The organism is Curtobacterium sp. ME26 (genome assembly GCF_903970945.1).
In the GTDB taxonomy this organism is placed as follows: Bacteria; Actinomycetota; Actinomycetes; order Actinomycetales; family Microbacteriaceae; genus Curtobacterium; species Curtobacterium citri.
In genome coordinates this window covers 1-56,876 of the sequence record NZ_CAJCKG010000015.1, presented here as the reverse complement: position 1 = coordinate 56,876, position 56,876 = coordinate 1, and the positions used below count along the sequence as shown (strand labels likewise).

57 protein-coding genes are annotated in these 56,876 nt (G+C 71.9%); 37 read left to right on the top strand and 20 right to left on the bottom strand.

The annotated features are described in order from the left end of the window. Positions 1-254 precede the first annotated feature (254 nt). The 4 genes from ptsP (at position 255) to H7A69_RS08160 (ending at position 5,204) form a co-directional block, all read left to right on the top strand. Positions 255-1,910, top strand: a complete 1,656-nt coding sequence (gene ptsP / locus H7A69_RS08175) for a phosphoenolpyruvate--protein phosphotransferase (protein ID WP_182046591.1) — start codon at positions 255-257, stop codon at positions 1,908-1,910. 65 nt (positions 1,911-1,975) lie between these two features. Continuing rightward, positions 1,976-3,532 (top strand): PTS mannitol transporter subunit IICB, encoded by a 1,557-nt coding sequence (locus H7A69_RS08170; protein WP_182046590.1) that lies wholly within the window; start codon positions 1,976-1,978, stop codon positions 3,530-3,532. 74 nt (positions 3,533-3,606) lie between these two features. Continuing rightward, positions 3,607-4,044 (top strand): PTS sugar transporter subunit IIA, encoded by a 438-nt coding sequence (locus H7A69_RS08165; RefSeq protein ID WP_182046589.1) that lies wholly within the window; start codon positions 3,607-3,609, stop codon positions 4,042-4,044. Continuing rightward, positions 4,041-5,204, top strand: coding sequence for a mannitol-1-phosphate 5-dehydrogenase (locus H7A69_RS08160; protein ID WP_182046588.1), 1,164 nt, complete (start codon positions 4,041-4,043; stop codon positions 5,202-5,204). The genes H7A69_RS08165 and H7A69_RS08160 overlap by 4 nt, the downstream gene beginning before the upstream one ends. 245 nt (positions 5,205-5,449) lie before the next feature. Here H7A69_RS08160 and H7A69_RS08155 read toward each other — a convergent pair whose 3' ends face one another. Genes H7A69_RS08155 through H7A69_RS08120 form a run of 8 tightly spaced genes read right to left on the bottom strand, consistent with a single transcriptional unit; the run spans position 5,450 to position 15,043 of the window. Continuing rightward, positions 5,450-6,034 carry a hypothetical protein gene (locus H7A69_RS08155; protein WP_182046587.1) on the bottom strand — a complete coding sequence of 195 codons (585 nt, stop codon included), beginning with the start codon at positions 6,032-6,034 and terminating at the stop codon, positions 5,450-5,452. Then, the gene (locus tag H7A69_RS08150; RefSeq protein WP_182046586.1) at positions 6,031-6,378 is read right to left on the bottom strand and encodes a hypothetical protein; all 348 of its coding nucleotides are present in this window, start codon (positions 6,376-6,378) and stop codon (positions 6,031-6,033) included. The genes H7A69_RS08155 and H7A69_RS08150 overlap by 4 nt, the downstream gene beginning before the upstream one ends. Beyond that, positions 6,368-10,399 carry a type VII secretion protein EccCa gene (eccCa, locus tag H7A69_RS08145; protein ID WP_182046585.1) on the bottom strand — a complete coding sequence of 1,344 codons (4,032 nt, stop codon included), beginning with the start codon at positions 10,397-10,399 and terminating at the stop codon, positions 6,368-6,370. The genes H7A69_RS08150 and eccCa overlap by 11 nt, the downstream gene beginning before the upstream one ends. Then, positions 10,396-11,235 (bottom strand): hypothetical protein, encoded by an 840-nt coding sequence (locus H7A69_RS08140; RefSeq protein ID WP_182046584.1) that lies wholly within the window; start codon positions 11,233-11,235, stop codon positions 10,396-10,398. Before H7A69_RS08140 ends, eccCa begins: the two co-directional genes overlap by 4 nt. A 2-nt stretch (positions 11,236-11,237) precedes the next feature. Further along, the gene (locus tag H7A69_RS08135) at positions 11,238-12,605 is read right to left on the bottom strand and encodes an EsaB/YukD family protein (RefSeq protein ID WP_182046583.1); all 1,368 of its coding nucleotides are present in this window, start codon (positions 12,603-12,605) and stop codon (positions 11,238-11,240) included. Then, positions 12,602-12,850, bottom strand: a complete 249-nt coding sequence (locus tag H7A69_RS08130) for a hypothetical protein (protein ID WP_069712200.1) — start codon at positions 12,848-12,850, stop codon at positions 12,602-12,604. Before H7A69_RS08130 ends, H7A69_RS08135 begins: the two co-directional genes overlap by 4 nt. Then, on the bottom strand, positions 12,834-13,955 hold the full coding sequence (locus tag H7A69_RS08125; RefSeq protein WP_182046582.1) for a DUF6177 family protein: 1,122 nt from the start codon (positions 13,953-13,955) through the stop codon (positions 12,834-12,836). The genes H7A69_RS08130 and H7A69_RS08125 overlap by 17 nt, the downstream gene beginning before the upstream one ends. Next, on the bottom strand, positions 13,952-15,043 hold the full coding sequence (locus tag H7A69_RS08120) for an FHA domain-containing protein (protein WP_182046581.1): 1,092 nt from the start codon (positions 15,041-15,043) through the stop codon (positions 13,952-13,954). The genes H7A69_RS08125 and H7A69_RS08120 overlap by 4 nt, the downstream gene beginning before the upstream one ends. 159 nt (positions 15,044-15,202) lie before the next feature. On the opposite strand from H7A69_RS08120, the gene H7A69_RS08115 reads away from it, so the two are divergent. From H7A69_RS08115 to H7A69_RS08095, 5 genes are read left to right on the top strand one after another with little or no spacing between them, the layout of a single operon-like run. Beyond that, on the top strand, positions 15,203-15,538 hold the full coding sequence (locus tag H7A69_RS08115; protein WP_069712202.1) for a WXG100 family type VII secretion target: 336 nt from the start codon (positions 15,203-15,205) through the stop codon (positions 15,536-15,538). 29 nt (positions 15,539-15,567) lie between these two features. Next, positions 15,568-15,885 (top strand): pore-forming ESAT-6 family protein, encoded by a 318-nt coding sequence (locus H7A69_RS08110; RefSeq protein ID WP_069712203.1) that lies wholly within the window; start codon positions 15,568-15,570, stop codon positions 15,883-15,885. A gap of 1 nt (position 15,886) precedes the next feature. After that, on the top strand, positions 15,887-16,270 hold the full coding sequence (locus tag H7A69_RS08105) for a DUF6507 family protein (RefSeq protein WP_182046580.1): 384 nt from the start codon (positions 15,887-15,889) through the stop codon (positions 16,268-16,270). Continuing rightward, positions 16,267-18,489, top strand: a complete 2,223-nt coding sequence (locus H7A69_RS08100) for a TNT domain-containing protein (protein ID WP_182046579.1) — start codon at positions 16,267-16,269, stop codon at positions 18,487-18,489. Before H7A69_RS08105 ends, H7A69_RS08100 begins: the two co-directional genes overlap by 4 nt. Beyond that, positions 18,486-19,046: a hypothetical protein gene (locus tag H7A69_RS08095; protein WP_182046578.1), complete on the top strand. Its 561-nt coding sequence runs from the start codon at positions 18,486-18,488 to the stop codon at positions 19,044-19,046. Before H7A69_RS08100 ends, H7A69_RS08095 begins: the two co-directional genes overlap by 4 nt. Positions 19,047-19,112: 66 nt before the next feature. Here H7A69_RS08095 and H7A69_RS08090 read toward each other — a convergent pair whose 3' ends face one another. Further along, entirely contained in the window at positions 19,113-19,754 is a 642-nt protein-coding gene (locus H7A69_RS08090; protein ID WP_182046577.1) for a TNT domain-containing protein, read from the bottom strand. A gap of 583 nt (positions 19,755-20,337) precedes the next feature. Between H7A69_RS08090 and H7A69_RS08085 the strand changes: the two genes are divergently transcribed. The 6 genes from H7A69_RS08085 (at position 20,338) to H7A69_RS08060 (ending at position 22,596) form a co-directional block, all read left to right on the top strand. Beyond that, positions 20,338-20,607 (top strand): hypothetical protein, encoded by a 270-nt coding sequence (locus H7A69_RS08085; protein WP_069712208.1) that lies wholly within the window; start codon positions 20,338-20,340, stop codon positions 20,605-20,607. 143 nt (positions 20,608-20,750) lie between these two features. Further along, positions 20,751-21,002, top strand: coding sequence for a hypothetical protein (locus H7A69_RS08080; protein WP_141718884.1), 252 nt, complete (start codon positions 20,751-20,753; stop codon positions 21,000-21,002). A gap of 16 nt (positions 21,003-21,018) precedes the next feature. After that, positions 21,019-21,423: a hypothetical protein gene (locus H7A69_RS08075; RefSeq protein WP_182046576.1), complete on the top strand. Its 405-nt coding sequence runs from the start codon at positions 21,019-21,021 to the stop codon at positions 21,421-21,423. Further along, a complete protein-coding gene (locus H7A69_RS17645; RefSeq protein ID WP_182046575.1) occupies positions 21,389-21,781 on the top strand; it encodes an SseB family protein in 393 nt (130 codons plus the stop codon). Before H7A69_RS08075 ends, H7A69_RS17645 begins: the two co-directional genes overlap by 35 nt. Then, positions 21,759-22,025, top strand: a complete 267-nt coding sequence (locus H7A69_RS08065) for a hypothetical protein (RefSeq protein ID WP_182046608.1) — start codon at positions 21,759-21,761, stop codon at positions 22,023-22,025. The genes H7A69_RS17645 and H7A69_RS08065 overlap by 23 nt, the downstream gene beginning before the upstream one ends. Before the next feature lie 334 nt (positions 22,026-22,359). Next, positions 22,360-22,596, top strand: a complete 237-nt coding sequence (locus H7A69_RS08060; RefSeq protein WP_182046574.1) for a hypothetical protein — start codon at positions 22,360-22,362, stop codon at positions 22,594-22,596. A gap of 54 nt (positions 22,597-22,650) precedes the next feature. Here the strand turns inward: H7A69_RS08060 and H7A69_RS08055 are convergent, their stop codons facing one another. Then, complete coding sequence (locus tag H7A69_RS08055) at positions 22,651-23,331, bottom strand: hypothetical protein (protein WP_182046573.1); 681 nt, start codon at positions 23,329-23,331, stop codon at positions 22,651-22,653. Positions 23,332-23,383: 52 nt separating this feature from the next. Here H7A69_RS08055 and H7A69_RS08050 point away from each other — a divergent pair, with 52 nt between their 5' ends. From H7A69_RS08050 to H7A69_RS08040, 3 genes are all read left to right on the top strand, one after another. Further along, a complete protein-coding gene (locus H7A69_RS08050; RefSeq protein WP_182046572.1) occupies positions 23,384-24,316 on the top strand; it encodes an NADP-dependent oxidoreductase in 933 nt (310 codons plus the stop codon). A gap of 64 nt (positions 24,317-24,380) precedes the next feature. Beyond that, positions 24,381-24,995 (top strand): DUF805 domain-containing protein, encoded by a 615-nt coding sequence (locus tag H7A69_RS08045; RefSeq protein ID WP_259346143.1) that lies wholly within the window; start codon positions 24,381-24,383, stop codon positions 24,993-24,995. Further along, a complete protein-coding gene (locus H7A69_RS08040; protein ID WP_259346142.1) occupies positions 24,992-25,603 on the top strand; it encodes a DUF805 domain-containing protein in 612 nt (203 codons plus the stop codon). Before H7A69_RS08045 ends, H7A69_RS08040 begins: the two co-directional genes overlap by 4 nt. Positions 25,604-25,677: 74 nt before the next feature. Here the strand turns inward: H7A69_RS08040 and H7A69_RS08035 are convergent, their stop codons facing one another. The 6 genes from H7A69_RS08035 to H7A69_RS08010 all read right to left on the bottom strand — a co-directional run bounded on the left by H7A69_RS08035 (position 25,678) and on the right by H7A69_RS08010 (position 31,286). Further along, the gene (locus tag H7A69_RS08035; RefSeq protein ID WP_182046571.1) at positions 25,678-26,322 is read right to left on the bottom strand and encodes a TNT domain-containing protein; all 645 of its coding nucleotides are present in this window, start codon (positions 26,320-26,322) and stop codon (positions 25,678-25,680) included. Positions 26,323-26,392: 70 nt separating this feature from the next. Next, the gene (locus H7A69_RS08030) at positions 26,393-27,166 is read right to left on the bottom strand and encodes a succinate dehydrogenase iron-sulfur subunit (RefSeq protein ID WP_066655113.1); all 774 of its coding nucleotides are present in this window, start codon (positions 27,164-27,166) and stop codon (positions 26,393-26,395) included. Then, positions 27,166-28,959: a succinate dehydrogenase flavoprotein subunit gene (gene sdhA / locus H7A69_RS08025; RefSeq protein ID WP_069712215.1), complete on the bottom strand. Its 1,794-nt coding sequence runs from the start codon at positions 28,957-28,959 to the stop codon at positions 27,166-27,168. Before sdhA ends, H7A69_RS08030 begins: the two co-directional genes overlap by 1 nt. Before the next feature lie 93 nt (positions 28,960-29,052). Beyond that, on the bottom strand, positions 29,053-29,499 hold the full coding sequence (gene sdhD, locus H7A69_RS08020) for a succinate dehydrogenase, hydrophobic membrane anchor protein (RefSeq protein ID WP_182046570.1): 447 nt from the start codon (positions 29,497-29,499) through the stop codon (positions 29,053-29,055). A gap of 20 nt (positions 29,500-29,519) precedes the next feature. Beyond that, a complete protein-coding gene (gene sdhC, locus H7A69_RS08015) occupies positions 29,520-29,969 on the bottom strand; it encodes a succinate dehydrogenase, cytochrome b556 subunit (RefSeq protein WP_083263831.1) in 450 nt (149 codons plus the stop codon). A 78-nt stretch (positions 29,970-30,047) separates the two neighbouring features. Continuing rightward, entirely contained in the window at positions 30,048-31,286 is a 1,239-nt protein-coding gene (locus H7A69_RS08010; protein ID WP_259346141.1) for a glycosyltransferase family 4 protein, read from the bottom strand. A gap of 280 nt (positions 31,287-31,566) precedes the next feature. On the opposite strand from H7A69_RS08010, the gene H7A69_RS08005 reads away from it, so the two are divergent. From H7A69_RS08005 to H7A69_RS07945, 13 genes are all read left to right on the top strand, one after another. After that, the gene (locus tag H7A69_RS08005) at positions 31,567-32,682 is read left to right on the top strand and encodes a mannose-1-phosphate guanylyltransferase (protein ID WP_182046568.1); all 1,116 of its coding nucleotides are present in this window, start codon (positions 31,567-31,569) and stop codon (positions 32,680-32,682) included. Positions 32,683-32,892: 210 nt separating this feature from the next. Further along, the gene (locus H7A69_RS08000) at positions 32,893-33,963 is read left to right on the top strand and encodes a BMP family protein (RefSeq protein ID WP_182046567.1); all 1,071 of its coding nucleotides are present in this window, start codon (positions 32,893-32,895) and stop codon (positions 33,961-33,963) included. Positions 33,964-34,058: 95 nt separating this feature from the next. Beyond that, entirely contained in the window at positions 34,059-35,579 is a 1,521-nt protein-coding gene (locus H7A69_RS07995; protein ID WP_069712219.1) for an ABC transporter ATP-binding protein, read from the top strand. After that, a complete protein-coding gene (locus H7A69_RS07990) occupies positions 35,576-36,922 on the top strand; it encodes an ABC transporter permease (RefSeq protein WP_411469356.1) in 1,347 nt (448 codons plus the stop codon). The genes H7A69_RS07995 and H7A69_RS07990 overlap by 4 nt, the downstream gene beginning before the upstream one ends. Further along, a complete protein-coding gene (locus H7A69_RS07985; protein ID WP_182046566.1) occupies positions 36,919-38,208 on the top strand; it encodes an ABC transporter permease in 1,290 nt (429 codons plus the stop codon). The genes H7A69_RS07990 and H7A69_RS07985 overlap by 4 nt, the downstream gene beginning before the upstream one ends. Before the next feature lie 181 nt (positions 38,209-38,389). After that, a complete protein-coding gene (locus H7A69_RS07980) occupies positions 38,390-38,773 on the top strand; it encodes a cytidine deaminase (protein WP_069712349.1) in 384 nt (127 codons plus the stop codon). Position 38,774: 1 nt separating this feature from the next. Then, the gene (locus tag H7A69_RS07975) at positions 38,775-40,064 is read left to right on the top strand and encodes a thymidine phosphorylase (RefSeq protein WP_182046564.1); all 1,290 of its coding nucleotides are present in this window, start codon (positions 38,775-38,777) and stop codon (positions 40,062-40,064) included. 109 nt (positions 40,065-40,173) lie between these two features. Further along, positions 40,174-41,286 carry an adenosine deaminase gene (locus H7A69_RS07970; protein ID WP_069712223.1) on the top strand — a complete coding sequence of 371 codons (1,113 nt, stop codon included), beginning with the start codon at positions 40,174-40,176 and terminating at the stop codon, positions 41,284-41,286. Between the two features lie 4 nt (positions 41,287-41,290). Continuing rightward, entirely contained in the window at positions 41,291-41,737 is a 447-nt protein-coding gene (locus H7A69_RS07965; protein ID WP_069712224.1) for a PTS sugar transporter subunit IIA, read from the top strand. Then, entirely contained in the window at positions 41,734-42,012 is a 279-nt protein-coding gene (locus H7A69_RS07960) for a PTS sugar transporter subunit IIB (protein WP_069712225.1), read from the top strand. Before H7A69_RS07965 ends, H7A69_RS07960 begins: the two co-directional genes overlap by 4 nt. Positions 42,013-42,074: 62 nt before the next feature. Next, the gene (locus H7A69_RS07955; RefSeq protein ID WP_182046563.1) at positions 42,075-42,902 is read left to right on the top strand and encodes a purine-nucleoside phosphorylase; all 828 of its coding nucleotides are present in this window, start codon (positions 42,075-42,077) and stop codon (positions 42,900-42,902) included. A 74-nt stretch (positions 42,903-42,976) separates the two neighbouring features. Continuing rightward, entirely contained in the window at positions 42,977-44,629 is a 1,653-nt protein-coding gene (locus tag H7A69_RS07950; protein WP_182046604.1) for a phospho-sugar mutase, read from the top strand. A gap of 204 nt (positions 44,630-44,833) precedes the next feature. After that, positions 44,834-45,769: a hypothetical protein gene (locus tag H7A69_RS07945; RefSeq protein ID WP_182046562.1), complete on the top strand. Its 936-nt coding sequence runs from the start codon at positions 44,834-44,836 to the stop codon at positions 45,767-45,769. An 82-nt stretch (positions 45,770-45,851) separates the two neighbouring features. Here the strand turns inward: H7A69_RS07945 and H7A69_RS07940 are convergent, their stop codons facing one another. Both H7A69_RS07940 and H7A69_RS07935 read right to left on the bottom strand, forming a co-directional pair. Continuing rightward, on the bottom strand, positions 45,852-47,630 hold the full coding sequence (locus H7A69_RS07940; RefSeq protein WP_182046561.1) for an acetyl/propionyl/methylcrotonyl-CoA carboxylase subunit alpha: 1,779 nt from the start codon (positions 47,628-47,630) through the stop codon (positions 45,852-45,854). 79 nt (positions 47,631-47,709) lie between these two features. Continuing rightward, entirely contained in the window at positions 47,710-48,519 is an 810-nt protein-coding gene (locus tag H7A69_RS07935) for a Maf family protein (protein ID WP_182046560.1), read from the bottom strand. 14 nt (positions 48,520-48,533) lie between these two features. On the opposite strand from H7A69_RS07935, the gene H7A69_RS07930 reads away from it, so the two are divergent. From H7A69_RS07930 to H7A69_RS07915, 4 genes are all read left to right on the top strand, one after another. Beyond that, positions 48,534-49,793 carry a class I SAM-dependent RNA methyltransferase gene (locus tag H7A69_RS07930; protein WP_182046559.1) on the top strand — a complete coding sequence of 420 codons (1,260 nt, stop codon included), beginning with the start codon at positions 48,534-48,536 and terminating at the stop codon, positions 49,791-49,793. Between the two features lie 128 nt (positions 49,794-49,921). Then, positions 49,922-50,638 (top strand): response regulator transcription factor, encoded by a 717-nt coding sequence (locus H7A69_RS07925; protein ID WP_069712231.1) that lies wholly within the window; start codon positions 49,922-49,924, stop codon positions 50,636-50,638. A 5-nt stretch (positions 50,639-50,643) separates the two neighbouring features. Beyond that, positions 50,644-51,981, top strand: coding sequence for a sensor histidine kinase (locus H7A69_RS07920; RefSeq protein ID WP_182046558.1), 1,338 nt, complete (start codon positions 50,644-50,646; stop codon positions 51,979-51,981). Then, a complete protein-coding gene (locus tag H7A69_RS07915) occupies positions 51,978-53,027 on the top strand; it encodes a hypothetical protein (RefSeq protein WP_259346140.1) in 1,050 nt (349 codons plus the stop codon). Before H7A69_RS07920 ends, H7A69_RS07915 begins: the two co-directional genes overlap by 4 nt. A gap of 538 nt (positions 53,028-53,565) precedes the next feature. Here H7A69_RS07915 and H7A69_RS07910 read toward each other — a convergent pair. Both H7A69_RS07910 and H7A69_RS07905 read right to left on the bottom strand, forming a co-directional pair. Beyond that, on the bottom strand, positions 53,566-53,859 hold the full coding sequence (locus tag H7A69_RS07910) for an acyl-CoA carboxylase subunit epsilon (RefSeq protein WP_182046557.1): 294 nt from the start codon (positions 53,857-53,859) through the stop codon (positions 53,566-53,568). 40 nt (positions 53,860-53,899) lie between these two features. Then, on the bottom strand, positions 53,900-55,495 hold the full coding sequence (locus H7A69_RS07905) for an acyl-CoA carboxylase subunit beta (protein ID WP_069712232.1): 1,596 nt from the start codon (positions 55,493-55,495) through the stop codon (positions 53,900-53,902). Positions 55,496-55,570: 75 nt separating this feature from the next. Here H7A69_RS07905 and H7A69_RS07900 point away from each other — a divergent pair, with 75 nt between their 5' ends. Both H7A69_RS07900 and H7A69_RS07895 read left to right on the top strand, forming a co-directional pair. Further along, on the top strand, positions 55,571-56,428 hold the full coding sequence (locus tag H7A69_RS07900) for a biotin--[acetyl-CoA-carboxylase] ligase (RefSeq protein WP_182046556.1): 858 nt from the start codon (positions 55,571-55,573) through the stop codon (positions 56,426-56,428). A 4-nt stretch (positions 56,429-56,432) separates the two neighbouring features. Next, on the top strand, positions 56,433-56,876 hold a 444-nt coding region (locus H7A69_RS07895; protein ID WP_182046555.1), incomplete at its 3' end, for a PH domain-containing protein.

Genomic DNA, 56,876 nt, shown 5'->3' with positions numbered 1-56,876 from the left:
AACGGTCGGGCTGCTCGCTCGGGGCTGCTCGGGCGGGCCGGAACGGACCGGCTCGGACACGATCTCGGCGGAGCGTGCCCGTTTGGTTCGTCCGCCGGACGCAAACGGGCACCTGTTTCTGCATTTTTATCCCCGGATGTGTTTGTTTGTCAACGTGGATCGGGGTAGTGTGATCGCACGCCGCCGCGGTCGGACCCGATTCGTCGCGCGGCTCGCACCCCCAAGCACCTCCGCGTGAGATGAAGGAGTCTCGAATGTCCGAACTGCTCGGCACCGGCGTCGGCCGTGGCGTCGCCCACGGCCCCGTGCTCCGGATGGCGGACCCGCTCGGCGCACCGTCGACGGCCCCGCTCGAGGGTTCGGCGGACGACGCGAAGCAGTCCGTGCACGACGCCCTCGCGGTCGTGGCGGAGGACCTCAACAAGCGCGGGCAGCTCGCCGGTGGCGACGCCCAGGCGGTGCTCGAGGCCCAGGCGCTGATGGCGCAGGACCCGACCCTCCTCGACGACGTGCACGCCCGCATCGACGGCGGCACGAACGCCGAGCGCGCGGTGTTCGAGGCGTTCGGCCAGTTCCGCGACCTGCTCGTCGGCATGGGCGGCTACATGGGGGAGCGCGCCGCCGACCTCGACGACGTCGCCCAGCGCATCGTCGCCAAGCTCCGCGGCGTCCCCGCGCCGGGCGTGCCCGAGTCGGACACGCCGTTCGTGCTCGTCGCCCGCGACCTCGCCCCCGCCGACACCGCGCTGCTCGACCTCGACAAGGTCCTCGCGCTCGTCACCCGTGACGGCGGCCCGACCTCGCACACCGCGATCCTCGCCCGCGCCAAGGGCATCACCGCGATCGTCGGGGTCACCGGGGCCGACGGTCTCGTCGACGGCACCCCCGTCGTCGTGGACGCGGCCGCCGGCACCGTCGTGACCGAGCCGTCCGCCGAGCTCGTCGCCGACGTCGAGCGTCGGATCGCCGACCGTCTCGCCGTCGCGGCCGCACCGCTCACCGCCGGGGCCACGGCCGACGGCCACCTGGTCCCGCTGCTCGCGAACCTCGGCAGCCCCGCCGACGCCGCGGGTGCCGTCGCTCTCGGTGCGGAGGGCGTGGGGCTCTTCCGCACCGAGTTCCTCTTCCTCGACTCGCCGACGGCACCGACCGTCGCGCAGCAGACCGAGTCGTACCGCCAGCTCCTCGAGGCGTTCCCCGGCAAGAAGGTGGTCGTCCGTGCGCTCGACGCCGGTGCCGACAAGCCGCTGCCGTTCCTCACGGACAAGGACGAGGAGAACCCGGCGCTCGGTCGCCGCGGTCTCCGGGCGCTCCGCAACCACGAGGAGGTCCTGCGCGACCAGCTCACCGCGCTGGCGCAGGCCGACGCCGCGACCGAGGCAGACCTCTGGGTGATGGCGCCGATGGTCGCCGACGCCGAGGAGACCGAGTACTTCGTCGACCTGGCCCGCGAGCTCGGCATCCGCACCGCGGGTGTCATGGCCGAGGTGCCCTCGCTCGCGCTGATGGCCGAGCAGGTCCTCACGAGCGCCGACTTCGTGTCGATCGGCACGAACGACCTGACCCAGTACACGATGGCCGCCGACCGCATGCTCGGCACCGTCGCGTCCTACCAGGACCCGTGGCACCCCGCCGTCCTGCGCCTCGTCGCGCAGCTCGGTGCGGCCGGCGCCGACGCGGGCAAGGCCGTCGGCATCTGCGGTGAGGCCGCGGCCGACCCGCTGCTCGCCGTCGTGCTCGTCGGCCTCGGCGCCACCACCCTGTCCATGACCCCCGCGGCCCTGGCCGACGTGCGCGCCGAGCTCGGCCAGCACACGCTCGAGCAGGCCCGCGAGATGGCGAAGGCGGCACTCGCCGCGAGCACCGCGGCGGCGGCCAAGACCGCCGCGGCAGCTGCGCACGCCGCCTAGCCGCAGCACCACAGCAGCACCACACCCCTCCACCACTGCAGCACCCATCACAGAAAGCCAGGCACATGACAACGTCGTCCGTTGCAGCGCCCGACGCACCCGCGAAGTCGCGGGGCGGCGCACGCGTCGCCGTCCAGAAGTTCGGCACGTTCCTCTCCGGCATGGTGATGCCGAACATCGCGATCTTCATCGCGTGGGGCCTCATCACCGCCTTCTTCATCGAGACCGGGTGGACGCCGGTCGGCGTCCTCGGCGGCTTCGGCGAGACGGACGGCGTGGCCAACATCGGTCTCGTCGGCCCGATCCTCACCTACCTGATCCCGCTCGCGATCGCCTTCCAGGGCGGCCGGATGATCTACGAGACCCGCGGCGCCGTCGTGGGCTCGATCATGGCGATGGGTGTCATCATCGGCGCCAACGGCACGATCATGATCCTCGGTGCGATGATCTGCGGTCCGCTCGGTGCGTACCTCATCAAGCAGATCGACAAGATCTGGGACGGCAAGATCAAGCCCGGCTTCGAGATGCTCGTGAACAACTACGCGGCCGGCATCCTCGGCTTCGCGCTCGCGCTCGTCGGCTTCTTCTGGCTGGCCCCGCTGTTCAAGCTCATCGCCGAGGGCCTCGGCGCCGCGGTGAAGTTCCTCGTCGACAGCTCCCTGCTGCCGCTCGCCAGCGTCATCATCGAGCCGGCGAAGGTCTTCTTCCTCAACAACGCCATCAACCACGGCGTGCTCGACCAGCTCGGTGCCCAGCAGGTCCAGGAGTCCGGCAAGAGCATCCTCTTCCTGCTCGAGGCGAACCCCGGCCCCGGTCTCGGCATCCTGCTCGCCTTCACCTTCTTCGGTGTCGGCATCGCCCGCTCGACCGCTCCCGGCGCGATCCTCATCCAGTTCTTCGGTGGCATCCACGAGATCTACTTCCCGTACGTGCTGCAGAAGCCGGTGCTGTTCCTCGCCGTCATCCTCGGTGGTGCGACCGGTGTCGCCACGAACGTCGCCTTCCAGTCCGGCCTCGTCGCCCCGGCCTCGCCCGGCTCGATCATCGCCGTCCTCACCGCCACGGCGAAGGACAGCTACGTCGGCGTCATCCTCTCGGTGGTCCTCTCCGCGGCGGTCTCGTTCGCGGTGGCGTCCTTCTTCCTGCTCGCCAGCCGCAAGCGCGACCTGGCGAACAACGGCGGCGACATGAGCGCCGCGATGGCGAAGCTCCAGGCCAACAAGGGCCGCGACGTCAACGCCGCGACCTCGGGTCTGCTCGGCAACAACTCCCCGGCCAACGAGGAGGAGGCCGAGGCCTCGCTCGGTGGCGTCGGATCGGCGTCGACCACCACGGCGACCCGCGTCGAGAACGTCGTGTTCGCGTGCGACGCCGGCATGGGCTCGAGCGCCATGGGTGCCAGCGTCCTGCGGAACAAGGTCAAGAAGGCGGGCATCGAGGGCGTCACGGTCGTCAACAAGGCGATCGCGAACCTCGACGGCACCGAGGACCTCATCATCACGCAGGAGGAGCTCACCGACCGCGCCAAGCAGAAGAACCCGGGCGCACAGCACGTGTCGGTCGGCAACTTCATGAACGCGCCGCAGTACGACCAGGTCGTCGAGCAGCTCAAGAACCAGTAACGAAGTGCAGTATCGGAGGGGGCGGACCACGGTCCGCCCCCTCCACCACGTCCGCGATCAGCAAGGAGAACCCCATGCCCGTCCTGCAGGAGAGCCAGATCCGCATCCACACCGAGGACACCGCCCCGACGAAGTCGGAGGCGATGAAGGAGGCGGCCGAGATCCTCGAGGCTGCAGGCGCGGTCACGGTGGACTACTACCCGGCGATGCTCGAGCGTGAGAAGAGCGTCTCGACGTACATGGGCAACTTCCTCGCGATCCCGCACGGCACCAACGACGCGAAGGACGCCATCAAGTCGTCCGCCCTGTCGTTCATCCGCTACGCCACCCCGATCGACTGGGACGGCAACCCCGTGCGCTTCGTCGTCGGCATCGCCGGCGTGAACAACGAGCACCTCGACATCCTGTCCAAGATCGCGATCGTGTTCTCCGACGAGGACGAGGTCCAGAAGCTCACCGACGCCCCCGACACGGCGGCGATCCTGTCGATCCTCGGCGAGGTCAACGAGTGACCACCGGAACGCGCACCGCCGTCCACTTCGGCGCGGGGAACATCGGCCGCGGCTTCGTCGGGCTCCTGCTCCACGAGGCCGGGTACGAGGTCGTCTTCGCCGACGTCGCGGCCCCGCTCATCGACGCCCTCGCGGCAGCCGACTCGTACACCGTGCACGAGGTCGGGCAGGGCGCCCAGGACCACGAGGTCACGGCCTTCCGCGCCGTCAACAGCGCGCAGGACGAGGACGGGGTGGTCGCCGAGGTGGCCGCCGCCGACGTCGTGACCTGCGCGGTCGGCCCGACCGTCCTGAAGTTCATCGCGCCCGTCATCGCCCGGGGGCTCGTCGCCCGCGACGCGGACGCCGCTCCGCTCGCCGTGATGGCGTGCGAGAACGCGATCAACGCGACCGACCGGCTGCGCGAGTTCATCGTCGCGGCGCTCCCCGAGGAACAGCGCGACGCCGCGCTCGCCAAGGCGGTCTTCGCGAACACCGCCGTCGACCGCATCGTCCCGCAGCAGCCCGCGGACGGCGGCCTCGACGTGACGGTCGAGACCTACTTCGAGTGGGCGATCGACCGCACCCCCTTCGGCGGGAACGAGCCGGAGATCCCCGGCGCGCACTACGTCGACGGGCTGGCCGCGTCGATCGAGCGCAAGCTCTTCACGGTGAACACCGGGCACGCCACCGTGGCGTACCACGGCTTCCTCGCCGGGGCGGACAAGATCTCGGACGCGATCGCGATCCCCGCGGTCCGATCGGCGCTCGAGTCCGTGCTCGCCGAGACGAGCGACCTGCTCGTCCGTCGGCACGAGCTCGACCCCGAGGTGCACCGCTCGTACGTCCAGGCCATCATCGGCCGCTTCGAGAACCCGCACCTGCCGGACACCGTGACCCGTGTCGGCCGGCAGCCGCTCCGCAAGCTGTCGCGTGACGAGCGGTTCGTCTCGCCCGCGGCGGCCCTGGCCGAGGACGGCACCGAGCCGACGGCGCTGCTCGACGCGATGGGTGCGGCCCTGCGCTTCGACGTCGCGGACGACGAGCAGAGCGTCGAGCTGCAGCAGCTGCTGCGCTCCGACCGCTCGGACGCGGACGTCGCGACGGAGATCACCGGGCTCGCTGCGGAGCACCCGCTGCACGCGGCGTTCGCCGAACGGGTGCGCGCGGCGCGCTCCTAGCGTCGCCACCCCGACGGACGGGAGGCGCGGTGCCGGCTGGCACCGCGCCTCCCGTCCGTTCGTGGTCACCCTGCTGCACGGGACGCCGTCAGCTCGGCGGGACGCCGCCACTCGCCGAGACGCCGTCCGCTCGGCGGGACGCCGTCAGCGGCGCGGGACGCCGCCACTCGTCGCGGTGTCTCGACGACCTGCGGGCGTCTCGGGGAGTCGCCGGCGTCGGGGACGCCCCTCGTCGAGGGCGGCCGTCACCAGCGGAGTGCGGTGAGGACCGCCCCGGCGGCCTCGACCGTCGCACGGGCGAATCGTCCGGGGTCGATGCGGCCGGGGCGGCCGAGCGCCGGGTCCCGCCGCAGGACCACGACCGCGCCGACGCCGCGGGCACGCAGCGTGCCGAGGTCCGGTGCGGTACCGCGTGCCGTGCGGTCCACGAGGACGACGACCGTGCGGGCGGGCAGCGACGGGTCGGCCGTGGCGGCGGTGTCGAGCGCGGCGACGGCGTCCGCTGCGCCCTCGTCGGACGCGCGACCGACGACCACGAGCGCGTTCTCCGGTGCCGCCGCCAGGTGTGCGGCGGGGAGCACGTGCGCGCCGGCGTCGTGCACCGCGTCGCGCGTGCTCGCCGGGTCGAGCCGGGGCAGCCGTGACGCGAGCTCGCCGCCGGAGTGGTCGGAGGCCTGCACGACCGCACCGCGCCGTGCACCGGCCGCGTCGACGAGGAGGGCGGCGACCGTCGTCGTCCCCGTCCCGCCGGACACCCCGGCGACGAGCACGGTGCGAGCGCGCTGGACGGCTGCCCGGCGGGTGCCGGGGACCGGGGGGAGTCCGGTCACGAGCCGTCCTCCACGAGCAGTTCGCCGTCGACCTCGGCCGCGAGGGCCCGGGCGATCGCGACGCCGACCTCGCCGTGCGCGCCCCAGGGCGCCCAGGCCTCGGTCCACCACAGCGGCGCCCGCAGCGTGGTCCACGGCGCGAGGCGACGGACCTCCTCCTGGTTGTCGACCCGTTCCGGGTGCTGCACGCTGACGTGCGCGGTGCCGTGGTCGTCGACGACCTCGACCACGGCGTCGCCGTCCAGCGACCGGACGCGCAGTTCCGGGTCGACCGAGGCGCCGGCGTTCACGAAGTCCACGAGCGACGGCGCCGTGGTGGAGAGCACGAGCAGGTCACGGGGCATCGGCCGCTCCCTTCGGGTCGAGGACGGTGGTCGCGGCACCGGTCGCACCGGCAGCCTCGGGTGCCGCCGCGGGGAAGTGGGCGACCTGCACGATCCGCGGCGGCGTCCCGCGACGGACCAGTCGGCCGCGTCCCGGCGGGAACTGCTCGGCGTACACCTTGGGGAACACCTGCCCCTCCGACCGCTCGCCGCTGAGCACCAGTCCGGCCGCGCCGGAGTCGCGCACGGACTGCAGCACGGAGTCGTACACGGCGCGCGCCGCACCGGCGACCGGTCGGGTCAGCACGAGGTGCAGACCGAGGTCGCGCGCGGACGGCAGGTAGGGCACCAGGGGAGCGAGCGGGTCGGTGCCGGCGGACGCCACGATGTCGTAGTCGTCCACGAGCACCACGATGCGGGGCCGCGGGCCCGTCGAGGTCCCGGCGGCGCGCTGCTCGAGCTCTGCCGCGATGGCCGCTGCGAGGCCCCGGGCGTCGCGGCCGTTGGCGGCGTGCCCGCCGAGGAACTCGTCCGGCGTGCCCGCGGCGGCCGCACCGCGGACGTCCATGAACGCCAGCACGAGCTCGTCCGGCGTGGCGCGCTCCACGAACCCGGCGGCGAGCCCGCGGAGCAGCGAGGTCTTGCCGCTCCGGGTGTCCCCGAACACCAGCAGGTGCTGGTCCTGCGCGGGGTCGAACGCGACGAACTCCATGGTGTCCTGCCGGAGCGCGAAGGGGACCGCGTCGGGCACGGCGAGCGGGTCGGGCAGCTCCGCGGGGTCGAACGACTCCGGGAGCAGTCGGATCGGCGCCGCAGCCGGGCCGCCCCAGCTGTCCGCCACGCGTCGGGCGAGCGCCTCGAGGGCGTCTCCGACGGCGTCGTCGTCGACGTCGTCGAGCACCGGCAGCGCCACCTGGCCGAACCGCTCGTCGCCCGTGAGGACGCGGCCCGGCTCGCCGGACTTCAGGGTCGCGGCCGCGGCGCGGGCGATGGTGGAGTCGGCCGGGTCGTTGAGGCGGAGCTCGAAGCGCTGCCCGACGAGCGGTTGGTTGGCCAGGCGCAGCTCGTTCCACCGCGTGAGGCCGAGCACGACGTGGATGCCGAAGCTCCCACCGCGCTGCAGCAGGTCGCCGAAGGCGTCCTCGAGCTCCTCGAACTCCGTGCGCATCGCGCCGTACCCGTCGACGAGCAGCACGACGTCCGCCGAGCCGAGCTCCGGGACGCGACCGGCGGCGTGCCGGGTGCGGAGCATCGCGAGGGAGTCGATGCCGTGGTCGCGGAACACGCGCTCGCGGAGGCGGATCATCGCCTGGAGCTCCTCGACGAGGCGCAGGAGCCGGTTGCGGTCGGCTCGCGTGGCGACGCCACCGACGTGCGGGAAGCCCTCGAGCCGCCCGAGCCCACCCCCGGAGAGGTCCATCCCGTACACGCTCACCTGACGGGGTGTCGTGGTCAGCGCGACGGACGCCGCGACGGTGCGGAGGAACGTGGTCCGGCCGGAGCCCGGCGCACCGATCACGGCGACGTGGCCGCCGCCCTGCGTGAGGTCGAGCACCCACGGGCGCTGCCGCTGTCGGGCGGGGTCGTCGAGGAGGCCGATCGGCACGGCGAGTCCCGCGGGGTCGGTCGGGGCCTGCGGGTCGAGCACCGCGCCGAGCGCCAGCCGGTCGGGGAGCGGGGGGAGCCAGACGGGGGCGGTCGCGCGGTCGGCACGGGCGAGGCGTTCCACCACCTCGTCCACGACGCTCCGACCGACGTCGGGCGTCTCGAGCACGGCTTCGACCGGGCCGTCGTCCTCGGCGGCGACGGTGTTGTGGACGGGGAGCTCGAAGGGCTCGGGGGCGTCGTCCTGCGCCGCGGTCACCGCGGTGGGGACGGCCTCGTCGACGGGGCCGGAGACGTAGCCCGACCGGAAGCGCGTGTAGACGCTCGTGTCGACCTTCAGGTAGCCGTAGCCGGGGACGGCCGGCAGGTGGAAGGCGTCGCCGGTGTCGAGCACGACCTGGCTCTCGGCCTCCGAGAACGTGCGGAGACCGAGCCGGTACGACAGGTAGGTGTCGAGCCCCCGGAGCTTCCCCGCCTCGATCCGCTGGCTCGACAGGAGCAGGTGCACGCCGATCGACCGACCGATGCGGCCGATCATGAGGAGCAGGTCGACGAACTCCGGCTCGGCGGTGAGGAGCTCGCCGAACTCGTCGATCACGAGGAGCAGGTGCGGCATCGGCGGGAGGTCCGGGCGACGGGTGCGCAGCTCGCGGTAGTGGGTGATCGACGGCGAGGAGCCCGCGTCGCGGAGCAGCTCCTGGCGTCGGCGGACCTCGCCGGCGATCGACGCCCGCGCCCGACGGGTGAGCTGGGGGTCGTCGGCAAGGTTGTCGATGAGGCCGGCGACGTGGGGCAGCCGGGCGAACGGCGCGAACGCGGCGCCGCCCTTGTAGTCGACGAGGATCATCGCGAGGTCCTCCGGTGGGTGCGACACCGCCAGGCCGAGGACGAGCGTCCGGAGCATCTCGCTCTTGCCGGAGCCGGTCGCGCCGATGCAGATGCCGTGCGGCCCCATGCCGAGCTGGGCCGACTCCTTGAGGTCGAGCAGCAGCGGGGCGCCGAAGTCGTCGACGCCGATCGGCACCCGGAGGAAGTCCCGCGGGGTGCGCGGACGCCAGGTGCGGTCCGGGTCGACGGCGGTGACGTCGGTCACGCCGAGCAGGTCCTGCACGCCGAGCGCGGTCGCCGACTCGGCGCGCTCCTCGGCGTCGGCGGACAGGCGCAGCGGCGCGAGTGCGCGGGCCACGGCGGTCGCGAGGGACGGGGACACCGGGTCGCAGACCGCCGGCTGGACGGGAGCGGGTTCGCCCTCCTCGACGTCCCGCGCATCGACGATCTCGAGGGTCGTCCGCTCGCCGGCTGCGTCGTCTGCCGGCTGGCTCGTCGCCGTGATGCGGACACGGACGTCGGACGGCTCGTGGAGGCGGTCCGCGACCAGGTGCACGACGGTGACCCGCAGGTCCTCCGGCCGGGTCTCGCCCTCGGGCAGCGCGAGCGGTACGGCGACGCCGCCGTGCTCGTCGGCGACGACCACCAGACGCGGCAGGTCGCTGCGGCGTCCGGCGTTGCCGGACCGTCGCCACATCGCCGCCGAGCGGGCCCGTTCGCCGAGCTCGCCACCGAGGACGCGCGCCAGCGAGGGGACGTCCGGCGCGACCCGGCGGGCACGCACCGGTCCGTCGAAGGTCCGGTCCATGCGGGCGTGCGGCAGCAGGTCGAACCAGGCCCAGTCCTCGGCACGCTCCTCGGCGAAGGCCGCGGCGAGGTGGAGGTCCTCGGGGGAGTGCAGCGCCGCGAGCTGGACCGTCAGCGCCCGGGCGACGGCGAGCACGGCCTGCCGGTCGCCGACCACCGAGACGTCGCCGGCCTCGTCGAGACGGACGGTGATGGGCATCGCGTGGACCGTGCCGTAGTGCTCGGCGACCTGTTCGAGCTCGGCGAGCATCAGCGGGTCGAGCGGCTGCACCGGGTTCTGGTCCGGCGGGACCACGAGGTCGAGCCAGCCGACGTCGCCGGAGCCGACCCGGACGCGCAGGAAGTCGCCGTGCGTCCGGCGGCGCTCCCAGAGGCGCGCGGGGTCGGCGACCACGCGCGGCAGGGTCTCCGGCGCCGGGTCGACGTGCTCGGCCCGCTCGCGGACCGCCGTCGTCCGTGCGCGGAGGTCGCCGCGGAGCTCCTCGAGGTGGTCGAGGTACCGCTCGCGCTGCGTCCGACGGTTGCGGACGGCGTTGCCGCGCTGCGTGAAGGCCATGCCGAGTCCACCGACGAGGGCGACGACGAAGACGAGCGCCGCGACGACCATGAGCACCGGGTTGTTGCCGCGCAGCACCACCATCATCACCACGGACGACACCGCGCCGACGACGGGCAGCAGGGACTGCAGCGGCAGGCCGCCGCTCGGACCCTCGGGGAGCTGCGGCGGCGGTGCCAGCTGCTCGGCCTCCGGTCGCACGAGCGGCGTGGACACGCGGGCGGGGCGGTGCACGATGCGGTTCACCGGTGTGCCTCCGGAGCGGGGCGACCGACGGCGGCGTCGACGAGGGCCGCGGTCAGGTGGACGAGGGCCGTGCGGACGGCTGCGGGTCGGGTTCCGCCGGCGCGCGACGGGTCCGACGCCACGGGGTGGACCTCGTGCCCCGGCCAGCCCGCCGCCGTCCGGGCCGCGCGGAGGCCCGTCCCCGTGGTGTCCACCGGGACGACGAGGACGCGCGTGCCCTCGGCGTGCCGTCGGACGGCCTCGGCGTGGGCGACGCCCTCCTCGATGCCGGCGCGGTCGGCACCGGTCACGAGGGCGACCACGTGTGCGTCCGCCGCCACCGACCCGAGGTCGACGAAGGGGGACCGCGATCCCCAGTCGCCGACGACGACGTCGAAGAAGCGTGCGATCGGGTCGACCGCCGCCGCCCACTCGGACGGCGAGGCCTGTCGAGACGGGCTGCGCGGGTCGCCGGTGCGGAGCACGTGCAGGCCCGCCGGGGTGACGGGCAGACCGTCGAGGGCGTCCCACGACGTGCGTGCCACCCGGCGGCGGTCCGACGCGGGCGTCGGGTCCGTGACGGGCGATCCCGCGTACGCCGCGAAGGACCGGGACCCGGCCGCGCCGTCGACGCCGAGGACACGTCCGGGGCGCCGACGGGCGAGCACCGTCGCGACCGCGGCCGCGGTGGCCGAGCAGCCGGTGCCCCCGCGCAGCGAGGCGAAGGCGATGCGGCGGCTCGTGGGGACGCCCTGGCAGATCGCGCGGTGGGCGTCGTCCAGCTCGCGTGCGCCGCCGGCGACACTGCCGAAGAACGCCCGGCCGAGCGCGGGCACCACGTCGTCGATGAGTCGCATCGTCAGAACGTCTCCAGGAGTGCCTCGAACAGCCCGAAGGTCCCGAGCAGCAGGGGGAGCAGGACGACCACCGCGATCGTCTCGAGGACGTTGCCGGCCGAGCGCAGGCGAGCCCGGGTGTGCGCCGCCGGTCGGACGCCGGCGAGCACCGCACCGAGGACGGCGACGCCCGCCAGGAGCGCGAGCACGAGGACCGGGTGCGTGACGGCGTGTGCGACGAGTCCGAGGACCGCGGCGACGAGCACGGCGCTCCAGAGCAGCACGCCCTGCAGCGCGAGCGGGAACGCGCGGGTGCGCAGGGCCGCCACGAGCACCGTCGCCGTCCCGAGCCCGACGGCCCACGGGTCGCCGTCGGCCAGGAGCGCTGCGCCGGACAGTGCCAGCGGTGCGGCGACCGCGGCGGTCGTCCAGTCGAGCGCGCGGTAGGAGTCGTCGAGGGCCCGGACGACGCGCTCGCGCTGCACCCTGGTGCCGGAACCGACCTGGTCGTCGAGTCCGGTCAGTCCCGCCGACGACATCGCGACGGCGGGCAGCAGGCCGCACACCGCGACGGCGGCGACCGCGACGACACCCCAGCCGGCCGCCTGCGGAGCCGGTGTGGTCCACGCGACCATGCCGAGTGCGGGCAGCACGACACCGACGACCGACGCGACCCCGACCGAGCGGTTCCGCGCTCCGACCCCGAGGCCGAGTCCGAGCGCGAGCCACACCCAGACGAGCACCACCGCAGCGGTCATCGCCGGACCGTCGCCGTCACGACCGACGAGCGGCCCGACGGCGAGTCCCAGCGGCAGGCCGAGGCCGGTCGCCGCGGCGGTGCAGGCGATGCCGGTCCACCGAGCGCCCGCGCGGCCGGCGACGACCGCCGCCAGCGCCAGGACCACGCCGAGCACGACGAGCACCGCGGGCACCACCGCCGGCGACGCCGACCCGCCGGCCAGCGCCGCACGGATGCTCGCGACGGTGGAGACGGCCACGAGCAGCAGCCCGGCCACGGACGCCGACGCCCCGAGGGCCACGGCGGCGACGGCCTGACGCGCGGCATCGCCCCAGCCGTCCTGCCGACGGCCGAGCGAGTCGGCCACGGCATCGGTCACGTCGGACACCTCGGGCGGCGGCGGTGCGTCCGCGCGACGGACCAGGTGCAGGACCTCGCCGTCGGCGATCTCCTGCGCGGCGGCGTCCTCGGCGAGGGAGACCTCCTCCCCGGTCACGCGGACGATCGCCACCGGCTGCGCGCTGTCCGCCACGGGCTCGTCGAGGATGTCGACGAACCGCGGCAGCAGCCCTGCGAAGGGCTCGTCGGAGGCGACGACGACGTCGGCACGACGCCCGACCCCGACGACGGTCACCCGGGTGAAGTCGGTCACTTGACGATCTCCTGTTGCTGTCGTTGCTGGGCGGCCGCCTGCTCGGCGAGCGCGTTCGTGACGAAGGAGTACCCGAGGCACCCGACGCCGACGACCGCGGCGAGCACGATGCTCCCGACGAAGCGCTTCACGTTGTCGTTCACGACCCGTCGGTCGGCGAGGCGGCCGAGCACGAACGCCTGCCGCAGCCGGCGTCGGTGCGTCGCGACGCTCTCGAGCAGGACGGCGTCACTGTTCCGTGGCACGGCGTACCTCTTCCCTCGTCCGGTCGTCCAGGCCGACCGCATCGGCCACGCGGTCCGCGCCGACGTGCTCGACGACCGCGGCCAGCTCCTCGACGGCGTCCGCGCCGTCGCGTCGGCCGAACGGCAGGACGAGCGCGGGGATCCGGGGCTTGCCCGCCACGATCGCGCCGAAGCGCTCGCGGAACACCTCGACGTCGAGGCCGAGGTCCCGCACGGCCGGGGCGCCGAGCAGCATCGCGACGGGACGCGGGGCGGCGGCCAGGCGCGGTGCCTGGGCGAGGTCCGCACGCCCGGGGCGGCGGAGGACGAGCGCGAAGAGCGGCAGCTGCGCGGCGGCGAGCCGGCCGAGCACCTGCGGCACCGCGGCGACCCGGACGGCCGTCACGTCGCCGCCGACCGGTCCGACCGCCAGGAGCCCGGTCGTGAGCTCCTCGACGCCGAGGTCGGTGCGCTGGGCCGTGACGGTGAGGGCGACGGGCGCGTCCGCGGAGCCGACGACCACCAGCCGGGTCGGGTCCGGCATGCGACTCCGCGCCGCCTCCGTGAGGGCGCGACGGTCCCACGGGCGTCCGGCCGGCTCGTGGGTGCCCCATCCCGACGGTGCCCCGCCGGCGAGCTCGGTCGCGAGCAGCTCGGCGGTCGTGCCGAGCACGGTCTCCGCAGCGGCACGGTGTCGGACGGAGACCGACACGACGAGCTGTTCGGTGCGGAGCTCCTGCGGCCGGAGGAACCCGACCGCGACGTCCTCGACGCTCGTCGGCGGCGGCAGCCGCAGGGCGTCGGTGAAGTGCTCGAGCCGTCCGCCGTCGAGCCCGTTGCGCAGGCCGTCGTCGCCGCGGACCGCCCACGCGCCGCCCGCGTCGGTCAGCGCCTGGCGGTAGGCCTCGGTCAGCACGGACAGTCCGTCGGTGACGAGCACGGGGCGAGCCCCCTCGGTCGCCGCCCGTCCGAGCAGGTCTGCCTGGGCGCGGCCGAGCCGGACGACGGCCGCACGGCTCTCGGTGCGGATGCTGCCGTCGCCCGCCGAGTCCACCAGCGGGTGCGGGGCCTCCGGTCGGTCGTCCCGGGCGTCCTTCCGGCGGGGTCGGTCGAGCCACGCGGTCACGAGGGGCTCCCGATCCGGTCCACGACGAACGCGTGGTCGCCGATGCGCACGGTCGTGCCCGCCGACACGGCCAGGTCGACCCCGGCCACGAGGTCCTCGAAGGAGGAGTCCGCGCGGACCACCGACGTGCCGTTCGTCGAACCGAGGTCGCGGACGAGGAGTCCGCTGCCCGACTGCACGAGGGCGACGTGCGTCTTGGACAGGGTGCGCGAGAGGTCGGGCACCGCGACGACCGCGATGCCGGGCTCGGCCTCGGGGTTGCGCCCGACGACGCACGTGCCGTGGAACCAGTGCACGGTGCCCGATTCGAAGCGCAGCACGACGGCGTCGTCGGGCGCCGGCTCGGTCGGTGGTGCCGCGGGCGACGCGGCGGTCGCGGGGCCGACCGTGGTGCCGTCCGCACCACCCGCGCGACGGGTGGTGTCGTGGAGGGCCGCACCCGGGCCTCCCGTCCGGCCGTCGGCGTCGTGTGCCGGTGCGGAGACGGGGCGGACCCCTGCCGCGGCGACGGCGCCGAAGGCGGTGCCGAGCGGCGGGAGCGACGGCGTCAGCGGATCACGTCCGCGACGGAGGGACGCGGTCAGCGTGCCGGTCGCGCGGGCCCAGGGCCCGGCGGCGGCGACGTGGTGCGGGCCACGTCGGAGACGACCCAACTGCGTGGAGGGTCCGGCCGGCAGCGCGTCGTCGACGTCGACGACGCGGGTCCGCAGGACCAGCCCACCCGGTCCACGCCCCGTCCTGGAGGCGCGGCCCACCACGACCGCGGCCGTCACGACGACGCCCACCACGCCACCCACCACGAGGGACACGACGGGTCCGGCCGGCGACACGACCGCGTGCGCGAGGACGAGGAGGAGTGCGCCGAGCGCACCGCCGAGCAGGCAGGTCACGACGTCGAGCAGGCGGGCCAGGGTGACGGCTCCCGTGGTCGCGACGACCACGTCGCGCAGTGCGTCGTGCTCGGCGCCGCTCACCGTACGGCCGAGCAGTGCACCGCAGTCGGTGCAGAACCGTTGCCCGGGCGACGACGGCGCGCCGCACCGTCCGCAGGTCGTCACGGGGACGACCGTCTCGACGACGAACGACATGCCTCACCTCCCATCGGCACGTCGATCATGTCAGACCGAGGGGGTGACTCGTGCTGGCCTGTGGACTATGGTGTTGGCGTTCGCTGTCACCCGTTCACGGGGTGGGGGAAGAGCCGTCGTCCGGAGTACGGATGACGGAACAGACAGAGAGGATGCGCGATGAAGTTCGCCATGGGGGCCCAGGTCCTCACCAACCTGACCAAGCAGACGTCCGGTGCCTCGGGGGACCTCGGCACGCTCGTCCGTCGCCTCGCCGACTCGGCCGAACCGCTCCAGGGCCGGTTCAACGGTGCCGGCCGTGCCGCCTTCGACCGCTTCAAGGCCGAGACGGACACCATCGCCAACGAGCTGAACGGCGCCCTCGCGAGCGTCCTGCAGGGCATCTCCGGCATGGACCGCTCCTTCCAGGAGGGCGACCAGGACATGGCGCAGTCCACGAGCTCGCTCGAGGGCAGCTCCAACTTCGACGCGGCCCGCTTCAGCGGTCGCGCCTGACGGATCTCCGGGGAGAGGGAGGACACACCATGAGCGGTGGCAACCAGGCAGATCGTCGCGACTACGACGTGGCGGCGTCGCAGAACGCGCAGGACAACTTCAACGCCGTCGCGGCGCAGCTCGAGGCGCTCATCGCCCAGCGCGACTCCGACGTCAAGGCCGCGATGGCGGACTACCAGGCCGACGGGGTGTCGGACGAGTACCACGCCAAGGAACAGCGGTGGAACACCGTCGCGGGCGAGGTCAAGCAGATCATCGCCACGCTGCGCTCCTCGCTGCAGTCGAACGACGAGTCGGCGCAGTCGGCGATCAGCAAGGCGAAGTCGGCCGTCGGCAACATCGGCTGACGTGGTCGACGGCTGGCGGGTCGACCCCGCGGGGGTCGAGGCCGTCCTGCAGGACGTCGCGTCGAAGAGCACGACGATGACCGACGCCCTGGGCGGGTCCGAGGACGGATCCGTGCAGGGCGTCGGCGCGGTCGTGCAGGACGCTGCGACGGCGGCGCAGTCCCAGGTGATCGGTGAGGCGCTCGCCGGGTTCTTCGAGGAGCGGCAGGCCACGCTGACCGGGATCCAGGACCGGATCAGGGCATCGCTCTACGGCGCGGCGGGCGCCACGCAGGCGATCGTGCAGGGGGACGACGAGATGGGTGCCGAGACGGCGCAGGCGAACGCGATCGCGGCTGCGTCGGACGGGAAGTTCGACGCCTTCGACGGGATGTTCGACCGGTGAACGCGGTCGTCGAACCGGGGCAGATCCCCTACACCGACGTCGTGCTCAGTGGCATCACGAGCGGCGCGACGAAGCTCCGCACGGTCGCGTCCGCGGTCCGTGACGGGACGGCGGACATCGTCACCGCGTGGGGGCGCATCTCCGGCTCGTACGAGGGGCCGAGTGACCAGGAGCTCTTCGCGGTCATGACCCCGATCGGGCCGCAGGGCACCACGTTCGGGGACGACCTCGACACCGCCGCGGGCGCACTCGACGACTTCGTCGACGAGGTCACCCCGATCGTCGCGAAGCTCAAGGCGTACAAGGTCCGCGCGGAGCAGCTGGTGCGCGACGTCGCGGCCTTCCAGCCGGTCACGATCCAGACGATGGACGGACCGGTCACGCAGACCGAGTCGTGGGACCAGGACGAGACCCTCAACGGCGAGAACAACGACATCATCAACGGGGTGGCGAACCGCGTCGTCGAGTACCAGGCGGCAGAGCGGAAGTGCGCGAACGCGATCCGCGCCCTCAACGGCCTGCCGCCGCTGCACGCAATCGGTGCAACGGGCAACGAGTCGCTGGGCTACGGTTACGACGAACTCCCTATGGGTACCGAGCTGCCGTGGGGGACGGCGGAGTCGCGCAAGGAGTCCTGCGCGGAGAAGACGACGTGGTTCCTGCCGAAGATGGTCAAGGGCGTCGTGTGGGACGGCGTCCTCGTGGGGACCATCGGCGGGCTCGGCGAACTGGTCGGCATCCGCGACTGGAAGTGGAGCGCGGACAACTTCACGGACACGTGGCAGAGCCTCGGTGGGCTGGTCGGCTACGACAAGGAGACCGGCGAGTGGGGTGACGGCGACCTCGCCGGCGAGACGTGGAAGGCGATGGGGAAGGGCACGGTCGCCTGGGACAAGTGGGCTGACGACCCCGGGACCGCGTTCGGCGAGTCCCTCTGGAACGTCGGATCGATCCTCATCCCCGTGGCGAACGTCGCGGGCAAGGCCGGCACCGCCGGCAGGGTCGGATCGATCGCGTCGGGGATCAGCAAGGCCGATCGGCTGCTCGAACTCGCGGATGCCGGGGCCTGGGCGTCGAAGGGCCTGACGAAGGTCCTGCCGAAGCTCACCGATCTGAAGTCGGTGCTCGGACGCGGCTTCGAACACGTGTCGGACGGGTTCAGGACGAAGATCGCCGACTTCACGACGAACCTGAAGGAGTGGCGGCAGGGGACGCACGTCGACGCGGAGAGCAGAGCCGATGGGCCTCCGGTGCGGACCGAGGGGAACGCGGACGCGTCGGTCGGTGCTGATGCGCACGCCCACACGGACAGCGTGGAGTCGAACGCGCCGGCACCCGTGCGCGAGCCGGCGTTGGTCGGTGGCGGGCACGGTGAGAGCGCCGCGGTCCACGGCGGCGGCTCCGACTCGGGATCGAGCGGTGGCGGTGGTCACGGGACCGATGCGCCGACGGACGGGTCCGGGGGATCCTCCGGTGGCCGTGAGCACGGAACTGATGCCGGAGCCAGCGACCCGCCGCCCCCGCACCAGTACGATCGGTCCACTGACCCGGTGTTCTCCGACGATGCCAGCGGACCCGGTTGGGAGCGCGACGACACGAACCGAGGGGACGGAGTGCGGGCCGATTACGGTCAGCCGCATCTTCACCTGGGTGATCTCGGTGAGCAGTACCGACCGCCGGACGACCCGAACTACACGGGCTCCGGGATGAGCGACGAGGTCCGGGCGATCGTCGATGACTGGGGCAACCCGAACGGCGCCTACGGCAAGGACGCCGACGGGAACTACCTCACCCGGGATGACTGGGAAGACCGGTACATCGACTGGAACGGGCAGTACCAGTCCTACGCGCCGGAGTACCCGGGCAACGCGGGAGCTGTTGCCGGCCACCGCGTCGACTGGACGGACCCGCAGTTGTTCGTGCAGCAGTACGGTTCGCAGCTGGACCGGCTCGGCAAGGAGTCCGGGAACTTCTTCTCCTTCCCCGGGACATCGTTCGAAGAGCGTGCGTTGCCGCCGTCCAACCTCAGCGATGCGTACTCGAAGTACGACTTCGATGCCGCCGCGTTCGAAGGCAAGGGGCTGAAGATCGAGGTCAGCAAGATCGCTCCGGCGTTCGGACATCCCGGCGGTGGACTGCAGGTGCGGTTCTTCAGGCCGGGAGATCCGCTGCAGTTCTACTCCGTGAAGCAGCTCAAGAATGAAGGGATCCTGTCATGACCGTGCACGGAGCGGGGGAATTTGTTGACCTCGACCTGCTTGAGGACGTGCTGCGGAGAGCGGGGAACGACCTCGTCATCTGCGAGCCGCAGCGAGTGCAGTACGGCGACTACGAAACGCTGCAGCGATACACACCGTCGAACGGCGAGGTGATCGAATGGCGTGGCAGTCGGGGGTCGGGTGCGCTGACCGGTACACGTTTCGAGTCGGCCGCAGACGCGGAACGCTGGATCGTCACGGACGCGTGCGGGTACATCCGTGACGCCCTCGGCCTACCCATCGCGCACTGGCTTCCAGACCAAGAGCATGAGCTGTCGGAGGGGTTCACGTTGCAACCAGACGGCGACGGCGTCCTTCTCACCTGGGCGGCTTCCGGTATCGAACGCTGCGCCCGATTCGGCGGCCCCAGCCCGACCGTCTCTGCCTTGCACTTCTCGACTGTTGCGCGGATGCGCGTGGATGAGATCGAAGACTGCGCGCTCCAGCTCGATGCACGCGCAGCGTTCGCGGCCGCGGTGTCGCCTACTTCGCGCTGTGAGCCCCGGTCGTCCCGCTGATCCACCGGAGCGCGCGGCACAGCGCGATGCTGCCATGAGTGACGGAAGCATCGCGATCTCGTCGGTTCAGTCCTGAACCACGATCCTCTGCAGCGCGCCGCTGACGAGCAGGTCACGGATCGTCTCTGCACCCTCGGCGATTGAGAAGCGGATCGCGCCGCCGGGATGCCCGAACCAGGGCAGTGTGATCTGAGCGTGAACGAGGACGTTGTCCATCGTCACGTACGGGTGCACGGTCGAGGGTAGTGACAGCGCTGTCGGCGGAAGCGCTCGCGATTCGAATGATGCAGCGTACGGGTTGAGCAGCCAGCCGTCGGGACCACCGACTCGGTCCACGGGGATTCCTGGGGGGAGCTGAATGAGGACCGCACCGCCGCTGGACTGGATCTGTCCGGCCAGTGCGGGGAGGTACCGCTCAGACGAGTCTCGGAGGCTGTCGAGTTCACGGCGTGTCATCACTCGGGGCGCAGGGATCGGCCGGCGGAGGAAGGTCCGCAGCATCTCCGCTGCGCTGTCCTCGTCCTCTGCGCGTCCGATCAGCCGCGCCTGGCCGTAATCCACGCACTGCAACTCGAAGCCAGCTTCGGACGGCTCGATGCGGAGCGCCCCTTCCAACGGTGGCCCGTCAAGGACATCACCGGGAAGCGCGACGAACCGTGCGGTGAACCCGGAGCGATCGAGTTGCTCGCGGAGCGAAGAGAATGCCACCCGATCAGCGTAGCGACTGCTGAAACGTCACCCAACGAGCCCAGCAACGGGCAGCCGTCGTCGGAGCGGCTGGTCTGCTGCTGGCGCGGCTCTGGGGAACGAGCGCGCTCACGAAATCGGCGGACCCTGGGGGCGAGGACATTCGTTGGTCATCGACGCAGCGCGCAGCCACGCAGAGGCTCGTTCCCCGCGCGAAGCGGTCGACGGAGGTTCCTCACGCAAGCAGACTCGCGGCGCACCGTCCACCTCCTGACGAAGCACTGGGTCGCCCCCGAGTTCGGCACCTCGAAGATGGACGGCAGTACCACCAGTACGAAGTCCCGCGCGGTGTCGGTGACCTCCGAGGTGCGTACGATTCGCTCGACGGTGACCACAAGGAACTGATTGACGCGTTCCTCCAAGGTCGAGGCAAGACCGAAGATGACCTGGAGACGCTCGAGACCTACCCAGGCGAGCTTGCAGCAGTTGATCGCTTCGGTTCTCCTGGAGGTGCAGTGCGAGTGCAACTCGCACTGCCCGTCGAGTTCCTGCAGGTCCTCGGCATACTCCGCGAACTCCCTTGATGATGAGACGAAGGAATCCCATGGATGACATCGACGCCACGCGCGAGCTCTCCTCGGCGGAGGCCGCGGGCGTGCCCTTCCGCTGGATGGAACAGCCCTCGAACGATGTGAACACTGCCTGCATCTACGAGACGATCCACGGTTGGCGAGTGTCAACGACGGACGAACGGGCCACGGAGGAATCCGTGCACGACTACGTCGACCGCCCAGCGGCCGTGGACGACTTCGTGAGCCGTGTCCAGGGGCTCGTTCGGTACCGAGAACTCCGCAAGAGGCTCCTTGGTCGTTGAGCTTGGCGACGCCCACCCCTGGGTGATCTCGGTGAGCAGCACCGGCCACCGGAACGGATGGTCCATCCCGGCGTCGGTCTGCAGATGCAGATGCCATTGACCGTTGAACTGCTCGGGGAGCCAAGACTGATCGAGAGGATTCAATGAGCAGGGCAGAGGTGAGATCTCTGATCGCGCGGGAGGGGCTCGACGCAGGCGTGTGGTTCGCCGACCCTCATGCGGCACCGAATCGAGTAGTCGTGGACGAGGTCGACAACAGGTTCAGGGTCTACGTGACGTCGGAGCGCGGATCGGCGGACGGTATCCGGTACTTCGACGATGAATCTGAGGCATTGGAGAAGTACGTGCGCCTCCTGCGCATGCAACAGCGGCTCCTCGACCGGGGTGTCATCTGAGGTCCGTTCGATCTTCATGACGCCCGAAACCGGCGACCTCCGCGTGACCGACGCATCGAGCGCGAGCATCGAGTCCGGGATGGCGCCGTCAGTGATGAAGGCCTGGCAGACCGGCGGCGATCTCTTCCGTGTGATCGTGCCTGTTGACCCGCCCACAGCTCGTCTACCGACGATCATCGGTGCAGGAGGGGCGGAGCATTTCGTGCCAGGCGGTCGAACGGCGGTGAAGATCGTCGGAGACTTCTTCGTCAACGAGACGCGCGAGTTCGTGGTGGACGGTACTGTGCCGATGCCACCTGGTCCCGTGGTCTTCAAGCTACTCGACAGCGGGCACTGGGAGCCCGTCCTCGTCTACGGTCGAACGAGGGCGAGAGCAAGGAGTCAACGTGTCAGACGGCAAGGCACCTCAACGTCTCGCTGATGCTGTGCAGTCTGCCCGGGCGGGCGGAATCGACTTCCGTGGGCTTCTCGGCGCGTTCGTTGCCGCACAGGTTCTCGTTCCGTCAGGCGCGGCCCTGCAGGATGGTCGAGGGGAGTTCCAGCCTGTGATCTATCCAGTCGGGGATGTGTCCTACATGGCCGTGTTCTCAGTGCTCGAACGTGCGTCATCACTTGGCGATCTAGCGCCTTACGTCACGACAATGAGTGGTCTCGATGTCCTGCGTCGCGCGCGACCGGGGACCGGCATCGTGGTGGACGCCGGGTACCCGGACGGTTTCCAGGTCGACCCTGGAGTTGTCGAGGCGATAGTGGCTAGTGCGCCGAGTCCTGGTGCGTGAACGGGCGCTGCTGATGCAGGATGTGACGCCATTCCGCGACCAGGGTTGTAAGTACTGCCGTGAGTTCTGGATTTCTCACTCCGACCAGCCGAAATTGATCGGTGTGAGTCTCGAGTACCAATGTCATCTCTATCGCTGCGGGATGTGTCAGTCTTGGTGGGAGTACGGGCTGAACCATCCGCACGTGATCGACCGGGAGCTTGCCGACGCCATTGCCGCCGACATCGTGCAGAGTTCTTCCTGATCGGTGCGGCCTGCGAAAGGCACCGCTGAGCGGTGACGCGCTACCCGCTCTGCTGTCGGAAGCGCACCCTTTCGAGAGGACAACAGGTCCTCCTCGAGACTGTTGAACTCCTTCGAGAGTGGGACCGATGGGGAGGATTCAGGAATGACCTTGCGGCCATGACGACCTTGCAGCGCGAGATTGCTGGCTCCGCCCGGTTCGCCGGTCCCGGCGGCGGGATCCAGATCAGGCTTCCCCTGCCGGTAGAGACGCTCGAAGTACTGGGCCTGTCACGCGAGTTGGACCAGGAAGGACATGGCACACGGACGAGATCGATGCAACGCGACACTTGGTCGTGGCGGAGTCCGCGGGAATCGGCTTCAACTGGCTGCGTGCCCCGCACAACGACATGAATGTGTCATCCATCTACGAGGTTGACGGGCGTCGGGTGGTCTCGACGACCGACGAACGAGCGTCGGAAGAAGCCGTGCACGAACACGCCGACTACGAGTCGGCTTTGAAGGACTTCGTGTCTCGGGTGAACGCTTCAGTGAGTCTCATCGAATGGCGTCGGAGTAAGGAGAAGCGTTGATCTGAGCGGCCCACGGAGAACCTGTCGTCGGAGTGTGGCGACGGGCAGCTTCGGTCAGCGAGCGCCCCGGGACCACTGGTTCCCGCCCTTCGCCAGATCCATGTACCACTGGTACAGATTGCTCTGCTCCGCCATCAGCGCCGCGTACAGCGCTCGTACCTCGCCCCGCGGCGAGAGCGTCAGGTAGCGCTCGTCGTCGAGGATCGAACCGATGCCAGCCCGCACCTCGTGGTAAGCGTGGTTCTGGTCGCTGGCGTCGACGAAGTGCTGCATCTCCTCGAGGTAGCTGCGGAGGACTTCCATGTAGATCCCGCCGGCCAGCCGCTTCTCGGCGCGCTGCTGGCCGGTACGGAAGAGCCGCGGCGCGCCCTGCGCGACTGCACCGACGAAGGACTCGGCCGCTGGCGAGGTCGGGTCCACCGGCCCGTGTGCGAGGCACTTCTCGAAGCCTCTCGACGCGGCGTCTGAGCCCTGGCCGAGCTGCACCGCATCGTCACTGCGTTCCTTCGTGACCCTGATGGCATACGCCGGACCGGATCCGAACTTCTTCCACGCGGGGAACGATGCGCGTCGTTGCGCGACCGGCGGTGCAGACGCGATCCACCATCGGAGCACTGCCCGGATCCGGTCCTCGTCGTCGACGTGCACGACCGTCGAGTCGATGGCGTCGTACCAGTCCCGCATGAGCTCGAGGAGCAGCGCCCCGTCGTGCCGGAACGTGAACTGGAGACTCATGGCCCGATCGCGGCTCGTCACGCCAGCAGGATAGCGGCGTACCGTCCCCCTCATGACGAAGCACTGGGTCGCCCCCGAGTTCGGCGGCAGCGAGGTCCTCGAGTACGTCGACACCGAGGTGCCCGCCCCCGGCACCGGCGAGGTCACGATCGACGTCCGCGCCGCCGGCATGAACCCCGCCGACACGAAGCACACCCGCCAGGGCGACCCGGCCGACCTGCCGATCCCGGTCGGGTACGAGGTCTCCGGCGTCCTCAGCGCGATCGGCCCCGACACCGAGATCGCGTCGGGTGGGGGAGCGGTCGGCGACGAGGTCCTGGCCTTCCGCGTCGAGGGCGGCTGGGCGGAGCGCATCACCGTCCCCGCCGCCGACGTCTTCGCCAAGCCCGCGTCGCTCGACCACCCGCAGGCGGCGAACCTGCTGCTCGCCGGCACCACCGCCGCCGACATGATCCGCGTCACCCGCGCCGAGGGACGCGACACCGTCCTGGTGCACGGTGCGTCCGGTGCGGTGGGCGTGGCCGTCCTCCAGCTGCTCCGTCCGCTCGGCACGCGCGTCATCGGCACCGCCTCCGAGCGGAACGCCGACACCGTCCGCCGCTTCGGCGGCGAGTGGGTCGCGTACGGCGACGGCCTGGAGGCGCGCATCCGTGACCTCGCACCCTCCGGTGTCGACGTGGCCCTGGACTGCGTGGGGACCGACGAGGCCGTCGACGTCTCGCTGGCACTCGTTGCGGACCGGTCCCGCATCGTGACGATCGCGGCCTTCGGCCGCGCGCAGCAGGACGGGTTCGCGGCCGTGGGCGGTTCGCAGCCGGAGAGCCAGGCCTTCCGGGACTCGGTCCGGCAGCGGTTGATCGACCTCGCCGCGTCGGGCCAGCTCGAGGTGCCCGTCGCGCGCACGTTCCCGCTCGCCGACGCGAAGGACGCCGCCGAGGTGCTCGAGTCGCAGCACCCGGGCGGGAAGCTCGCACTGATCCCGTGAGGGTGCTCGGTTCTGGTTGACTCGACGGGTACGTCGCACGACCGAACACCACGAGGGGGATCACGTGAGCGACCAACGACCGTCCGACCGACCGGGACCGACCGAGCCACCGTCGGCACCGCAGTACCAGCAGCCGCAGTACCAGCAGCCGCCGCAGTACCGACCGCAGGACGCGGCGCTGTTCGAGCGCTCCGCGCCGGTGGGGTCGGACGGGCGCCCTCCGCTCTGGGCGCCCTGGTACGGCATCGGCTTCGTCCAGGCGTACGCGCGCTACTGGAGGAAGTCCGTCCGCTTCGACGGGCGTGCGAGCCGGAGCGAGTTCTGGTGGGTGTACCTCTGGAACGTCGGGATCTCGATCGTGCTGGGAGTGGTCTGGGGCGTCGGCTTCGCCCAGTCCGGCCGTGAGACGTACACGACGCCGTCCGGCGTCGAGACGGTCGTCACCGAGCCGTCCGCGCTCTACCTGATCATGGGGTACGTGGGGACCCTGTGGATCCTCGCGATCGTGCTGCCCTCGCTCGCACTGGCGTGGCGACGACTGCACGACGCGAACCTGGCGGGTCCGTTCTTCTTCCTCGGCCTGGTCCCGTTCTTCGGCGGCATCGCGCTCCTCGTCCTCTACCTGCTCGACTCCAAGCCCGCGGGCGCCCGGTTCGACCGACCGGAGGGATCGCGGTGACGAACGGCGAGCAGCACGACCGGAACCCGTACCAGCAGCCGCAGCAGTCCGGCCAGCAGCAGCCGTCCGGCCAGCCCTACCCGCAGCCGTACCCGCAGTACCAGCAGCAGCTCCCGATCCCGCGGGACGAGAGCGGAGCCCCGCCGCTCTGGGCGCCGTGGTACGGAGCGGGATTCCTCGACGCGTTCACCCGGTTCTGGAAGAAGTACGCCCGCTTCGACGGCCGCGCGAGCCGCAGTGAGTTCTGGTGGTGGTTCCTGGCCGACGCCATCGTCGTGGTGGTCCTGCTCGGTGCGTACTTCGCGTCGCTCATCGTCTGGGTGTCCGACGCCACCACGACGGACGAGTACGGCACCACGACCTCGACCGGCGGGTTCCCCGGCGTCGCGCTCCTGTTCGCCGGACTGTTCGTGCTCTGGAGACTCGCGATCTTCATCCCCTGGCTCGCCCTCGGCTGGCGCCGCGTGCACGACGCCGGTCTCGCCGGACCGTTCTGGCTGATCTCCTTCGTGGGGGCGGGGATCGCCGGCATCGTGTTCGGGTGCCTCGAGCCGAGCCCCGCCGGGGCGCAGTACGACCAGCCGGACGCACCCCGGCCGCCGGCCTGACCGACCGCGACACGACGAAGCGGCCCGCCCCGAGAGGGGTGGGCCGCTTCGTCGCGTCGCGGGTCGAGCGGCGTTCAGACCACCCGGAGGCGGACCAGGGAGCCGTCCACGACGAGGTCGCGCACCGTGACGGACCGGTCGGCCGTCTGGAAGCGGAGCGCGCCTCCCGGCTGGTCGAACCAGGGCTGGACGAACGTGACCGTGACCATGAACGGCCGCTCCACCAGGTAGCGGTGCACCTCGGGCGCTGCCGCGACGTGCGGCGGCAGCGACCGCTGGGGGAGCGGGGTGTCGAGCGGGTGGAGGAGGTAGCCGTCCGGACCGCCGACGCGGTCGACGGGCACACCCGCCGGCACCTGGATGGTGAGCCCCTGCGGACCGGCCTGCGCCACCTGCTGCGCGAGCTGCGGGTACGTGGTGGCCGCACGGTCGCGGAACCCGTCGAGCTCGTGCCGGGGGATGTCCCGCGGAGCCGGGAACGCCCGGTTGAGGAACCGGCGGAGCATCTCCACCGCGTCGGCCTCGCCGCGCGCCGTGGCGAGACGACGGGCCGTGCCGTAGTCGACGACCTCGAGCGCGAAGTCACCGTGCTCCTCGGCGGGGACGACGCGGAGCGCCCCCTCGACCGGCGGCTCGGTGAGCGTCTCGCCGGGGAGCTGCACGTAGCGGATCGTGTAGCCGAGCTGGTCCAGGATGGGGCGGGTCTCCGCGAACGTCATGCGCGCGAGCCTACCGGCCGGTTGCATGCCGTTCGCCGAGACGCCGCCGCGAAGGCGGTGCGAGGAGGCCTCACACGCCGCCGCGCATGATCGCCTGCTTGACCTCGGAGATCGCCTTCGTCACCTGGATGCCGCGCGGGCACGCGTCGGTGCAGTTGAAGGTCGTGCGGCAGCGCCACACGCCCTCCTTGTCGTTGAGGATGTCGAGGCGCACGTTCGCGGAGTCGTCGCGGGAGTCGAAGATGAAGCGGTGCGCGTTCACGATCGCGGCCGGGCCGAAGTACTGCCCGTCCGTCCAGAACACGGGGCACGACGAGGTGCACGCGGCGCAGAGGATGCACTTCGTGGTGTCGTCGAAGCGGGCGCGGTCGGCGACGGACTGCACGCGCTCCTTGCCCTTCTCCGGCTTGCTCGACGCCTGCAGGAACGGCTGGACCTCGCGGTAGGACTGGAAGAACGGCTCCATGTCGACGACGAGGTCCTTCTCGAGCGGCAGGCCCTTGATCGCCTCGACGTAGATCGGCTTCGACACGTCGAGGTCCTTGATCAGGGTCTTGCACGCGAGCCGGTTGCGGCCGTTGATGCGCATCGCGTCCGAGCCGCAAACGCCGTGCGCGCACGAGCGGCGGAACGTCAGCGACCCGTCCTGCTCCCACTTGATCTGGTGCAGCGCGTCGAGGATGCGGTCCGTCGGGAGCATCATGACGTCGAAGTCCTGCCAGCGCGGCTCGTCGTCGACGTCCGGGTCGAACCGGCGGACGATGATCGTGACCGGGAACGAACCGGGAGGGGCGCTCTGCACGGTGTCGGTGCGCGGGCTGTCGGAGACCAGGGTGTCGGTCATCAGTACTTCCTCTCCATCGGCTGGTACCGGGTCACCACGACGGGCTTCCAGTCCAGCGTGATGTGGTCGTCGGCGAGCGACGAGTGCGGGTCACCCGTCAGGTACGCCATGGTGTGCTGCATGTAGTTCTCGTCGTCGCGCTTCGGGTAGTCGTCACGCATGTGGCCGCCGCGGCTCTCCTTGCGGTTCCGCGCCGAGAACACGACGACCTCGGCCAGGTCGAGCAGGAAGCCCAGCTCGACCGCCTCGAGCAGGTCCGTGTTGAAGCGCTTGCCCTTGTCCTGCACGGAGATGTTCAGGTAGCGCTCGCGCAGCTGGTGGATCGTCTCGGTCATCTTCGCGAGGGACTCGTCGGTCCGGAACACCTGCGCGTTCTTGTCCATCTCGTCCTGCAGCTCCTTGCGGAGCACCGCGATCCGCTCGGTGCCGGTCGAGGCGCGGAGCTGGTCGAGCATGCCGCGGACGCCGGCGGCCGGGTCCTCGGGCAGGGGCAGGAACTCCGCGGTCTGCACCCACTCGGCGGCGTTGTTGCCGGAGCGCTTGCCGAACACGTTGATGTCGAGCAGTGAGTTCGTGCCGAGGCGGTTCGAGCCGTGGACGGACACGCAGGCGCACTCACCGGCGGCGTAGAGGCCGGGCACGACCGTGGTGTTGTCGTACAGCACCTCGGCCTTGGTGTTCGTCGGGATGCCGCCCATCGCGTAGTGCGCGGTCGGCATGACGGGGACCGGCTCGACGACGGGGTCGACGCCCAGGTACGTGCGGGCGAACTCGGTGATGTCGGGGAGCTTGGTCTCGAGGACCTCGGCGCCCAGGTGCGTGCAGTCGAGCAGGACGTAGTCCTTGTTCGGTCCGGCGCCGCGACCCTCGGCGACCTCCTGCACCATGCAGCGCGCGACGATGTCACGCGGTGCGAGGTCCTTGATCGTCGGGGCGTACCGCTCCATGAAGCGCTCGCCCGAGGCGTTGCGGAGGATGGCGCCCTCACCGCGGGCACCCTCGGTGAGCAGGATGCCGAGGCCGGCCAGGCCGGTCGGGTGGAACTGGAAGAACTCCATGTCCTCGAGCGGCAGGCGCTTCCGCCACACGATGCCGACGCCGTCGCCGGTCAGGGTGTGCGCGTTCGAGGTGGTCTTGTACATCTTGCCGAAGCCGCCGGTCGCGAAGATCACGGCCTTGGCGTGGAACACGTGCAGCTCGCCGGTCGCGAGTTCGAACGCGACGACGCCGGCCGGCTGCTGGCGCGTGACGCCGTCCTCGCCCACGACGTCCACCATGACGAGGTCGAGCGCGTAGAACTCGTTGTGGAACTCGACGCCGAGCTTCACGCAGTTCTGGAACAGCGTCTGCAGGATCATGTGGCCCGTGCGGTCCGCCGCGTAGCAGGCCCGACGCACCGGGGCCTTGCCGTGGTCGCGGGTGTGCCCGCCGAAGCGCCGCTGGTCGATCTTGCCCTCGGGCGTGCGGTTGAACGGCAGCCCCATGTTCTCGAGGTCGATGACGGCGTCGATCGCCTCCTTTGCCAGGATCTCGGCGGCGTCCTGGTCGACCAGGTAGTCACCGCCCTTGATCGTGTCGAAGGTGTGCCACTCCCACGAGTCCTCCTCGACGTTCGCGAGGGCCGCGGCCATGCCGCCCTGCGCCGCTCCCGTGTGCGACCGCGTCGGGTACAGCTTCGAGATGACGGCCGTCTTCGCCTTCGGGCCGGCCTCGATGGCGGCCCGCATGCCGGCGCCGCCTGCGCCGATGATGACGATGTCGTGCTGGTGGTGGTGGACGGTGGTCTCGGTCACTGGGGCCTTTCAGGGTGGGTCAGCGCGCCGGCAGGGGTGTGCGCGGCGTGCTCGGAGGTCGTGGCGGCTGGTGCGTTCGCTGCAGTGCGGGCGCTACTGCGCGGGGCAGAACGACGGCAGGTCCGCGGCGGCCGCGCCGGCGGGGCACGGGTCGAAGGTCCAGCAGACGAGCAGGCCCAGCACGACGAGCGCGACGCAGGCGATGAGCACCGCGAGCAGCAGGGTCTTCCGGACGGCGGGCTTCGCGACGTAGTCGTTGATGATCGTCCGCATGCCGTTGGAGCCGTGCACCAGGGCGAGGACGAGCATCAGCGAGTCCCAGACCTGCCAGAACGGGTTGGCCCACTTGCCGGCGACGAAGGCGAAGTCGATCTGCTTGACGCCCTCGCCGGCGACCATGTTGACGAAGAGGTGGCCGAAGATGAGCACGACGAGCAGGACGCCCGAGGCGCGCATGTAGATCCACCCCCACTTCTCCCAGTTGGTGGTGCGGCGGGCAGCGGCGGCGGAGCGCGGGGGCTCGACGGTCTGTGTGGTCATGGCTGGTTCCGTCCCTTCGCCTACTGGAAGTCCGCGACGAGGTTCATGAGCTGGCGCGGGAGGAAGCCCGCGATGAGGACGGCCCACACGACCATGACGATCCAGAACATGGCGCGCTGGTACCGCGGACCCTTCGACCAGAAGTCGACCAGGATGATGCGCAGACCGTTGAGCGCGTGGAACACGATCGCCATGACGAGGGCGATCTCACCGAGGTTCATGATCGGCGTCTTGTACGTGCCGATCACGGCGTTGTACGCCTCGGGCGACAGCCGCACGAGCGCGGTGTCGAGGATGTGCACGAGCAGGAAGAAGTAGATCGCGACACCGGTGATGCGGTGCAGCACCCACGACCACATCCCCGTGGAGCCGCGGTACAGCGTCCCCTCCAGCTTCCGAGAGGCGCGGGGCGCCTCGATCGTCACCTTAGGTTCGACCAACGTCGTCCCGCCTGCGGTCTGCTCGGCCATGAGCTCGGCCCTCCCATAGGACGGGCTCGCCGATCGGCGAGCCCTTGCCGTTCGTGTTCGTGTGGAACACGTCCCATCCTATGCGCGTGCGCTGACACTCTCGTCCCACCCGGCACGGACCGCGCGCGTCGCCGTGGGCACGGCGCCGATCGTGCGGGCGGTGTCGTGGTGTGCGAGGAGCTCGTCGCCGACGGCCTCCCAGGTCGTGCCCTCGACCCGGAGCCGTCCGGCGGAGCCCATGCGCGCGGCGGCGTCCGGGTCGCCGAGGACTCCGAGGACGGCCCGGCGGAGGGCCTGCGGGGCGTCCGGGTCGTACAGCTCGCCGTCCAGACCGGGCGCGACGAGGTCGATCGGGCCGCCAGCTGCGGGGGCGACCACGGGCAGACCGCTGGCGTGCGCCTCCTGCAGGGTCTGTCCGAACGTCTCCGCGGGGCCCGTGTGCACGAAGACGTCGAGCATCGCGTAGGCGTCGGCGAGGGCCTCCCCGCGCAGCGGGCCGGTGAAGGTGACGTCGAGGTGGCGCAGCCGCCGCTCGAGGGAGGCCCGCGCCGGACCGCCGCCGGCGACCACGATCCGGACGCCGGGGATCCCGCCGAGCTCCGCGAGCCGTTCGACCTCCTTCTCGGGTGCGAGCCGACCGACGTACCCGACGATCGTCTCGCCGCCGGGCGCGATCCGGCGACGGGCCGCGCGCACCGCCGCCGAGCGACGTCGGTCCGGGCGGAACAGGTCGGTGTCGACACCGCGGCCCCAGCGGGCGACGCGGGGCACGCCGTCCTCGGCGAGCATCGCCGCGGTCGCGCTGGACGGGGCGAGCGTCAGCGACGCCCCGGCGTGGATGCGACCGAGGATCCTCCTGACCAGCGGGACGGTCGCGGTCAGGCCGTTGCGGCGGGCGAACCCGGCCACGTCGGTCTGGAAGACGGCGACGGAGGGGATGCCGAGCCTCCCGGCCGCCGTGATCGCGCGTCCGCCCAGCAGGAAGGGGCTGGCCGCGTGCAGCACGTCGGCGCCGGAGGCGGCGAGGATCGTGTCGAGCACGGGGTGGGGGAGGGCGACCGGGAACTGCCGGTACGCGACCGCCGGCACCCGGTGGACGTCGAAGGAGCGGTACCGCTCGACCCGGGTCCTCGAGCGGAACTGTGCGAGGCCGGGGGTGTCCGGCGCGATGACGACCGCGCGGTGGCCGCGGCGCTCCAGGTGGTCGAGGACCGCCAGGACACTGGTGGTCACGCCGTTGAGGGTGGGCAGGAAGCTCTCGGTCACGACGGCGACGGTCCGCTGGGACGTGCCGCGCTCCACGCTGCGTGCGCTCATGGTGCTGCCCATGGTCCGCGGCCGTCGTGACCGGTCGGGGCGGTGCGGGTGAACGCGCGGCGCGCAGGCGGTGAACACGGCGGGTGCGGCCGGGAGGCGCGGTGCGGGCCCGGCGCGCAGGGTGCGGTCAGCGACAGGTCGCGTCGGGCCGGGGTCGGGTCGGCCGGGGTCGCGTCGGGCCGGGTCGCGTCCGGCCGGTCTGCGGACTCCCGCACCACGCGTGCGGGGAACGTGCGGGGGACGTCCAGGTGGCCGACGGCCGCACCGGTACGGTGAGCGGGTGGCAGACGCACTCGAGGACTTCTACGCGATCATCCCGGCCGGCGGCATCGGCTCCCGGCTGTGGCCGCTCTCCCGCGCCGACGCGCCCAAGTTCCTGCACGACCTGACCGGCTCCGGGGCCTCGCTCCTCCGGCAGACCTGGGACCGGCTCGCCCCGCTCGCCGGCGACCAGCGGATCATGGTCGTCACCGGCCGGGCGCACCGCGCAGCGGTCGAGGCGCAGCTGCCGGGCGTCGCGGACCACAACGTGGTGCTCGAGAGCGAGCCGAAGGACTCCACCGCGGCCATCGGCCTGGCGGCGGCGATCCTGCGCCGGCGGGAGCCCGACGTCGTCATCGGGTCCTTCGCGGCGGACCACGTCATCGGGGACGCCCGCGGCTTCCGCCGCTCCGTGCGCGAAGCGGTGGCCGCCGCCCGCGCCGGGTACATCGCCACCATCGGCATCACGCCGACGGAGCCGGCGATCGGGTTCGGGTACATCCACGCCGACGGCGTCGCGCTCGAGGTCGAGGGCGCCGCCACCGTGCACGCCGTGCGGTCGTTCGTCGAGAAGCCCGACCTGGAGACCGCCACCGCGTACCTGGAGGAGGGCAACTACCTCTGGAACGCCGGCATGTTCATCGCCCGCGCCGACGTGCTGCTGGCCGAGATCGGCCGGACGAAGCCCGAGCTGCTCGCGGGCATCGAGGAGCTCGCGGCTGCGTGGGACACCTCGTCCCGCGGGGCCGTCGTCGACGCCGTCTGGCCCGGGCTCGAGAAGATCGCGATCGACTACACCGTCGCCGAGCCGGCCGCGGCCGCCGGACGCATGGCGGTCGTGCCCGGCGACTTCGACTGGGACGACGTGGGCGACTTCGCGTCGCTCGCGAAGCTGCAGTCCGGCGGTCGGGCGAACAACCTCGCCGTGCTCGGCGACGGCGCACGCATCCTCGCGGACTCGTCGAGCGGCATCGTCGTGGCCCACAGCCAGCGGCTCATCTCGCTCATCGGGGTCGAGGACATCGTCGTCGTCGACACCCCGGACGCCCTGCTCGTCACGACGAGTGCGAACGCGCAGCGGGTCAAGGGTGTGGTGGACGCACTGAAGATCAGCGGTCGAGGCGACGTGCTGTAGCGCTCCACCACGAAATGCCTCCGGACCCCCAGGAGTGGGGGCGCGGGAGTGACGCTGCGTTACGGGCGCGTTTCGACGGGGTCGCGATCCCGTAACTGATCCCAGGAGTCCTCCAGGGGCGTTCTGTACCGGCTCGACGGTCGTGTACTGTCGCCACGATCGCCCGGAACAGCACGTGGTCCGGGCACCGCCCCCCGGAGGAACCAACCCGTGACATCTCGTACCCGTCAGGTCGTGCTCAGCGGCCTCGCGCTCGTCGGCACCATGGCCGTCCTGGCCGGCTGCTCGGCAGCCCCGTCCGACACCGCCTCGGCGAAGAAGACCGACTTCCGCCCCTGCATGGTCTCCGACGCCGGCGGCTTCGACGACAAGTCGTTCAACCAGCTCGGCTACGAGGGCATGGTCGACGCGGCGAAGGAGCTCGGCGCCGACTCGAACAAGGCCGAGTCGAAGGACGCCACGGTCTACGACTCGAACATCGAGCAGCTCGTCAACCAGAACTGCAACCTGATCATCACGGTCGGCTTCAACCTCGCCGACGCCACGAAGAAGCAGGCCGCGGCGAACCCGGACACCGAGTTCGCGATCATCGACGACAACTCGATCGACGCCAAGAACGTCAAGCCGATCACCTTCGACACCTCGCAGGCGGCGTTCCTCGCCGGCTACGCGGCCGCGTCGTACTCGAAGACCGGCGTCGTCGGCACCTTCGGCGGCATGCAGATCCCGACCGTCACCATCTTCATGGACGGCTTCGCGGACGGCGTCGCCTACTACAACGAGCAGAAGAAGAAGGACGTCAAGGTCGTCGGCTGGAACGTCGAGACCGGCAAGGGCTCCTTCACCGGTGGCTTCGAGGCGGGCACGCAGGCCAAGTCCGTTGCGCAGACGCTCCTCGACCAGGACGCCGACGTGATCCTGCCGGTCGGTGGCCCGATCTACCAGTCGGCTGCCGAGGCGATCAAGGACGCGAACAACGGCTCCGTCCTCATCGGCGCGGACAGCGACCTCTACGAGGCCGATCCCCGCTACAAGGACATCGCCTTCACCTCGGTGATGAAGGGCATGCGCCCGGCCGTCAAGGACGTCGTCGAGCAGGCGGCGGACGACAAGTTCTCGAAGGAGCCGTACGTCGGCACCCTGAAGAACGACGGCGTCGGCATCGCGCCGTTCCACGACTACGAGTCGAAGGTCGACTCGGGTCTGCAGGACGAGCTCGACACGATCAAGTCGGGCATCATCGACGGCTCGATCAAGGTCGAGACCCAGTCGAACAAGTAGTCGGGTGAACGCGGGCGGGGGATCGATCCTCCGCCCGCGTTTCCGCGCGTCCGCCCACGGGTGGCGTGCTGACCAACAGGAACGCAGTAGACACCATGAAGCTCGAACTCCGCGGCATCACGAAGCGGTTCGGCCCGCTCGTCGCCAACGACCACATCTCCCTCACCGTCGAACCCGGTGAGGTGCACTGTCTCCTCGGTGAGAACGGTGCGGGCAAGTCCACCCTGATGAACGTGCTCTACGGCCTGTACCAGGCGGACGAGGGCGAGATCCTGCTCGACGACGTCGTGCAGGACTTCGACGGTCCCGGCGACGCCATGCGCTCGGGCATCGGCATGGTCCACCAGCACTTCATGCTCGTGCCGGTGTTCACCGTCGCCGAGAACGTCATGCTCGGCCAGGAGCAGACCACGTTCGGCGGTCGGCTCGACCTGGCGGGCGCCCGGCAGCGCGTCCGCGACATCAGCGACCGCTTCGGGTTCGACGTCGACCCCGACGCCCGGGTCGAGGACCTGCCCGTCGGCGTGCAGCAGCGCGTCGAGATCATCAAGGCGCTCTCGCGGGACGCGAAGGTGCTCGTCTTCGACGAGCCGACCGCCGTCCTCACGCCGCAGGAGACCGACGAGCTGATGGGCATCATGCGCCAGCTCCGTGCGGCCGGCACCGCCATCGTCTTCATCACGCACAAGCTCCGCGAGGTGCGCGAGGTCGCCGACCGCATCACCGTCATCCGTCTCGGCAAGGTCGTGGGCGAGGCGTCCCCGACCGCCACGAACAACGAGCTCGCCGCGCTCATGGTCGGGCGTGCGGTCTCGCTCGTCGTCGACAAGGCGCCCGCGTCCGGGGGCGAGGACGCCCTCGTGGTCGACGGCGTCACCGTGACCGACGCCTCGGGCGTCGTGCTCGTGGACGACGTCTCGTTCTCCGTCCGACGCGGCGAGATCCTCGCCATCGCCGGGGTGCAGGGCAACGGCCAGACCGAGCTCACCGAGGCGATCATCGGGCTCGAGCCCGTGCACGCCGGGCGGATCACGCTCGACGGCCGGGAGCTCACCGGTCGCACCGTCAAGCAGGTGCTCGACGCCGGCGTCGGCTTCGTGCCCGAGGACCGCAAGGAGGACGGCCTGGTCGGCGAGTTCACCATCGCCGAGAACCTCATGCTCGACCGCGCCGACCACGACGAGTTCGTCCGAGCCGGCACCATCCGGGCCGCCGAGCGCGACGCGTTCGCCGACGAGAAGATCGCCGAGTTCGACATCCGCACGCCGTCCCGCACCACCGCGGCGGGCCGGCTGTCCGGCGGCAACCAGCAGAAGATCGTCCTCGCCCGCGAGCTCAGCCGCGAGCTGCGGCTGTTCGTCGCGGCGCAGCCGACGCGCGGCATCGACGTCGGGTCGATCGAGTTCGTGCACAAGCGCATCGTCGCCACCCGCGACACCGGCGTCCCGGTCATCGTCGTCTCCACGGAGCTCGACGAGGTCGTGGCGCTCGCCGACCGGATCGCGGTCATGTACCGCGGCGGCATCGTCGGCATCGTCCCCGCGGACACCCCGCGCGACGTCCTCGGCCTGATGATGGCCGGGGAGATCCCCGAAGGAACGGAGCTGGCAGCGTGAGCACCCCCACGCCAGACGACGCACGGCCGGCGACCCCGGCCGAGGCGTCCACCGACGACCGCCTGCAGGACGTCGAGGGCACCCCGCACCTCATGACGGACTCGGCGGAGGACACCGAGCGCCGCGCCGGCGGCGGTGACCGCTGGAGCACCGCGCTGCAGAGCATCGTCAACGGGTCCGTGCTCGTCACGGTCCTCGCCGTCGTGCTCGCGCTCGTCGCCTGCGGCATCCTCATCGCCGTCACCGACGAGAACGTCCGCGCCGCGGCCGGCTACTTCTTCGCCCGTCCCGCCGACACCTTCCGGGCGGTCGGCACGGCCGTGGGCGGCGCCTACTCCTCGCTGTTCCAGGGATCGGTCGTCAACTTCGGTGCGGCCTCGTTCGCGCAGGCGATCGCCCCGATCACGCGCTCGGTCGACTACGCCGTGCCGCTGATCGCGGCCGGTCTCGGCATCGCGCTGTCGTTCCGCGCCGGCCTGTTCAACATCGGCGGCCAGGGCCAGATCCTCGTCGGCGCCGCGGCGGCCGGCTGGGTCGGGTTCTCGTTCGACGGTCCCGCCGTGGTCCACATCCCCCTCACCGTCGCCGCGGGCATCGTCGGCGGCGCGATCTGGGGCGGCATCGTCGGGCTCCTCAAGGCCCGCACCGGTGCCAACGAGGTCGTCCTGACGATCATGCTCAACTACGTCGCGCTGTACCTGGTGAGCTACCTGCTCCGCACCCCGGGGCTGCTGCAGGCACCGGGCAGCTCGAACCCGATCTCGCCCGCGACGAAGGAGAGCGCCGTCTTCCCGGCGCTGTTCGGGCCGCGCTTCGGGATCGACCTCGGCTTCGTCGTCGCCCTCCTCGCGGTCGTCGTCGTGTGGTGGCTCGTCAACAAGTCGTCGCTCGGCTTCCGCTTCCGCACGATCGGTGAGAACCCGCGTGCGGCCCGCGTCGCCGGCATGAGCGTGCCCGCCCTGACGATCTGGGTGATGGTCATCTCCGGCGCGCTCGTCGGCATCGCCGGCGCCTACCAGGTGCAGGGGGCCGTCACGTCCGGCTTCACCTCGGGCATCGACGCCGGCATCGGCTTCGACGCCATCACGGTCGCGCTGCTCGGCCGCTCCAAGCCGTGGGGCGTCTTCTGGGCGGCGATCCTGTTCGGTGTCCTGAAGAACGGCGGCTACGCCATGCAGGCCGCGAACGACATCCCGATCGACATCGTCGGCGTCATCCAGGCCCTCATCGTCCTCTTCATCGCCGCTCCGCCCCTCGTCCGCGCGATCTTCCGGATCCCGCAGCCGGGCGCCCGACGCCGCGCCCGTGGCGCGAAGAACCCCCGGAAGGCGGTCGCCGCATGAGCACCATCAGCCCCACCGCGGCATCCGCACCCGCGCTCTCCGACCGTCCGGTCGAGACCACCCGCAGCTGGAAGGCGCCGATCGGCTTCGCCGTCTTCACGGTCCTGGCCGTGCTGTTCTTCGGCGTCCTGCACCGCTCCGGCGACACCACGTTCCGGCTCGCGAACGGCGGCGACTTCTTCGCGCTGCCGAACGTGCTCCTGCCGGCGACCGGCACGGGCATCGTCGTCATCGTCCTGCTCGCCCTCGTCACGGTGTACGCCGTCGTCGAGGTCCGCGGCTCGCGCCGGGTCCCGCTCTGGGTCACCGCGGTCTTCGCGGTCCTCTTCGTCATCGGCTTCCTGACGTGGTCGGCGGCGGGGGACACCATCCCCGTGCCCGGCCTGCTCGTCGGTGCGCTCGGCCTGAGCGTCCCGCTCGTGTTCGGTGCCCTCGGCGGCGTCATCTCCGAGCGGGTCGGCGTCGTGAACATCGCCATCGAGGGCCAGTTCCTCGCCGGCGCCTTCACGTCGGCGATGATCGCCTCGCTCACCGGCTCCGCGTGGGTCGGCCTCGTCGGTGCGCTCGTCGCCGGTGTCCTGGTGTCGTTCGTCCTCGCGGCGTTCAGCATCAAGTACCTGGTCGACCAGGTGATCGTCGGTGTCGTCATCAACGCGTTCATCTCCGGCCTCACCGGCTTCCTGTACTCGCAGGTGCTGTCGCCGAACGAGCAGACGCTGAACATCGGCATCCGCTTCCCGAAGATCGAGATCCCGCTGCTGCACCAGATCCCGGTCATCGGCCCGGTCTTCTTCGAGCAGACCGTCGTGGTCTACCTGGCCTACGTCGCGGTCGCGGTCGTCACCTTCGCGCTGTTCAAGACCCGCTGGGGCCTCCGCCTCCGCGCGGTCGGCGAGCACCCGCAGGCGGCGGACACGGTCGGCATCAACGTCGCCCGCACGCGCTTCTGGAACGTCTCGCTCGCCGGCGCGATCGCCGGTCTGGGCGGTGCGTACTTCACGCTCGACGCGGTCGGACCGTTCACGAAGGACATGACCGCGGGGGCGGGCTACATCGCCCTCGCCGCCGTGATCTTCGGTCGGTGGGACCCGATCCGTGCGACGCTCGCGGCGCTGCTGTTCGGCTTCGCGTCGAACCTGCAGAACATCCTCGGCGCGATCGACTCGCCCGTGCCGAGCGAGTTCCTGCTCATGCTGCCCTACGTGGTGACGATCTTCGCGGTCGCCGGCCTGGTCGGACAGTCGCGGGGACCGGCTGCCACCGGCAAGCCGTACATCAAGAGCTGACGGACGGGAGGCACGGCACATGACCGACACGGACCACACGGGTGACCAGGGGGTCACCACCGACCCCGCGACCGGCGAGCCGGTCTGGACGGACCCGGCCACGACCCTCCAGGCCGACACCGAGGTCGACGTCGACGCGAGCGTCGACGTCGACGCGAGCGTCGACGTCGACTGGACCGCCCTGCGGGAGGCCGCGACCGCCGCGATGCGGCGGGCGTACGCGCCGTACTCGTCGTTCCCGGTGGGCGCCGCGGCGCTCACCGACGACGGCCGGATCGTCTCCGGCTGCAACGTCGAGAACGCGTCCTACGGCGTCACCCTGTGCGCCGAGTGCTCGCTCGTCTCGCAGCTGCACATGACCGGCGGCGGCAGGCTCGTCGCGTTCACGTGCGTGGACGGCGACGGCGCGACGCTCATGCCGTGCGGACGCTGCCGACAGCTCCTCTTCGAGCACTCGACCGAGGGCATGCTGCTCGAGACGGTCTCGGGCATCCGCACCATCGACGAGGTCCTGCCCGACGCGTTCGGGCCGCGCACCCTCGCCACCTACCAGCAGGAGCACTGACATGGCCGTCGAGCCGTTCGACACCGTCGACCTCATCCGCACGAAGCGTTCCGGCGACGCGCTGAGCACGCCCGAGATCGACTGGCTGGTCGACGCCTACACGCGCGGCTACGTCGAGGACCCGCAGATGGCGGCCCTCGCGATGGCGATCTTCCTCAACGGCATGGAGCGCCGGGAGATCAAGGACCTCACGCTGGCGATGATCGCGTCGGGGGAGCGGATGTCGTTCGGCTCGCTCGGCAAGACGACCGTGGACAAGCACTCCACGGGCGGCGTCGGCGACAAGATCACGCTGCCGCTGGCGCCCCTCGTGGCGTCGTTCGGCGTCGCGGTGCCGCAGCTGTCCGGGCGCGGGCTCGGGCACACGGGCGGCACGCTCGACAAGCTCGAGTCGGTCCCCGGCTGGCAGGCGGCGATCTCGAACGACCGCATGATGGACGTGCTCCGTGACGTCGGCGCGGTCATCTGCGCGGCCGGCTCCGGCCTGGCTCCCGCGGACAAGAAGCTCTACGCGCTCCGCGACACCACCGGCACCGTCGAGTGCATCCCGCTCATCGCGTCGAGCATCATGTCGAAGAAGATCGCCGAGGGCACGGGCGCGCTCGTGCTCGACGTGAAGTTCGGCTCCGGCGCGTTCATGCCGACGTACGAGGCATCGCGAGAGCTCGCGCAGACCATGGTCGACCTCGGGAACGACGCCGGGGTCGCGACCTCGGCGCTGCTGACCGACATGGAGGTCCCGCTCGGGCTGACGATCGGCAACGCGCTCGAGGTGCGCGAGTCGGTCGCGGTCCTCGAAGGCGATGGTCCGGCCGACGTCGTCGAGCTGACGGTCGCGCTGGCCACCGAGATGCTCACGCTCGCCGGGCTGCCGGACGCCGACCCGGCGGCCGCACTCGCCGACGGCCGTGCGATGGACACCTGGCGGCGGATGATCGAGGCGCAGGGCGGCGACGCGTCCGCCGCGCTCCCGGTCGCCCGCGAGCAGCACGTCGTCACCGCGACGGAGTCCGGGGTGCTCGTGCAGCAGGACGCCCTGCCGTTCGGCATCGCCGCGTGGCGACTGGGCGCCGGTCGGGCCCGGGCGCAGGACCCCGTGCAGGCGGGGGCGGGCATCGAGCTGCACGTCAAGCCGGGCGACACCGTCACCGCCGGGCAGCCGCTGTGGACGCTCCACACCGACGAGGCCGACCGCTTCGACCGCGCGCTCGCATCGCTCGAGGGTGCGTGGGCGATCGGGACGTCGGCCGAGCCCCGTGGGCCGATCGTGCGCGAGCGCATCGCGTCCTGACCACGTCCGGAGGCTTCCCGCACCGCTGTGGGAAGCCTCCAGTGCGTGTCGGCCGCTGTTGTCCACAGGTACCTGCACGGAGTCGGTGACCACCGATAGCCTGGACCGCATGAGCGCCGACGCCCCGACCCACCGCCTGCCCGACGCCGGAGCGGTCATCGACGACCTGCCGAAGGTCTCGCTGCACGACCACCTCGACGGCGGCCTCCGGCCCGCGACGATCGTCGAGCTCGCCGCAGAGGCCGGCATCGACCTGCCGACCACCGACCCCGAGGCACTCGGGCAGTGGTTCGCCGACCAGGCGGACTCGGGTTCGCTCGTCGAGTACCTGAAGACCTTCGACGTCACGACCTCGGTGATGCAGACGGCCCCGCAGCTGCACCGCGTCGCGAAGGAGTTCGTCGAGGACCTCGTCGCCGACGGCGTCGTCTACGGCGAGATCCGCTGGGCGCCCGAGCAGCACCTGCGCGGTGGACTGACCCTCGACGAGACGGTGGAGGCCGTGCAGGCCGGCATCGCCGAGGCCGTCGACGCGGCCGGCGGCTCGATCCGCATCGGGCAGCTCGTCACCGCGATGCGGCACGCCGACCGGTCCCTCGAGATCGCCGAGCTCGCCGTCCGGCACCGCGACCGCGGCGTCGTCGGCTTCGACATCGCGGGGGCTGAGGCCGGCTTCCCGCCGGCGAACCACCGGGCCGCCTTCGACTACCTGGCGTCCGAGCTCTTCCCGACGACGGTCCACGCCGGCGAGGCCGACGGCCTGGCCTCGATCCGCTCGGCACTCGTCGACGGCCGGGCGCTCCGCCTCGGCCACGGCGTGCGGATCTTCGAGGACGTCACGCTGTCCGACGCCGGTGACGGGTCGACCCTCGCCGCCCTCGGCGAGGTCGCCTCGTGGGTGCGCGACCGGGAGATCCCGCTCGAGGTCGCGCCGTCCTCGAACCTGCAGACCGGTGCGATCGCGGCGTGGGGCGACGACCTCGCCGACCACCCGTTCGACGTGCTGTACCAGCTCGGCTTCCGCGTCACGGTGAACACCGACAACCGCCTGATGAGCCGGACGTCGCTCTCCCGCGAGCTCGCCCTGCTCGCCGGCACCTTCGGGTACGACCTCGACGACCTCGCCGCCTTCCAGATCAACGCCGCGCTCGGCTCGTTCCTGCCGCTCGAGGACCGCGAGGAGATCATCGCGACCATCACGGCCGGACACCAGGAGGCGTAGTCCGATGTCCCTCCCGCCGCTGCCGGACGACGCGGTCGTGCTCGGGGCCGACGCGTCCTCGTGGCGTGAGGCGCTCGGGCTCGTCGGTGCGGCACTCGTGCGCTCCGGGGCCGCGACGCCGCCGTACACGGACGCCATGGTCGAGCTCGTCGAGGAGCACGGCCCGTACATCGTGATCTCGCCCGGGCTGGCCTTCGCGCACGCCCGGCCGGGGCCCGCGGTGCTGCGGGACGGCCTGGCGGTCGTGACCCTGCGCGGACCGGTGTCGTTCGGGCACCCGCACAACGACCCCGTGTCGGTCGTGCTGGGGCTGGCGGTGGCGGAGGTCGGCACGCACCTCGAGTCGATCGGCGCGATCGCGAACACGTTCAACGACGACACCGTGACCGGGCGCCTCGCAGCGGCGTCCTCGGCGGACGAGGTCCGGACGATCCTCGGGGCACCGGCGTGAAGATCGTGACCATCTGCGGCGCGGGCATCGGCTCGAGCGGCATCCTCAAGGTGAACGCCGAGAAGGCCCTCGGCGCGCTCGGGCTGTCGGCGTCGGTCGTCGCGGCGGACGTGGGGTCCGTGCGCGCCGTCGCCGAGGACGCGAACGTGATCCTCACGAGCGCGGAGTTCGTCGAGGCGATCGGGGACACCTACGCCGAGGTCATCGTGATCCGGAACCACTTCGACCAGGGCGAGATCACCGCGGCCGTGGACCGGGCGCTCGGGGAGCACTGACGGCTGTCCACAGGGCCGCGTGGTCGGCTCTCCGCTCGACGCTCGCGCCCTAGGATCGGGGCATGAGCACGGAGAACCCGCTGAACGACCCCGCCGCCGACCCGTTCGAGGTCGCCCGCGACGCCGCCGCCGTCATCGCCGACCGGTCCGGCATCGAGCGGCACGACATCGCCCTCACCCTCGGGTCCGGGTGGGGCAAGGCCGCCGACATCATCGGCGAGACCGTGTCCGAGATCCCCGCGGCCGAGGTCCCCGGCTTCAGTGCCTCCGCCGTGCCCGGGCACTCCGGCACGGTGCGTTCGATCCGCCTCGAGGACGGCCGTCACGCGCTCGTCATCGGTGCCCGCACCCACTACTACGAGAACCACGGCGTCCGCCGCGTCGTGCACAGCGTCCGCACCGCCGCCGCCACGGGGGCGTCGATCATGGTGCTGACGAACGGCGCCGGTGGCATCAAGGAGACCTGGACGCCCGGCACCCCGGTGCTCATCAGCGACCACATCAACCTCACCGCGGACAGCCCGCTCGAGGGCGCGACGTTCGTCGACCTGACCGACCTGTACTCGTCGCGGCTGCGCGAGGTCGCGAGGTCGATCGACCCGAGCCTCGACGAGGGCGTCTACACGCAGTTCCGCGGCCCCCACTACGAGACCCCGGCCGAGGTCCAGATGGCGAAGACCATCGGCGGGCACATCGTCGGCATGTCGACCGCGCTCGAGGCCATCGCCGCCCGCCAGGCCGGGATGGAGGTCCTCGGCTTCTCCCTCATCACGAACCTCGCCGCGGGCATCCAGAAGACGCCGCTGTCGCACACCGAGGTCCTCGAGGCCGGCAAGCAGGCCGAGCCGGTCATCGCCGACCTCCTCGCCCGCGTGGTGGCGGCACTGTGACCCGGCACGACGGCCCCTCCGACGGCGCCATCGCGGACGGTGACCTCGGCGAGGGCGCCGAACCCCTCGACGGTCTGGAGGCGCTCCTCACCACCGCCAGGTCGTGGTCGTCCCAGGACCCGGACGACGAGACCCGCGCCGAGCTCGACACGCTCGTCTCGTCCGCCGCGTCCGGGGACGCCGCAGCGGCGGACTCGCTGCGCGAGCGCTTCTCCGGCCGCCTGACGTTCGGTACCGCAGGCCTCCGCGCCGAGCTCGGAGCCGGGCCGCAGCGGATGAACCGCGTCGTCGTGACGCAGGCCGCCGCCGGCCTGGCGCGCTTCCTGATCGACACCGGGCGCGACCGGAGCGTCGTGATCGGGTACGACGGCCGCGTGAACTCCGACGTGTTCGCCCGCGACTCCGCCGAGGTGATGCGCGGCCTCGGGCTCGAGGTCACGCTGCTGCCGTCGGCGCTGCCCACACCGGTGCTCGCGTTCGCCGTCCGGCACCTCGGGGTCGGCGCGGGCGTGATGGTCACCGCCAGCCACAACCCGCCGCGGGACAACGGCTACAAGGTGTACCTCGGCGGCGAGGACGACGGGTCGCAGATCGTGCCGCCGGTCGACGGCGAGATCGCCGCGGCGATCGACGCCGTCGCCGCCGGTGACGTGCGCGAGCTCGCCCGGGCGACCGACTACACGGTGGCGGGCGACGCCCTGGTGCAGGCCTACGTCGACGCGACGGCCGCGACGGTGCCGGCCCCGAGCCTCCCGGTCGACGCCCAGCCGACGGTCGTCTACACGGCGATGCACGGTGTCGGGTGGGAGACCGCCCGCGCGGTGTTCGCCGCCGCGGGCTTCGCCGAGCCGGCCGTCGTGCCGGAGCAGATCGAGCCGGACGGGGCGTTCCCGACGGTGTCGTTCCCGAACCCGGAGGAGCCGGGCGCGATGGACCTGGCGATCGCCCGGGGCGTCGCCGTCGGTGCCGACCTGGTCATCGCCAACGACCCCGATGCCGACCGTCTCGCGCTCGCGATCCCGGACGGCTCCGGGTCGTTCCGACGGCTGTCCGGCAACGAGGTCGGCTGGCTGCTCGGATGGCGCGCGGCCGCCCGCGCCGAGGAGGCCGGCACCGGCGGGACCCTCGCCGCGTCGATCGTCTCCTCGCCGGCGCTCGCCCGCGTCGCCGAGCACCACGGCCTGGCCTACCGGGACACCCTGACCGGCTTCAAGTGGGTGTCGCGCGTCCCCGACCTGGTCTTCGGCTACGAGGAGGCGCTCGGCTACCTGGTCGACCCCGCGGTCGTCCGCGACAAGGACGGGATCTCGGCCGCGCTCGCGCTGCTCGACCTCGCCGTGTCGCTCGCCGCCTCGGGGAAGACCATCGCCGACGAGCTCGACGCGTTCGCGGTGCGGTTCGGGGCGTTCGCGTCCGGGCAGGTCGCCACGCGTGTCGACGACCTGTCGCGGATCGGCGAGGTCATGGCGGCCCTGCGCGCTGCTGCGCCGACGACGCTCGGTGGCCGGACGGTGTCGCAGGTGACCGACTACGTCGACGGCGTCGAGGGCTTCCCGCCCTCCGACATCCTGCGCTACGACCTCGACGGGGGTGCGCGGGTCATCGTGCGCCCGAGCGGGACCGAGCCCAAGGTGAAGGTGTACATCGACACCGTGGCGCAGTCGCCCGCCGAGGCGCAGGCGCTCGTCGACGCCCTCGCCGCCGACGTCCGCCCGCTGGTGTCGTAGCCCGCCGGCGCCGCCGCCGCGCGCCGCCGCCGCCGCCACCGCGCTGTCGAACCGCGGATCCGACATCGAACCACGCCCTGCGCCTGGTTCGACGTCGGATCCGTGGTTCGTCACTCGTCGTCGCGGCGCTGTGGAACGGGGGCGTCCTCCACGCCGCGGCCGTCGAGCGCGGTCGGGGAGCCCGAGGATCGGCATCCTGACCAGATGACCGTTCCGAACGTCGTCCGAGAGCACCCGGACCCGGCCGCGGCACGCCGCCAGCGGCGCATGGTCGAGCGTGGGGCGCTGGTCGTGATCGGCTACGGGGCGTTCGCCGTCCAGGCCGAGTGGGACGTGGCGACCGAGTGGGAGCGACACATCGCTCGGACGAGGGCAGCGCACGAGCGAGCACCCGAGACCGTGGTGTCCCACGCATCCGCGGTCGTGCTCCACCGCCTGCCGTGGATCCTGCCCGTGCCCGACCGGGTGACGCTGACCGATCCCCGCCGGACCACGACGCAGCGGACCCGGCACGTCGACAAGGTGCCCGGTGCCGGCCGTCGGGTGCGCACCGCGGTCGTCGACGGACTGGTCGTCACCGACGTCCCCGAGACGGCGATCGACGTCCTCCTACGGTACGACCGTGGCCGTGCGCTGGCGGTCGCGGACGCGGCCGTCCGTCGGGGCGTGGAGCAGTCGGACCTCCAGGAGATGCTCACGCGACGGCTCCCCGTCCGCGCGCACCGCCGCGCTCGACAGGTGCTCGGACTCGCGTACGGGCTGTCCGAGTCGGCGGGGGAGAGCGTCACGCACCTGGTCATGCACGACGTCGGCTGCCCGCCGCCCGTCCAGCAGCAGGTGTTCAACGACGCTTCGGGTCTGATCGGCCGGGTCGACTTCTGGCTGCCTGACCAGGGCCTCGTCGTCGAGTTCGACGGGCTCGCGAAGTACCGCGATCCCGATCTGCGCGTCGGGCGTTCCGCGGACGAGGTCGTCATCGCGGAGAAGCTCCGCGAGGACCGCCTCCGAGCGCTCCCGGAGGTGCGCGGCGTCATCCGCCCGGTCTGGCGTGACGTCGTCCCGGGAGGACGCTTCCCCGCGATGCTGGCCGATGCCGGCGTCCCGGTGCGTCGTGGGCTCCGCGTGACGCCCGAGTGGTGAGCGCGACGAACCACGAAAGCGACGTCGAACCAGGGGTGGGCCGTGGTTCGACGTCGCTTTCGTGGTTCGAAGCGGAGTGGCCCTACGCGAGCTCGAGCAGCACGTGGCCGGACGAGACCGTCTGGCCGACGGGGGCGTTCAGCCCCGTGACGACGCCGTCCCGCGGGGCCTGCACGGGCTGCTCCATCTTCATGGCCTCGAGGACGACGAGCAGGTCGCCCTTCACCACGGTGTCACCCTCGGCGACCGCGGTCTTCACGACCGTGGCCTGCATCGGCGACGTCACGGAGCCGGACGACACCAGACCGCCCTTCACGCCGGACGACCGGCGCTTCGGGGGAGCGGACGGGCCCGCGGGGCGACGGCCAGCAGCACCGGCGGCGCCACCGCCGACGATCGACGGCATGGTGACCTCGATGCGCTTGCCCTGGACCTCGACGACGACGCTCTCGCGCGCCACGGGAGCCGGGAGCTCCTCGGGGGAACCGCTCCAGGCGGGGATGTCGTTCTGGAAGTCGGTCTCGATCCACTGCGTGTACACGCTGAACGGCGTCGCGTCGTCCGTGGCGAAGGCCGGGTCGGACACGACGGCGCGGTGGAAGGGCAGCACGGTCGGCAGACCGGTGACCTCGAACTCGGCGAGGGCACGACGGGAGCGCTCGAGCGCCTCCTCGCGCGTGGCGCCGGTGACGATCAGCTTCGCGAGCATCGAGTCGAACGAGCCGGACACGACGTCGCCGGACACGACGCCCGAGTCGACACGGACGCCGGGGCCGGACGGGGCGTTGAACGCGTGGACGGGGCCGGGCGCCGGGAAGAAGTTGCGGCCCGGGTCCTCGCCGTTGATGCGGAACTCGAACGAGTGGCCGCGGGGGGCGGGGTCCTCGTAGTCGAGCGTGCCGCCCTCGGCGATGCGGAACTGCTCGCGGACCAGGTCGATCCCGGTGACCTCCTCGGACACGCAGTGCTCGACCTGCAGGCGGGTGTTCACCTCGAGGAACGACACGGTCCCGTCGGCGCCGATGAGGAACTCGCACGTGCCGGCACCGACGTAGCCGACCTCGCGGAGGATCGCCTTCGACGACTCGTACAGCCGCGTCTCCTGCTCGGACGTCAGGTACGGCGCCGGTGCCTCCTCGACGAGCTTCTGGTGCCGGCGCTGCAGCGAGCAGTCACGCGTGGAGACGATGACGACGTTGCCGTGCTCGTCCGCCAGGCACTGCGTCTCGACGTGCCGCGGCTTGTCGAGGTACTTCTCGACGAAGCACTCGCCGCGACCGAAGGCGGCGATGGCCTCGCGGGTCGCCGACTCGAAGAGCTCCTCGACCGACTCGCGGGACCGCACGACCTTCAGCCCTCGCCCGCCACCACCGAAGGCGGCCTTGATCGCGACGGGCAGCCCGACCTGGTCGACGAAGTCGAACACCTCGGACACGTCCTGCACGGGTTCGATGGTGCCGGGGGCCAGCGGCGCGCCGACCTTCTCGGCGACGTGCCGGGCGGAGACCTTGTCCCCGAGGCGCTCGATCGACTCCGGCGACGGGCCGATCCACGTGAGCCCGGCGTCGATGACGGCGCGCGCGAAGTCGGCGTTCTCGGCGAGGAACCCGTAGCCCGGGTGCACGGCGTCGGCGCCGGAGCGGCGGGCCACCGAGATGATCTTGTCGATGACGAGGTAGGTGTCGGCGCTCGTGGTGCCGTTCAGCGCGTAGGCCTCGTCCGCCAGGCGGGCGTGGAGCGCGTCACGGTCCTGGTCGGCGTACACGGCGACCGATGCCTTGCCTGCGTCGCGGGCCGCGCGGATGATGCGGACGGCGATCTCGCCGCGGTTCGCGATGAGGACCTTGCTGATACGGGGCATGGTGAGTCAGCCTATTCGTGCCACGGCAGCCGGAATTGACCGGCACGTACAAAGAACGACGTCGATCGAGTGTGGATGTCTACAGCGACCAGAGGTCGTGCCACGCGACGCCGAACCCGCGGAGCAGCATCGACCGGAGCACGGGCAGCGACAGGCCGACGACGGCCGAGGGTGCTCCGTCGATCCGGGTGATGTACGCGGCCGCCCGGCCGTCGATGGTGAAGGCCCCGGCGACCTCGAGCGGCTCGCCCGTCGCGACGTACGCGTCGATCTCCTCGGAGTCCATGTCGTCGGCGAACGTGAGCACCGCACTGTCGACCGCGACGACGTGGTCGCCGGCGGCGACCAGCGTCGACCCGCCGGGCTCGACGTCCCCCAGGTGGCCGGCCACGCCGAGCGCCCCGCCGCCCGACGGGTCCACCTGTCGGACGGGAGGCACGGTGCCGGCCCGCCCCGCGCCTCCCGTCCGGTCCGTGGTCGAGTCCAGGGCCGCGTCCGGCCCGCGGTCCAGCCGTCGGTCCACGACGCAGTGTCCGCTCCACAGGGTGCCGCCGCCCGCGGCGAGCATCTGCCGCCACCGCTCGCGGGCGACCTCCGGGTCGTGGGGCTTGCCGTAGAGCACACCGTCCACCTCGAACGCGGAGTCGCCGCCGAACACGAAGCCGTCGACGGGGGAGCCGGCGATCCGGGCGTCCGCGACGGCGTCCGCCTTGGCGACCGCGAGCAGCCCGACCAGCTCCGGTCCGGTCAGGTCGCGCCCGAGCGCGGCGGACGCGGCGGCCACCGCGGCGTCCTCGTCGACCCCCGGCGCGACGAGCACGGGTTCGATGCCGGTCTGCGCGAGGAGCGCACGGCGGGCGGGGGACGTACTCGCGAGGTACAGACGCATGGGAACATCGAACCATGGGTGAATCCGTCGGCACGCTGCTCGAACTCGACGTCACCGGGATCGCCCACGGCGGCATCTCGGTGGCACGGCACGAGGGGCGCGTGGTCTTCGTCTCGGACGCGGTGCCGGGGGAGCGCGTCGTCGCCCGGGTGACCGAGGACCGCAAGAAGTCGTTCTGGCGCGCCGACACGGTGTCCGTCGTGACGCCGAGCGAGCACCGTGTCGACCACGTCTGGCCCGAGGCAGCGCTCGACCGCGACCCGGCCGTGCGCGCCGGCGGTGCCGAGTTCGGCCACATCGCGCTCTCGCACCAGCGCACGCTCAAGCACGACGTCCTGGTCGACGCGTTCTCGCGGTTCGCTCGGACCGACCTGACCGAGGTCCTCGGGCACGACGTCACGGTCGAGTCTGCCCCCGGCGACGACGAGACGAACGGCCTCGGGTGGCGCACGCGTGTCCGTCTGCACGTCGACGAGGACGGCACCGCCGGGCCCTTCGCCGCCCGGTCGCACACGGTCGTGCCGGTGACCTCCCTGCCCCTCGCCGCCCAGCGCGTGCAGGACGCCGCGCCGCTGGCCCGCGGGGCGATGCCGGGGGCCTCGGTCGTCGACGTCCTCGCCCCGAGCGGTGCCGAGGGCGCCCGACTCGTGATCGACGAGCAGAAGCCCACCGTCGTGACCGAGGTCGTGGGGGACCGCTCCTTCACCGTCGACGACACCGGCTTCTGGCAGGTGCACCGGCAGGCGCCGGCCGTGCTCACCGCGGCCGTGCAGGACCTGGTCGACCGGGACCGGCTCGACCCCGAGGGGCAGCACCTCGACCTCTACGGCGGCGTCGGGCTCCTCGCGGCGGCACTCGGGGACGTCGTCGGTCCGAAGGCCCGGATCACGAGCGTCGAGAGCGCCGCGCGCGCCACCGAGCACGCGCAGGAGAACCTGGCCGAGTGGATCGGTGCCCGTGCCGAGACGGGTCGCGTGGACCGCTGGCTCGCCCGGACCGCGGCGGACGCCTCCCGACCGGAGCTGCAGCGCTTCCGCGCCGGCACCGTCGTGCTCGACCCGCCCCGCTCGGGAGCCGGTCGCGAGGTCGTCGTGCAGATCGCGGCCCTGCAGCCGGCGCAGGTCGTGTACGTCGCCTGCGACCCCGTCGCCCTCGCCCGCGACGTCGCGACCTTCGCGGACCTCGGCTACCGGCTCGAGGCGCTGCGGGCCTTCGACCTCTTCCCGCACACCCACCACCTGGAGGCCGTCGCGCGGCTCGTGCCGATCGCCTGAGCCGCGCGGGCCCGGCCCGGTGTGCCGCGGTGTGCAGGAACACCGTCGGGGCCGCCGACACGGGTATCCTCAGACGATGATCGCTCCCGGCGACAGGGGCCGGGCGTGCATCGGAACGAGAGGCCACCGTGGCAGCAGACACGAACACCAGCAGCGGAGCGACCGGACTGGCCACCAGGCCCGTCCGTGTCGCCGTCGTCGACGACCACGAGTCCGTGCGGCTCGGCATCCAGGCGGCGTGCCAGAACGAGGGGTTCGAGGTGGTGCTCACCGCCGCGAGCGTGCCCGAGTACGTCGCGAACCTCGGCGGGCGTGAGGTCGACGTCGTCGTGCTCGACCTGTCGCTCGGCGACGGCTCGACCGTGACCGCGAACGTCAAGGGCGTGCAGGGGACCGGATCGGCGGTCCTCGTGCACTCCATCGCCGACCGGGTCGCCAGCGTGCGCGAGGCCCTGGCCGCAGGGGCGGCCGGCGTCATCCCGAAGTCCTCGGCGACGAAGACGGTGATGGCCGCCGTCGCCACCGTCGCCCGCGGGGACGTCCTCAACAACCTCGAGTGGGCGAGCGCGATCGACGCCGACCGCGACTTCGCGAAGGCGCAGCTCGGACGGCGTGAGCGCGAGATCCTGCACCTCTACGCATCCGGCCTGCCGCTCAAGCTCGCCGCGCAGCAGCTCGGCATCGGCTACTCGACGGCCCGGGAGTACCTCGACCGCATCCGCGTGAAGTACGTGGAGGTCGGACGTCCGGCGCCGACGAAGGTCGACCTGCTCCGTCGTGCCGTCGAGGACGGGATCCTCCCGGGCCTCGACTCCGGCATCGACCCCGACACCGACGGCCGCTGACGACCGTGGCCACCACGGCCGAGCCGGCGAGGTCCCGGCGCACCGACCGGACCGCACCGGGCGACACCGCCACCCGCGCCGCCGCAGCGCCGTCCGTCGACGTCGGTCCCGGCGCGGCGACCGGGGCGTCGTCGACGTCGGCACCGTTCGGTGCCGATCCGACGCGAGGGGTGCGGTCCGCCATCACCCAGGCGTCGGTCGAGCGGCTGTTCTCGGTGCTCCTCGCACTGACCGCCATCGGGTTCGGGGCGCTGTACGCGCCGAAGGTCGTCGGCCAGTTCCCGAACCTCGACCAGGTCTGGGGTCCGGTGTCGGCGGCGGCACTCGGTGCCTCGTTCCTGTTCGTCGGGGCGACGGCGTTCGTGCAGCGGTTGGCGCAGGTCGCGCAGATCAGCTGTGCCCTGCTGTTCCTCGTCGTGCTCGTCACGTGGCCGCTCACCGTGCACCAGGCGATCCCCGCAGACCAGGTCCCGTGGCCGTGGTGGTTCTGCACGGTCGGCTCGACCGCGGCCGCGCTCGGCTTCGCGCCCTGGCGCGCCACGGTCTACACCGCGCTCGTGCCCGCCGTCTACGTGGCGATCCGCCTGACGCCGCTCGGGGGCGAAGCGGGACTGCCCGCCGTGCTCCAGGGCGTCTTCACCGCGTTCCTCAGCGGCGCGGTGCTCGTCATCGCCGTGCTGCTGCGTCGCGCGGCGGCCGCGGTGGACACGGCGCAGGCGACGGCGGTCCGGCGGTACTCGGCGGCCATCCGCGAGCACGCGACCGAGGTCGAGCGCGTGCAGGTGGACGCGATCGTGCACGACAGCGTGCTCACGACCCTGCTCTCCGCTGCGCGGGCGGACACACCCGAGGCCCGGGCGCTCGCGGCGCGGATGGCCCGGAACGCGATCGACCACCTCGCCGCCGCCGCCACCGACCAGCCCGGCGAGGCCCCGCCGGTCCCGGTCCACGAACTGCGGGACCGGATCGCCGAGGCCGTCGACGGGCTCGCCGCACCGGTCCGGCTGATCGACGGGCACGACGGTGGGCTGCGTGTGCCGGCCATCGTCGCGGAGGCCCTCGCCGCCGCGGCGGTCCAGGCCTCGGTGAACAGCGTGCAGCACGCCGGGGGACCGCAGGTCGACCGCTGGGTGAGCGTCGACCAGCGCGGCAGCGCGGTGCGCGTCGAGGTCGGTGACGACGGCGCTGGCTTCGACCTGGGCGCCGTCCCGGCAGCCCGGCTCGGCGTCCGGCGGTCGATCGTCGAGCGTGTGCAGGCCGTCGGCGGTACCGCCGTGGTCTCGAGCAACCCCGGCGCGGGGACGCGCATCCGGCTCGAGTGGACCCCGGAGGTGCCGGCGTGAGGGTGTCGCTGCCCGCGCGGGTCGCGATCGGGCTCGCCGCGCTGTTCTCGGTGTACCAGCTCGTGCTCGGCTTCGCCTCGTTCACGACGGTGACCGACGTCTCGCCCGTCGTGGCGTGCATGGCCCTCTACGCCGTGGCGAGCGCGGTCGTCCTCTTCGCCCCGGGGAGGGCGCTGCCGGTCTGGGCGGCGTGCTTCGCGCTCGCCACGGCGCTGGTGCTGCCGGTGATCGCCGCCCCCGTCGCCGACCTCGCGCACAAGAACGACTCGACGACCTGGTGGGTCGCCGCCGTCGGCACGCTCATGGTCGTGCTCGTCGTGCGGGGCCGCCGCGCGTTCGCGTGGGTGGGCGTGGCCTTCCTGACGCTCTACGTCGTGCTGTGGGCGGGGCCGGGTGCGTTCGCCGACCTCGGGGTCGCCGGCAGCGTCGCGTGGGTGGCGATCGCGACGTGGTTCGCCGTCGCGATGAGCCGGGCGACCACGGCGACCACGGAGTTCCTCCGCGCCGAGCAGGAGACCGCCGACTGGCAGGCCGCGCAGGACGCCCACGTGTTCGAACGGCAGCTCCGCCTGAGCCAGACGACCCGGATGGCGCTGCCGATGCTGCAGCAGGTCATCGCGCAGGGGGGCGACCTGACGGAGGCGGAGCGCGCGGAGAGCCTGCACCTCGAGCAGGCGATCCGCGACGAGATCCGCGGGCGCTCGCTGCTCTCCGACGACGTCCGTGACGAGGTCATGCGCCTCCGACGACGGGGTGCCACCGTGCAGCTGCACGACGACGGCGGCCTCGACGAGCTCGAGGTGGAGGACCTGCGGCGCGTGCACGCCGAGATCGCCGAGGCGTTGCGTCGGGCCCGCGGGGCGGACAACGTGATCGTGCGGACCGTCGCCGAGGGCGCGGACGCGGCGGTCACCGTCGTGGGGCTGCGGCTCGACACGGCGGCGAGCGAGTCGGCGGCCCTCGGAGCGGGGCTGGACGACGAGGACGGGGACGAGGACGACTCCGTCGTGCTCTGGCTCGAGATCCCGCGGCACGCGACCGTCTGACCCGCAGCCGTCGCGCGACGAGCGACTGCGGAGTTGCAGGCTTCTGCGGCGTGACGGGCGACTGCGGCGCGGAGTGCGGCCGGCAGCCCGAGCTGTGGGGAGCGAGACCGGATCGAGGATGGTGCCGGAAACGGGGAACGGGCCGGTTCCGAGGAACCGGCCCGTTCACGACCCGAGCCTGAGCGACAACCCGAATACCGCCCTGGCTCGTAGCTGGTCGATGGCGTCGTACCCTAGTCGGCCACCGACCGATGATGTTCTTCGTTGAAGGACACCGAACACGAACTACTATGCCCGGTCCGCACGGGCGTGTCAGTCGTCATTTCGGGGGACAAATCAGCCCGTTCCGGTGCCGTGCCCCGCGCGGTGTCCCCCGATCAGGGGGAGACGGACCGGGAAGTGCACGCTGCAACCCGTCGATCCGGTCGCGAGCGGCGCTCGGCCACGGGGTACATCGTCGCCCGGTTCCCCCCGGACGCGCAAGACCCCCGCCGGTGAACGGCGGGGGTCGGGTGCGCGGCTGGTGCGGCCGGGGGGGTCAGCGGATCGAGCGGCTCCAGGCGTCGTGCCCGTGCTCGAGCGGGCGGCGCAGGCCGCGCGCCGAGGCGTCCCAGCCGGCGCGGGGCGACACGGTCACGTCGGCACGCCCGGCGGCGGCGACCTCGTCTGCCCGGCGCTGCAGCACGGCGACGACGGCGGCGAGTTCCTCGGGGCTCGGGTCCCCGGCGACGACGGTCACGTCGGCCCCCGTCCCCACGAGAGCGTCGGTCGGCACGAGAGCGTCGGTCGGCACCGGAGCGTCGGCGGGCACGGCCGCGGCGTGGCGACCCATCAGGCGTCGCCTCCGGGGCCCTCGGTGCACTGCACGGCCGTCACAGCGGGATGTTCCCGTGCTTCTTCGGCGGCAGCGCGGCACGCTTGCCCCGCAGTGCCCGGAGCGCCTTGATGACCGCGACGCGCGTCGCGTGCGGCTGGATGATCCCGTCGAGCTCACCGCGCTCGGCCGCCAGGTACGGCGACGCGACGTTGTAGGTGTACTCGTTCGCCAGCCGCGCCCGGACGGCGGCGACGTCCTCGCCGGCCTCCTCGGCGCGCTTGATCTCGGCGCGGTACAGGATGTTGACGGCGCCCTGCCCGCCCATGACCGCGATCTCCGCCGTGGGCCAGGCCAGGTTGATGTCGGCGCCGAGCTGCTTCGACCCCATCACGATGTACGCCCCGCCGTACGCCTTGCGGGTGATCACCGTGACGAGCGGCACCGTCGCCTCGGCGTAGGCGTAGAGGAGCTTCGCCCCGCGGCGGATGACACCCGTCCACTCCTGGTCGGTGCCGGGCAGGTAGCCGGGCACGTCGACGAGGGTGAGGATCGGGATGCCGAACGCGTCGCAGAACCGGACGAAGCGGGCTGCCTTCTCGCCGGCGTCGATGTTCAGCGTGCCGGCCATGGCCTGCGGCTGGTTGGCGATGATGCCGACCGTACGGCCCTCGACCCGACCGAAGCCGACCATGATGTTCGGCGCGAAGAGCGGCTGGACCTCGAGGAACTCGCCGTCGTCCACGACGTGCTCGATGATCGTCGTGACGTCGTACGGCTGGTTCGTCGAGTCCGGGATGACGGTGTCGAGCTCGTGGTCGGCGTCGGTGGTCTCGAGCTCGGGCGCGACGTCGTAGGCGGGTGCGTCGGACAGGTTGTTGTCCGGCAGGAAGCCGACGAGCGAACGGGCGTAGTCGAGCGCGTCGGACTCGTCCTCGGCCAGGTAGTGCGCGACCCCGGAGACGGCGTTGTGCGTCTGTGCACCGCCGAGCTCCTCGAAGCCGACGTCCTCGCCGGTCACGGTCTTGATGACGTCCGGTCCGGTGACGAACATGTGGCTCGTCTTGTCGACCATGATCACGAAGTCGGTCAGGGCAGGGGAGTAGACCGCACCGCCGGCGGCCGGGCCCATGACGATCGAGATCTGCGGGATGACACCGGAGGCCTGCGTGTTGAGGCGGAAGATCTCGCCGTACTTGCCGAGGGCGACGACGCCCTCCTGGATACGGGCGCCACCGGAGTCGAGGATGCCGATGATCGGCACCCCGGTCTTCAGCGCGTGCTGCATCACCTTGACGATCTTCTCGCCGGCGACCTCGCCCAGGGACCCGCCGAAGACGGTGAAGTCCTGCGCGTAGACCGCGACGTTGCGGCCGTGGATCGTGCCGACGCCGGTGACGACCGCGTCGCCGTAGGGCCGCTTGGCGTCCATGCCGAACGACGTCGTGCGGTGGCGGACGAACTCGTCGAACTCGACGAACGAGTTCTCGTCGAGGAGCTGCTCGATGCGCTCGCGGGCGGTGCCCTTGCCCTTCGCGTGCTGCTTCGCGATGGCGGCCTCGCCCGCGGCGGTCACGGCCTCGTGGTACCGGTCGCGCAGGTCCGCGAGGCGACCGGCCGTGGTCGAGAGGTCGGGGGTGTCTCCTGTGGTCACCCGCTCACCCTACCGGCGGGCACGGACGGCCCCGGTTGGAGGACCCCCACGGTTCCTGCCCGTACATTTGCGTGCATGTCCACACCGGAGCAGGCCGACCTGCCGCGATCCCGTGCCGTCGTCGAGGCCGCGGGCGGGCGGTTCGACCGCCGCGACCGGACCGGTTCGACGAACGCCGACCTGCTCGCCGTCGCGCCGGACCGGCCGCACGGCAGCGTCGTGGTGACGCTCGACCAGACCGCGGGTCGCGGGCGTCTCGACCGCACCTGGAGCGCCCCGGCCGGGCAGGCGCTCGCCGCGAGCGTCCTCGTCCGCGCCGACCTCGACGACCGCGACCGCGGCTGGCTGCCGCTCGTCGCCGGACTCGCGATGCGCGACGCGGTGACCGCGGTGCTGCCGGACACGACCGGGCCGGGTCGCGCCTCCCGTCCGACCGACGACGACGCAGGCGGCACGACGGAGCCGCGCGTGCTGGTGAAGTGGCCGAACGACGTCCTCGTCGACGGCCGCAAGGTCTCCGGGATCCTCTGCCAGGTCGCGTCGGACGGCAGCGTCGTCGTCGGGGCCGGCGTCAACCTGACCATCCCCGCCGACCGCCTGCCGACGCCGACGTCCACCTCGCTCGCGGTCGCGGGCGCCGTCGACGACGCACCCACCCTGGCGGACGCGGTGCTGTCCGCCGCCACGACGGCCGTCCTGGAGGCGGTGGCCGCCCTGGTCGCGGGCGGTCACGCCGCGCAGACGGTGCGGTCCCGCGTCCGGGCCGCCTGCGGCACGATCGGTCGCCGCGTCCGCCTGGAGCTGCCCGACGGCACGGTGGAGGAGGTCGACGCCACCGGCATCGACGACGACGGCCGCATCACGATCCGGGATCGGGACGGCCGGTCCAGGGGCGTCGCGGTGGGGGACCTCACCCACCTGCGGTATGCATGACGGCATGACCGCCGAGACGCCGCCCGAACGCGTCGTCGCGCGACTCCGGCCCCACGCCCGCCGGCTGGTCCGCCCGGCCGTCTTCGTCGTGCTCGTGGCACTCGCCGGGGGCTTCGGCTTCGGCGTCTTCCGGGCGCAGCTCGCCTGGCTCAACGTCGTCGTCGCCGGTCTGACCGTGCTGCTCGTGGTGCTCGGGGGACTCGTCCCGCTGCTGCGGTGGATGTCCGAGCGGTACGTCGTCACGACCCGGCGGCTCGTCGTGTCGCACGGTCTCGGCACCCGCACCCGCCGCGAGCTCCTGCACTCCCGCGGGTACGACGTGACGGTCCGGCGGCAGGGCATGCAGGGGGTGTGGCGCTCGGGCGACGTGCTCGTGTTCCCCGGCGACGAACCGCCGCTCGTGCTCGCCGACGTGCCGCACGCCGACCTCGTGGTCGCGGTTCTGCAC

What these genes read in the sequence shown, in the direction of transcription:
- H7A69_RS07955 (WP_182046563.1), top strand. Translation starts at nt 42,075, where the DNA reads ATGAGCACGGAGAACCCGCTGAACGACCCCGCCGCCGACCCGTTCGAG.
- H7A69_RS07985 (WP_182046566.1), top strand. Translation starts at nt 36,919, where the DNA reads ATGAGCACCATCAGCCCCACCGCGGCATCCGCACCCGCGCTCTCCGAC.
- H7A69_RS08030 (WP_066655113.1), bottom strand. Translation starts at nt 27,166, where the DNA reads ATGACCGACACCCTGGTCTCCGACAGCCCGCGCACCGACACCGTGCAG.
- H7A69_RS07910 (WP_182046557.1), bottom strand. Translation starts at nt 53,859, where the DNA reads ATGGGTCGCCACGCCGCGGCCGTGCCCGCCGACGCTCCGGTGCCGACC.
- H7A69_RS08010 (WP_259346141.1), bottom strand. Translation starts at nt 31,286, where the DNA reads ATGAGCGCACGCAGCGTGGAGCGCGGCACGTCCCAGCGGACCGTCGCC.
- H7A69_RS08115 (WP_069712202.1), top strand. Translation starts at nt 15,203, where the DNA reads ATGAAGTTCGCCATGGGGGCCCAGGTCCTCACCAACCTGACCAAGCAG.
- H7A69_RS08170 (WP_182046590.1), top strand. Translation starts at nt 1,976, where the DNA reads ATGACAACGTCGTCCGTTGCAGCGCCCGACGCACCCGCGAAGTCGCGG.
- sdhC (WP_083263831.1), bottom strand. Translation starts at nt 29,969, where the DNA reads ATGGCCGAGCAGACCGCAGGCGGGACGACGTTGGTCGAACCTAAGGTG.
- H7A69_RS08095 (WP_182046578.1), top strand. Translation starts at nt 18,486, where the DNA reads ATGACCGTGCACGGAGCGGGGGAATTTGTTGACCTCGACCTGCTTGAG.
- H7A69_RS08035 (WP_182046571.1), bottom strand. Translation starts at nt 26,322, where the DNA reads ATGACGTTCGCGGAGACCCGCCCCATCCTGGACCAGCTCGGCTACACG.
- H7A69_RS07940 (WP_182046561.1), bottom strand. Translation starts at nt 47,630, where the DNA reads ATGCCCCGTATCAGCAAGGTCCTCATCGCGAACCGCGGCGAGATCGCC.
- H7A69_RS08110 (WP_069712203.1), top strand. Translation starts at nt 15,568, where the DNA reads ATGAGCGGTGGCAACCAGGCAGATCGTCGCGACTACGACGTGGCGGCG.
- H7A69_RS08075 (WP_182046576.1), top strand. Translation starts at nt 21,019, where the DNA reads ATGACGCCCGAAACCGGCGACCTCCGCGTGACCGACGCATCGAGCGCG.
- H7A69_RS08085 (WP_069712208.1), top strand. Translation starts at nt 20,338, where the DNA reads ATGGATGACATCGACGCCACGCGCGAGCTCTCCTCGGCGGAGGCCGCG.
- H7A69_RS07975 (WP_182046564.1), top strand. Translation starts at nt 38,775, where the DNA reads ATGGCCGTCGAGCCGTTCGACACCGTCGACCTCATCCGCACGAAGCGT.
- H7A69_RS08080 (WP_141718884.1), top strand. Translation starts at nt 20,751, where the DNA reads ATGAGCAGGGCAGAGGTGAGATCTCTGATCGCGCGGGAGGGGCTCGAC.
- H7A69_RS08150 (WP_182046586.1), bottom strand. Translation starts at nt 6,378, where the DNA reads ATGCCCCGTGACCTGCTCGTGCTCTCCACCACGGCGCCGTCGCTCGTG.
- H7A69_RS08055 (WP_182046573.1), bottom strand. Translation starts at nt 23,331, where the DNA reads ATGAGTCTCCAGTTCACGTTCCGGCACGACGGGGCGCTGCTCCTCGAG.
- H7A69_RS08120 (WP_182046581.1), bottom strand. Translation starts at nt 15,043, where the DNA reads ATGTCGTTCGTCGTCGAGACGGTCGTCCCCGTGACGACCTGCGGACGG.
- H7A69_RS07930 (WP_182046559.1), top strand. Translation starts at nt 48,534, where the DNA reads ATGGGTGAATCCGTCGGCACGCTGCTCGAACTCGACGTCACCGGGATC.
- ptsP (WP_182046591.1), top strand. Translation starts at nt 255, where the DNA reads ATGTCCGAACTGCTCGGCACCGGCGTCGGCCGTGGCGTCGCCCACGGC.
- sdhD (WP_182046570.1), bottom strand. Translation starts at nt 29,499, where the DNA reads ATGACCACACAGACCGTCGAGCCCCCGCGCTCCGCCGCCGCTGCCCGC.
- H7A69_RS08050 (WP_182046572.1), top strand. Translation starts at nt 23,384, where the DNA reads ATGACGAAGCACTGGGTCGCCCCCGAGTTCGGCGGCAGCGAGGTCCTC.
- H7A69_RS07970 (WP_069712223.1), top strand. Translation starts at nt 40,174, where the DNA reads ATGAGCGCCGACGCCCCGACCCACCGCCTGCCCGACGCCGGAGCGGTC.
- H7A69_RS08140 (WP_182046584.1), bottom strand. Translation starts at nt 11,235, where the DNA reads ATGCGACTCATCGACGACGTGGTGCCCGCGCTCGGCCGGGCGTTCTTC.
- H7A69_RS07900 (WP_182046556.1), top strand. Translation starts at nt 55,571, where the DNA reads ATGTCCACACCGGAGCAGGCCGACCTGCCGCGATCCCGTGCCGTCGTC.
- H7A69_RS07965 (WP_069712224.1), top strand. Translation starts at nt 41,291, where the DNA reads ATGTCCCTCCCGCCGCTGCCGGACGACGCGGTCGTGCTCGGGGCCGAC.
- H7A69_RS07995 (WP_069712219.1), top strand. Translation starts at nt 34,059, where the DNA reads ATGAAGCTCGAACTCCGCGGCATCACGAAGCGGTTCGGCCCGCTCGTC.
- H7A69_RS07945 (WP_182046562.1), top strand. Translation starts at nt 44,834, where the DNA reads ATGACCGTTCCGAACGTCGTCCGAGAGCACCCGGACCCGGCCGCGGCA.
- H7A69_RS07935 (WP_182046560.1), bottom strand. Translation starts at nt 48,519, where the DNA reads ATGCGTCTGTACCTCGCGAGTACGTCCCCCGCCCGCCGTGCGCTCCTC.
- H7A69_RS08165 (WP_182046589.1), top strand. Translation starts at nt 3,607, where the DNA reads ATGCCCGTCCTGCAGGAGAGCCAGATCCGCATCCACACCGAGGACACC.